The sequence below is a fragment of the Leptospira harrisiae genome (assembly GCF_002811945.1).
Lineage (GTDB): Bacteria > Spirochaetota > Leptospiria > Leptospirales > Leptospiraceae > Leptospira_A > Leptospira_A harrisiae.
In genome coordinates this window covers 173,014-230,566 of record NZ_NPDX01000004.1, presented here as the reverse complement: position 1 = coordinate 230,566, position 57,553 = coordinate 173,014, and the positions used below count along the sequence as shown (strand labels likewise).

At 37.5% G+C, this 57,553-nt stretch carries 61 protein-coding genes (2 of these 61 running past the window's edge); 31 read left to right on the top strand and 30 right to left on the bottom strand.

The genetic code is table 11. The features are described from left to right. Both CH364_RS14390 and CH364_RS14385 read left to right on the top strand, forming a co-directional pair. On the top strand, positions 1-506 hold the end of the coding sequence (locus CH364_RS14390; RefSeq protein ID WP_100744252.1) for a neutral/alkaline non-lysosomal ceramidase N-terminal domain-containing protein. It extends 1,507 nt beyond the left edge of the window; only the last 506 of its 2,013 coding nucleotides appear in the window; its start codon lies beyond the left edge, outside the window; the stop codon is at positions 504-506. 36 nt (positions 507-542) lie between these two features. Further along, positions 543-2,918 (top strand): hypothetical protein, encoded by a 2,376-nt coding sequence (locus CH364_RS14385; RefSeq protein WP_100744253.1) that lies wholly within the window; start codon positions 543-545, stop codon positions 2,916-2,918. Here CH364_RS14385 and CH364_RS14380 read toward each other — a convergent pair. Then, positions 2,822-4,264 (bottom strand): hypothetical protein, encoded by a 1,443-nt coding sequence (locus tag CH364_RS14380; protein WP_100787869.1) that lies wholly within the window; start codon positions 4,262-4,264, stop codon positions 2,822-2,824. The genes CH364_RS14385 and CH364_RS14380 overlap by 97 nt on opposite strands. 20 nt (positions 4,265-4,284) lie before the next feature. After that, positions 4,285-5,592, bottom strand: coding sequence for a lactonase family protein (locus CH364_RS14375; protein WP_100744255.1), 1,308 nt, complete (start codon positions 5,590-5,592; stop codon positions 4,285-4,287). Between the two features lie 268 nt (positions 5,593-5,860). On the opposite strand from CH364_RS14375, the gene CH364_RS14370 reads away from it, so the two are divergent. The 5 genes from CH364_RS14370 (at position 5,861) to CH364_RS14350 (ending at position 13,133) form a co-directional block, all read left to right on the top strand. After that, positions 5,861-6,664, top strand: coding sequence for an SDR family NAD(P)-dependent oxidoreductase (locus CH364_RS14370; protein ID WP_100744256.1), 804 nt, complete (start codon positions 5,861-5,863; stop codon positions 6,662-6,664). Between the two features lie 14 nt (positions 6,665-6,678). Continuing rightward, complete coding sequence (locus CH364_RS14365; protein ID WP_100744257.1) at positions 6,679-7,098, top strand: hypothetical protein; 420 nt, start codon at positions 6,679-6,681, stop codon at positions 7,096-7,098. A 67-nt stretch (positions 7,099-7,165) separates the two neighbouring features. Beyond that, entirely contained in the window at positions 7,166-10,285 is a 3,120-nt protein-coding gene (locus CH364_RS14360; RefSeq protein WP_100787868.1) for an HAD-IC family P-type ATPase, read from the top strand. 144 nt (positions 10,286-10,429) lie between these two features. Continuing rightward, positions 10,430-11,671, top strand: a complete 1,242-nt coding sequence (locus CH364_RS14355; protein ID WP_100744259.1) for a response regulator — start codon at positions 10,430-10,432, stop codon at positions 11,669-11,671. 4 nt (positions 11,672-11,675) lie between these two features. Further along, complete coding sequence (locus CH364_RS14350) at positions 11,676-13,133, top strand: PAS domain-containing sensor histidine kinase (RefSeq protein ID WP_100744260.1); 1,458 nt, start codon at positions 11,676-11,678, stop codon at positions 13,131-13,133. On the opposite strand, the gene CH364_RS14345 is transcribed toward CH364_RS14350, so the two are convergent. Both CH364_RS14345 and CH364_RS14340 read right to left on the bottom strand, forming a co-directional pair. Continuing rightward, a complete protein-coding gene (locus CH364_RS14345) occupies positions 13,130-14,239 on the bottom strand; it encodes a hypothetical protein (protein ID WP_100744261.1) in 1,110 nt (369 codons plus the stop codon). The two genes, CH364_RS14350 and CH364_RS14345, sit on opposite strands and share 4 nt — an antisense overlap. A gap of 74 nt (positions 14,240-14,313) precedes the next feature. After that, complete coding sequence (locus CH364_RS14340; RefSeq protein ID WP_243401387.1) at positions 14,314-14,526, bottom strand: STAS domain-containing protein; 213 nt, start codon at positions 14,524-14,526, stop codon at positions 14,314-14,316. A gap of 186 nt (positions 14,527-14,712) precedes the next feature. Between CH364_RS14340 and CH364_RS14335 the strand changes: the two genes are divergently transcribed. Next, positions 14,713-15,018 carry a hypothetical protein gene (locus CH364_RS14335; protein WP_100744263.1) on the top strand — a complete coding sequence of 102 codons (306 nt, stop codon included), beginning with the start codon at positions 14,713-14,715 and terminating at the stop codon, positions 15,016-15,018. Positions 15,019-15,032: 14 nt separating this feature from the next. On the opposite strand, the gene CH364_RS14330 is transcribed toward CH364_RS14335, so the two are convergent. Next, on the bottom strand, positions 15,033-15,947 hold the full coding sequence (locus tag CH364_RS14330) for an FxLYD domain-containing protein (protein ID WP_100744264.1): 915 nt from the start codon (positions 15,945-15,947) through the stop codon (positions 15,033-15,035). Between the two features lie 67 nt (positions 15,948-16,014). Beyond that, on the bottom strand, positions 16,015-17,454 hold the full coding sequence (locus tag CH364_RS14325) for an LA_3751/LA_3752 family putative glycosyltransferase (protein ID WP_100744776.1): 1,440 nt from the start codon (positions 17,452-17,454) through the stop codon (positions 16,015-16,017). Positions 17,455-17,501: 47 nt separating this feature from the next. Between CH364_RS14325 and CH364_RS14320 the strand changes: the two genes are divergently transcribed. Beyond that, entirely contained in the window at positions 17,502-18,608 is a 1,107-nt protein-coding gene (locus tag CH364_RS14320; protein WP_100744265.1) for an SGNH/GDSL hydrolase family protein, read from the top strand. 23 nt (positions 18,609-18,631) lie between these two features. Here CH364_RS14320 and cueR read toward each other — a convergent pair whose 3' ends face one another. Continuing rightward, a complete protein-coding gene (cueR, locus tag CH364_RS14315; protein ID WP_100744266.1) occupies positions 18,632-19,021 on the bottom strand; it encodes a Cu(I)-responsive transcriptional regulator in 390 nt (129 codons plus the stop codon). 109 nt (positions 19,022-19,130) lie between these two features. Here cueR and CH364_RS14310 point away from each other — a divergent pair, with 109 nt between their 5' ends. The 6 genes from CH364_RS14310 to purT all read left to right on the top strand — a co-directional run bounded on the left by CH364_RS14310 (position 19,131) and on the right by purT (position 24,521). Continuing rightward, entirely contained in the window at positions 19,131-19,565 is a 435-nt protein-coding gene (locus CH364_RS14310; protein ID WP_100744778.1) for a hypothetical protein, read from the top strand. Further along, entirely contained in the window at positions 19,558-19,761 is a 204-nt protein-coding gene (locus tag CH364_RS14305) for a heavy-metal-associated domain-containing protein (RefSeq protein ID WP_100744267.1), read from the top strand. Before CH364_RS14310 ends, CH364_RS14305 begins: the two co-directional genes overlap by 8 nt. Beyond that, positions 19,745-21,949, top strand: a complete 2,205-nt coding sequence (locus CH364_RS14300; protein ID WP_100744777.1) for a heavy metal translocating P-type ATPase — start codon at positions 19,745-19,747, stop codon at positions 21,947-21,949. Before CH364_RS14305 ends, CH364_RS14300 begins: the two co-directional genes overlap by 17 nt. Positions 21,950-21,975: 26 nt before the next feature. Further along, positions 21,976-22,803 carry an AraC family transcriptional regulator gene (locus tag CH364_RS14295; protein WP_100744268.1) on the top strand — a complete coding sequence of 276 codons (828 nt, stop codon included), beginning with the start codon at positions 21,976-21,978 and terminating at the stop codon, positions 22,801-22,803. Beyond that, entirely contained in the window at positions 22,800-23,270 is a 471-nt protein-coding gene (locus tag CH364_RS14290) for an ankyrin repeat domain-containing protein (RefSeq protein WP_100744269.1), read from the top strand. The genes CH364_RS14295 and CH364_RS14290 overlap by 4 nt, the downstream gene beginning before the upstream one ends. Before the next feature lie 78 nt (positions 23,271-23,348). Further along, positions 23,349-24,521 (top strand): formate-dependent phosphoribosylglycinamide formyltransferase, encoded by a 1,173-nt coding sequence (gene purT / locus CH364_RS14285; RefSeq protein ID WP_100744779.1) that lies wholly within the window; start codon positions 23,349-23,351, stop codon positions 24,519-24,521. 19 nt (positions 24,522-24,540) lie between these two features. Here purT and CH364_RS14280 read toward each other — a convergent pair whose 3' ends face one another. Next, a complete protein-coding gene (locus tag CH364_RS14280; protein WP_100744270.1) occupies positions 24,541-25,281 on the bottom strand; it encodes an adhesin OmpL37 family surface protein in 741 nt (246 codons plus the stop codon). 189 nt (positions 25,282-25,470) lie between these two features. On the opposite strand from CH364_RS14280, the gene CH364_RS14275 reads away from it, so the two are divergent. The 3 genes from CH364_RS14275 to CH364_RS14265 are packed head-to-tail and all read left to right on the top strand — an operon-like array spanning position 25,471 to position 28,648. Next, complete coding sequence (locus CH364_RS14275; RefSeq protein WP_100744271.1) at positions 25,471-26,967, top strand: ABC-F family ATP-binding cassette domain-containing protein; 1,497 nt, start codon at positions 25,471-25,473, stop codon at positions 26,965-26,967. After that, positions 26,964-27,890: an ABC transporter ATP-binding protein gene (locus CH364_RS14270; protein WP_100744272.1), complete on the top strand. Its 927-nt coding sequence runs from the start codon at positions 26,964-26,966 to the stop codon at positions 27,888-27,890. The genes CH364_RS14275 and CH364_RS14270 overlap by 4 nt, the downstream gene beginning before the upstream one ends. Next, positions 27,887-28,648 (top strand): ABC transporter permease, encoded by a 762-nt coding sequence (locus CH364_RS14265; protein ID WP_100744273.1) that lies wholly within the window; start codon positions 27,887-27,889, stop codon positions 28,646-28,648. The genes CH364_RS14270 and CH364_RS14265 overlap by 4 nt, the downstream gene beginning before the upstream one ends. A 73-nt stretch (positions 28,649-28,721) precedes the next feature. Here CH364_RS14265 and CH364_RS14260 read toward each other — a convergent pair whose 3' ends face one another. The 4 genes from CH364_RS14260 to CH364_RS14245 all read right to left on the bottom strand — a co-directional run bounded on the left by CH364_RS14260 (position 28,722) and on the right by CH364_RS14245 (position 31,432). After that, entirely contained in the window at positions 28,722-29,465 is a 744-nt protein-coding gene (locus CH364_RS14260; protein ID WP_100744274.1) for an SCO family protein, read from the bottom strand. Between the two features lie 8 nt (positions 29,466-29,473). After that, positions 29,474-30,076: a toxin-antitoxin system YwqK family antitoxin gene (locus CH364_RS14255; protein WP_243401388.1), complete on the bottom strand. Its 603-nt coding sequence runs from the start codon at positions 30,074-30,076 to the stop codon at positions 29,474-29,476. Continuing rightward, on the bottom strand, positions 30,033-30,947 hold the full coding sequence (locus CH364_RS14250; RefSeq protein ID WP_100744275.1) for a YHYH protein: 915 nt from the start codon (positions 30,945-30,947) through the stop codon (positions 30,033-30,035). The genes CH364_RS14255 and CH364_RS14250 overlap by 44 nt, the downstream gene beginning before the upstream one ends. 95 nt (positions 30,948-31,042) lie before the next feature. Continuing rightward, positions 31,043-31,432, bottom strand: a complete 390-nt coding sequence (locus CH364_RS14245) for an FKBP-type peptidyl-prolyl cis-trans isomerase (protein ID WP_100744276.1) — start codon at positions 31,430-31,432, stop codon at positions 31,043-31,045. Between the two features lie 83 nt (positions 31,433-31,515). On the opposite strand from CH364_RS14245, the gene CH364_RS14240 reads away from it, so the two are divergent. Next, a complete protein-coding gene (locus CH364_RS14240) occupies positions 31,516-31,830 on the top strand; it encodes a ribonuclease HepT family protein (protein WP_100744277.1) in 315 nt (104 codons plus the stop codon). A 2-nt stretch (positions 31,831-31,832) separates the two neighbouring features. Here the strand turns inward: CH364_RS14240 and CH364_RS14235 are convergent, their stop codons facing one another. Then, positions 31,833-32,966: a DUF1577 domain-containing protein gene (locus CH364_RS14235; protein ID WP_100744278.1), complete on the bottom strand. Its 1,134-nt coding sequence runs from the start codon at positions 32,964-32,966 to the stop codon at positions 31,833-31,835. Positions 32,967-33,066: 100 nt separating this feature from the next. Next, complete coding sequence (locus CH364_RS14230; protein WP_100744279.1) at positions 33,067-33,627, bottom strand: hypothetical protein; 561 nt, start codon at positions 33,625-33,627, stop codon at positions 33,067-33,069. 179 nt (positions 33,628-33,806) lie between these two features. Between CH364_RS14230 and CH364_RS14225 the strand changes: the two genes are divergently transcribed. Next, the gene (locus tag CH364_RS14225) at positions 33,807-34,751 is read left to right on the top strand and encodes a patatin-like phospholipase family protein (protein WP_100744280.1); all 945 of its coding nucleotides are present in this window, start codon (positions 33,807-33,809) and stop codon (positions 34,749-34,751) included. A 71-nt stretch (positions 34,752-34,822) separates the two neighbouring features. Here the strand turns inward: CH364_RS14225 and CH364_RS14220 are convergent, their stop codons facing one another. Further along, a complete protein-coding gene (locus CH364_RS14220; RefSeq protein WP_100744281.1) occupies positions 34,823-37,093 on the bottom strand; it encodes a hypothetical protein in 2,271 nt (756 codons plus the stop codon). 285 nt (positions 37,094-37,378) lie between these two features. On the opposite strand from CH364_RS14220, the gene CH364_RS18820 reads away from it, so the two are divergent. Both CH364_RS18820 and CH364_RS14210 read left to right on the top strand, forming a co-directional pair. Further along, positions 37,379-37,663: a hypothetical protein gene (locus CH364_RS18820; protein ID WP_244280416.1), complete on the top strand. Its 285-nt coding sequence runs from the start codon at positions 37,379-37,381 to the stop codon at positions 37,661-37,663. Between the two features lie 42 nt (positions 37,664-37,705). Further along, positions 37,706-38,101: an acyl-CoA thioesterase gene (locus CH364_RS14210; protein ID WP_100744282.1), complete on the top strand. Its 396-nt coding sequence runs from the start codon at positions 37,706-37,708 to the stop codon at positions 38,099-38,101. Position 38,102: 1 nt separating this feature from the next. Here CH364_RS14210 and CH364_RS14205 read toward each other — a convergent pair whose 3' ends face one another. Further along, on the bottom strand, positions 38,103-38,489 hold the full coding sequence (locus CH364_RS14205) for an LIC_11502 family protein (protein WP_100744283.1): 387 nt from the start codon (positions 38,487-38,489) through the stop codon (positions 38,103-38,105). Between CH364_RS14205 and queG the strand changes: the two genes are divergently transcribed. Next, entirely contained in the window at positions 38,488-39,465 is a 978-nt protein-coding gene (gene queG, locus CH364_RS14200) for a tRNA epoxyqueuosine(34) reductase QueG (RefSeq protein ID WP_100744284.1), read from the top strand. The genes CH364_RS14205 and queG overlap by 2 nt on opposite strands. A 77-nt stretch (positions 39,466-39,542) precedes the next feature. Here queG and thiE read toward each other — a convergent pair whose 3' ends face one another. The 10 genes from thiE to CH364_RS14150 all read right to left on the bottom strand — a co-directional run bounded on the left by thiE (position 39,543) and on the right by CH364_RS14150 (position 48,453). Then, positions 39,543-40,187 carry a thiamine phosphate synthase gene (thiE, locus tag CH364_RS14195; protein WP_100744285.1) on the bottom strand — a complete coding sequence of 215 codons (645 nt, stop codon included), beginning with the start codon at positions 40,185-40,187 and terminating at the stop codon, positions 39,543-39,545. After that, positions 40,177-40,980, bottom strand: coding sequence for a hydroxyethylthiazole kinase (thiM, locus tag CH364_RS14190; protein ID WP_100744286.1), 804 nt, complete (start codon positions 40,978-40,980; stop codon positions 40,177-40,179). Before thiM ends, thiE begins: the two co-directional genes overlap by 11 nt. 21 nt (positions 40,981-41,001) lie before the next feature. Continuing rightward, positions 41,002-41,397 carry a response regulator gene (locus tag CH364_RS14185; protein ID WP_100744287.1) on the bottom strand — a complete coding sequence of 132 codons (396 nt, stop codon included), beginning with the start codon at positions 41,395-41,397 and terminating at the stop codon, positions 41,002-41,004. A gap of 6 nt (positions 41,398-41,403) precedes the next feature. After that, entirely contained in the window at positions 41,404-41,535 is a 132-nt protein-coding gene (locus CH364_RS18890; protein ID WP_265352285.1) for a hypothetical protein, read from the bottom strand. Between the two features lie 59 nt (positions 41,536-41,594). Then, a complete protein-coding gene (map, locus tag CH364_RS14175; protein WP_100744289.1) occupies positions 41,595-42,350 on the bottom strand; it encodes a type I methionyl aminopeptidase in 756 nt (251 codons plus the stop codon). Positions 42,351-42,353: 3 nt separating this feature from the next. After that, positions 42,354-42,557, bottom strand: coding sequence for a hypothetical protein (locus CH364_RS14170; protein WP_100744290.1), 204 nt, complete (start codon positions 42,555-42,557; stop codon positions 42,354-42,356). Positions 42,558-42,568: 11 nt separating this feature from the next. Further along, the gene (locus CH364_RS14165) at positions 42,569-45,799 is read right to left on the bottom strand and encodes a SpiroCoCo family coiled-coil protein (protein ID WP_100744291.1); all 3,231 of its coding nucleotides are present in this window, start codon (positions 45,797-45,799) and stop codon (positions 42,569-42,571) included. An 83-nt stretch (positions 45,800-45,882) separates the two neighbouring features. Beyond that, on the bottom strand, positions 45,883-46,518 hold the full coding sequence (locus CH364_RS14160) for a rubrerythrin (RefSeq protein WP_100744292.1): 636 nt from the start codon (positions 46,516-46,518) through the stop codon (positions 45,883-45,885). 31 nt (positions 46,519-46,549) lie between these two features. Next, positions 46,550-47,197, bottom strand: a complete 648-nt coding sequence (locus CH364_RS14155; protein ID WP_100744293.1) for a hypothetical protein — start codon at positions 47,195-47,197, stop codon at positions 46,550-46,552. After that, positions 47,197-48,453 carry a 1-acyl-sn-glycerol-3-phosphate acyltransferase gene (locus tag CH364_RS14150; protein ID WP_100744294.1) on the bottom strand — a complete coding sequence of 419 codons (1,257 nt, stop codon included), beginning with the start codon at positions 48,451-48,453 and terminating at the stop codon, positions 47,197-47,199. The genes CH364_RS14155 and CH364_RS14150 overlap by 1 nt, the downstream gene beginning before the upstream one ends. Positions 48,454-48,500: 47 nt before the next feature. Here CH364_RS14150 and lmtA point away from each other — a divergent pair, with 47 nt between their 5' ends. Together lmtA and CH364_RS14140 are read left to right on the top strand one after the other, a co-directional pair. Then, positions 48,501-49,262, top strand: coding sequence for a lipid A Kdo2 1-phosphate O-methyltransferase (lmtA, locus tag CH364_RS14145; protein ID WP_100744295.1), 762 nt, complete (start codon positions 48,501-48,503; stop codon positions 49,260-49,262). 6 nt (positions 49,263-49,268) lie between these two features. Then, the gene (locus CH364_RS14140; protein WP_100744296.1) at positions 49,269-49,526 is read left to right on the top strand and encodes a hypothetical protein; all 258 of its coding nucleotides are present in this window, start codon (positions 49,269-49,271) and stop codon (positions 49,524-49,526) included. Between the two features lie 12 nt (positions 49,527-49,538). Here the strand turns inward: CH364_RS14140 and CH364_RS14135 are convergent, their stop codons facing one another. Then, on the bottom strand, positions 49,539-50,120 hold the full coding sequence (locus CH364_RS14135; RefSeq protein ID WP_100744782.1) for a hypothetical protein: 582 nt from the start codon (positions 50,118-50,120) through the stop codon (positions 49,539-49,541). Between the two features lie 74 nt (positions 50,121-50,194). Here CH364_RS14135 and CH364_RS14130 point away from each other — a divergent pair, with 74 nt between their 5' ends. From CH364_RS14130 to CH364_RS14105, 6 genes are all read left to right on the top strand, one after another. Next, entirely contained in the window at positions 50,195-51,109 is a 915-nt protein-coding gene (locus CH364_RS14130; protein ID WP_100744783.1) for a TIGR01777 family oxidoreductase, read from the top strand. 63 nt (positions 51,110-51,172) lie between these two features. Beyond that, positions 51,173-51,577: a c-type cytochrome gene (locus CH364_RS14125; protein WP_100744297.1), complete on the top strand. Its 405-nt coding sequence runs from the start codon at positions 51,173-51,175 to the stop codon at positions 51,575-51,577. 51 nt (positions 51,578-51,628) lie between these two features. Beyond that, on the top strand, positions 51,629-51,850 hold the full coding sequence (locus tag CH364_RS14120; protein ID WP_100744298.1) for a hypothetical protein: 222 nt from the start codon (positions 51,629-51,631) through the stop codon (positions 51,848-51,850). 42 nt (positions 51,851-51,892) lie between these two features. Continuing rightward, positions 51,893-52,243, top strand: a complete 351-nt coding sequence (locus CH364_RS14115; RefSeq protein ID WP_165779520.1) for an STAS domain-containing protein — start codon at positions 51,893-51,895, stop codon at positions 52,241-52,243. A 56-nt stretch (positions 52,244-52,299) separates the two neighbouring features. Continuing rightward, positions 52,300-53,580: a citrate/2-methylcitrate synthase gene (locus CH364_RS14110; RefSeq protein ID WP_100744300.1), complete on the top strand. Its 1,281-nt coding sequence runs from the start codon at positions 52,300-52,302 to the stop codon at positions 53,578-53,580. Between the two features lie 22 nt (positions 53,581-53,602). Then, positions 53,603-55,681, top strand: a complete 2,079-nt coding sequence (locus CH364_RS14105; protein ID WP_100744301.1) for a SpoIIE family protein phosphatase — start codon at positions 53,603-53,605, stop codon at positions 55,679-55,681. Positions 55,682-55,745: 64 nt separating this feature from the next. Here the strand turns inward: CH364_RS14105 and CH364_RS14100 are convergent, their stop codons facing one another. The 3 genes in view from CH364_RS14100 to CH364_RS14090 are tightly spaced (at most 9 nt apart) and all read right to left on the bottom strand, a layout consistent with a single transcriptional unit that may run on beyond the window. Next, positions 55,746-56,672: a TPM domain-containing protein gene (locus CH364_RS14100; protein WP_100744302.1), complete on the bottom strand. Its 927-nt coding sequence runs from the start codon at positions 56,670-56,672 to the stop codon at positions 55,746-55,748. Continuing rightward, on the bottom strand, positions 56,672-57,373 hold the full coding sequence (locus CH364_RS14095) for a TPM domain-containing protein (RefSeq protein WP_100744303.1): 702 nt from the start codon (positions 57,371-57,373) through the stop codon (positions 56,672-56,674). Before CH364_RS14095 ends, CH364_RS14100 begins: the two co-directional genes overlap by 1 nt. 9 nt (positions 57,374-57,382) lie before the next feature. Next, a protein-coding gene (locus CH364_RS14090) for a heme o synthase (RefSeq protein ID WP_100744304.1) crosses the window boundary here: on the bottom strand, positions 57,383-57,553 show its final stretch. The gene runs 684 nt beyond the window's last position; the window shows 171 of its 855 coding nt (coding positions 685-855); the start codon falls outside the window, past its right edge — the gene reads right to left on this strand; its stop codon occupies positions 57,383-57,385.

Genomic DNA, 57,553 nt, shown 5'->3' with positions numbered 1-57,553 from the left:
GGCAAGAGTTTCATAAAATGTCATTAGAGCTGAAGAATGGTACACCTGCGGCTCAAACAACCCTAATGCCTATGGATTTATCAGATCGTGTCCATCCTTTAAAAATACCTTCTGCCGATGTGGTTTCTAACAAACCTCAGAATATCATCCAACCGAGTGCAGAAATATATAAAAAAGGTGAAGTGGTTTCTTGTCGTGTGGCATCAGCAAATCCCAATGTTGGTTATCCAAAAGTTTCTTCCTACCTTTGGGTTGAGTCATTGGTTGAGTCCACTTGGAAACCAGTAAGGTCTGATGCTGATTTTGATACAAAATTTATTTACCAAAAACGTGGTTTATGGGGTAAAAACGAAGAAAGTTTGGATTTACTTTGGGAAACCAATTCTGAAACTAAACCAGGTGAATATCGTTTGGTTCACGAAGGAATATACCTTGGAGCTGATGGAAAAAAATCTGCTTACCGTATAGAGTGTCCTAGTTTTCGATTATTGGAAGGTGGAATATAAGATTGCCAAACTAATCAGATCCCTTACTTTTTTGTAATGGATTCACTTTCCTTTCGCCGAGTTGTATGGGCCAAGTATTTGGCTTATGGACTCGGCTTTCTTATATTACTTTCACTTCCCCTAAAATTTTGGTATTTATTTTCTGGCGAAACTTTGAGTGGTTGGGATACTCCTGGCCATATAGTTTTGGCAAAAGAATTTGTGAAACAAATACAATCAGGTACGGCAACTGGATGGTCGGATGTTTGGTTTGGCGGATTTCCAATTTTCTATTTTTATCCACCTTTCTATTATTTTTTAGTGTATCTCATTCATTCACTTTTTTCGATCAATATCGAATCTGCTTTTTCAATTTCGATTTTTCTTTCAATCTTAAGTTTATTTTATTCGATTTATTTGTTTGCAAAACAATTTCTATGGTCTCTTTACCCAAGATACTTTCAGATTCTATTTGGATTTTCTTCTGTTTTGTTTTACTTCAGTTATGCGGGAGAAGGACTACAAGGAACAAGTTTGGTGGGTATTGTTGAAGGAACGGTGATTTCTAGTTTTTCTCATTCATTGATTCTTTTTGCTTTAGTCTCATTAGATCGCTACAGGAAAAAATTAAAGTCTATTGATTTAATTCTATTTGTTGGATTCACGTCTCTTGTTTTTTATTCACATTTGCTTAGTTCAATTTTTTACTGTTTGATTTTGGTTTTATATTTTTTTGAGTATAGGGCATTTTTAATCCAGAATATTCAAAAGTTTAGTTTTGTTGGATTGTTTATATTTTTTTTGATCCTTCCTGTGGCTTATAATTATTTTCGATTTTCTGAATACACGAGTGGTGTTTTTTACGGATACGCATATCCTCCGCTACTATCTATTTTAGGTAAAGACGTTTATGATTCTGCTTTGTTAGCATCAGCAAATGGCGAAAATTTAACTTTGGCTTATCTTGTGGCCTTCATCAATTCTGGTAGATGGTTGTCTGTTGTTGCATTATTTCTTTTTCTTTTTAATTTTCGGAAGTTTCATAATTCTCCGAGAAGTAAACTGATTACGACAATTATTCTCGTATTCTTTTGGTTGTCCTTGGATTATTCGCTTGGATACATCCTTCCGAATTTTAAGATCCATAATTACCGCGCATTCGATTGTTTTTTTATAACTTTTTCAATCTTGTTTCCATTTGGAATTCATTTTATATCTGGGAAAAGATCAGGAAAACTCCCATTGTTTCCTTTAATCTATTTCGTTCTCATTGTGCAGTTTGTTTTATTTTTAAATTTTGATCTAACCAAATACCAAAAATACAGTTCCCCACTTTGGAGAGAGTCAAGAACTACCGAAGAACTAACGTTATATCAAAACCTTGCTGAAAAATTGAAATCCTTACCAAAAGGGGCATTGGTGCAGCCAGAGATTGTTAAATCGAAGTTAATGTTCGGGACTCCGCATTTTTGGTTACCACTTTTGTATAATGCAGGAGTTCGAAACAATCTCGGTTTGACAGTGGAGTCTTCGTATTATTCCACTCTTGTTTTTAATTGGCAAGAATTTGGTTTTGGACATACGTTTCGTTGGGGAACTGACGTGGATTGGAGAGATACTCTGACATCTCTTCAAATCGAAGGAAAAGACCCAGGGTATTATCTGGATTTTCTATTACGTTCTGGAGTGACTCATATGGTTGGCTTTACTCCAGAATATCATAATTATTTGAATCAATTTAAAGATCGTATACAAACAATTGCAGTGGAAACTCCCTTTACTATAGTCAAAATTTTACCAGAGATTGAACAAAAATCGATCCTACCAATTGGTCTCATTCACTCGAATCTTTTTAATTCAAATTCTGAATATGGGTATAAAGACTTTCTAAAAACCAGCAGTTTTTTACAAATGTATATAACCAATATTGGTTATAGAACAAAAATACTTAGGATTAATCGAAATCAACTTGAAAAAATGGAATCGCTTCTGCCTTATCTTTCTGCAGTGATCGTAATTAGTAAGGAAAAGGGATTTGGCGAAGTTTCTTTTATGGAAAGTATAAGGAACAAAAAAATCCCTTCGATTGTCATACAAGAATCTGAACTTATATCACCTAATTATGGTTATACTATGTTAACTCTGCCACTTTTTTTGAACCAAATTCCAAACAGTCCAGAAACCAATCAAATCCGATCAGAAACTCATTCTTTTTTTAAAGGACGAGCCGCACTTACAGGAGAACTTATGTTAGATGATACGGGAAGAGAGTTTTTATTGGCGAAAGACAATGAAAATGCGAAGGTCCCCGTATTGTCTTATGTGGACGGTTTTGTTTATCTGATTGGAATGTCGGTGTCTTTTTTATTGGTTATTGTTGGGGTGATCTTAACAAAGATATCGTATTTTTCATTTTCAAAAACCAAACGATAATCCGTAGATAATTTTTTGAATTCAGAACTAGCATGATTATAATAATGTTTGTTGATCACAACGGTATTATAGTTCATCACTTTAGGTATATGTTGAAAGCCTTGGACATTTCCTTCGAAAAAAGCTTTTTGAGTAAAGTATTGGTCTTGGTTGTATGACCATGCATACAACGGGTTGAGCCCAAATAGAAAACGATAATCTGGAATTCTGAAAGTAAAGTAAGGATAGTCCGCCCAAGAAAGGAAAATTTTTTCCCCTTTTGCGATATTGAACCGAATCCATTCGGTTACAATAAAACCATATTTGGTTTCGGAAGATCGGAATTGTTGTCCCATCTTCCCATAAGCGATTGGGAATTGGATTACAAAAAGCATAATCCCTATGAGAAGTTGAAATTTATGTGGAATTTTTATATTCAAAAAAATGAATATAAAGAACATAAGCCAACTCATTTCAAAGATTCGCATGGAGGCTCCAGCAAAAACCAAACAAAGGATTCCTAAAAATAAAAATACAAAACTCTGTGGATGGAAATTGTTATAAATTTTATCTCTAAAAACTAGTAACAATAACGGTAACATAGGTAAAAAACCTAAAATGAGAATGTCTCTTGTGGGAGGTAACCATTCTGCAATTGCTTCCACACCTGGTGGAGGAAAGGATTGGATCACAAGTTCAATGAAATATCCCTTGAATTGAAAAGGAAAAGAGGGATGGATGACTAAACCAAAAATTATTCCTATAACAGAAGTCAAAAATATTTTTCTTTGTTCTTTGTTGTTTTGTAAGATAAGTATAAACAGCCCAGTAAAAAATAAAAAAGGAAATCCGCTATAAGACCAAACGGATAAAAATGAGAGAAAAAAGATCCATTTGAGATGTTTTATATTCCAAATTCTTAATATTGCAAAATATAGAGTAAAAAATAATAAATTTCCTCTTCCAAATAACATCCTTCCCGTAAATAATACGGATCCTAAAATAAAAAAGATAACAATGAGGTACGGAGATACATTCGGAGATTCTGTATTTAGGTATTTTGTTACTTGGTATAATAAGTTTGTAATTGAAATTAAGATAAAAATTTTAATTGAGATTGTTTCTTCAATTGGCAAAAGAAGAAATGGGATTTGTATAAGATGAAATAAGAAATGATAATCTGTAAACTCTTGTGATTGGATTCCAATATCAGGCCAAGGAAGTCTGGAAACAAAACCTTCCTTTAAGTAGAGTTTTGCGACTGCAAAATGGTAAAATATATCTGCGTCAGGAACGCCTGCAAAAGCAAAGAGAAGGATTCCGTATAAAGTGAATCCTAAGAGGATTGCGTTGCGAAACGTTTGCACTATAGAAATAGACTTAATCGTCAGTGAAAGTATCTTTGGATAGGCTTTAGATCTTTTGGCGCATATTCACCTGTCATATTACTAAATGTCACAGGAGAATTAACTCCTCTAGTTAAGGATCCGTTTTGCGAAAATCTAAAATATTCCATTTGAAATTTATTGGTGGTTCCACCTGTATCGGAAACCAAATAAATAAATCTTCCACTTTTATCCCATTGTAAGTGTTTTGGTGCATTACCTACACTTAACTTTTGATCCGTTGGAACTAAATTTCCTGTTACATTATCTACTGATAGAATATGGATATAGAATGTAGCACCAGCTGCGTAAAGGAAAGCTAAATACTTCCCATTAGGATCAAGGGAAAGGTTTGTCGAAAAATTATCATTCGGAGCAGCTCCTGAGTAAGAAGGATCTGGTGAAAAAGGCGAGTTTGGTAACAATTGCATATTTCCACTGTCATCATATCTGAAACCATAAATCGGATAACTAGAGTTTGTTGAAGTCATATATAGTAATCTATCTGATTCAACCAAACAAAGGCTATTATTCTGCGATGGGTTATCTGGAGAAGTAAAAGGAGTCCCTCCAACATTTGACAATGAATCTAAACCAGTTTTTTTATGAACATAGATACCCATAGGAGTTCCAACAGTAGATGCAGTAAAGAATAATCCGTCTTTATCACTTGTCCGAATAGATACTGGAGAGCACCCAACCCCAAAAGGGTATTGTCCTTGATTGCTTAATGAAACCGCACCGGAAATTGGATCTCTATAAGAGCGATTAATGGTATTTGGATTCGTTGATGAATTAGAAGAATACAAAATAGTTCCATCAGAATTGAATGTACTGATTATCGGAATGCCAAATCCAACTTGGTCACTAACTAAAGAGAGAGACCTATCGAACCCATATTTATGAACAGTCACATGGTCACTGGCAGTTCCTGTAAAGGTAATGATATCTCTGGAGCTTGGAGGAATTGAAATACGTACAGGCTGACAACCCGGGAAGGAAGTTAATGAGGCAGCCCTAATATCGCTAACATAATCATTTGTAAGTCCATATTCAGGATCTACTTTATAAACTCGAAATCCTGCTTCGTACGAAGGAGTCCCTTTATACAGCAAAAGTACCAACCCATCGGGCAGTGCCTTTTCTTGGAGGAAATAGCGGACAAATTCTGAGAATATCGATTGTTTTGCAAACTCCTCGGAAAGGGGATCACCGGGGTTATTTAATGCAGGCATCTTACATTGGAAGGCAAATGCAAATAATATCGTTATGAAAAAGGCACGTGAAATGAACTGAGAACGAACTGTCATAAGATCCTTCTATCAGGGACAGGTTTTAGAAAATGGACACCTGGCTTGAATGCAATTTATTGACTGACTCTTTTACTGGTACATATCATTTTCCCCCTGTCAATTCAATTTGTAAGAGTCCGTTCTGGTTGTACGGACAAGAAAATAGACATATGTTTAGAAATATTTCTTCCGTTCGAAATCCCTAGGGCCTTGAAAAACAAGTTGTGGGAAATCCGTATCCGATGGAAATTTTAGGAAAAAAGAACAGGGATACAAGAGGAAGCTTATGAGTGAATTTTACCAAGATGAATGGGTTTGGATAACGGGAGCCTCCTCAGGAATTGGAAAAGAATTGGTTTCCCAAGCCTACCAACGGAAAGCAAAGGTTCTTCTTGCCTCTCGTAAAACTAAGGATTTAGAGGCAATCGCAAAAGAACTTCATCTTGAAAAGGGTCGTTATGCGGTTGAAAAACTAGATTTGGAAGATTATAAGTCAACCGCAGGTTTTGCAAAACGTTGTTTAAAGAAATACGGAATTCCAAAAGTAGTCATTCATAATGGTGGGATTAGCCAAAGATCTTTAACAAAAGAAACAAATTTAATTACTTTAGAAAAGATTATGAAAACCAATTTTTATGGTGCTGCGGAAATGACTCGTGCGATGATCCCGGAAATATTGGGTAAAAAAGAAGTGCATTTCGCTGTGATTTCCAGTGTTGCTGGAAAAATCGGTAGTCCACTTCGATCTGCTTATTCTGCCTCCAAGTTCGCATTAGTTGGTTTTTTTCATTCGTTAAGATCAGAAGAAGAAAAAGCCGGAATTTTTGTGACGATGGTATATCCAGGATTTATCCAAACCAATATTTCAAAAAATGCGTTAAAAGGAGACGGCACTTCCACTGGCACCATGGACTCCGTGATCGCAGCAGGGTTACCTGTCCAACTTTGCGCCCACAGAATTTTGCACGCTGTTGCTAACAAACAACGTGAAGTTGTCATTGCAGGCATTAAGGAAAAATTTGGCTTATTTCTGCAGGCGATGTATCCATCATTATTTTTTAAAATGATTCAAAACGCAAAAGTAAGATAGGGGAGAGAATTCATTTGAAACGATTTTTTTACTTAATAGGAATGATTCTATTTCTAACATTGGGAGTTTTTGCAGAGACCCCTATCCTCGATTATAAAACTAAAACAAATTCCAACGAAAAAGAAAGAACCTATTTATTGGATTTATTACGAGCGAATCTTTCCAGCGAGTTCAAACAGGAATTTGTTTTTGTCGTAGAACATTTTAAAATATCTGGGGATTACGCCTGGTTCCGTGGAACAGCCAAAAGAAAAGACGGAAAAGAAATTATTTTACCGGAAGAGATTCCTTATGATTGTTGCCATGTGGAAGCTCTATTTAAAAAAGTAAATGGGAAGTGGCAAATTTCAGAATCAGCTGCATTTAGTACGGATGTTTGGTGGGATGGAATCCAGTCTCGTTATCCAAAAGCAACGAAAGAAATTTTTCAATAAAATCATTATTTATTGAGGGTTTCGATATTGTGATAGAATCCTCATTTAGGGTTTGTTTGATTGGAGTATGCTACTCGAATATCTAAATGTAAATTCGATTCATATCCTTCCCAAGGCAAAAAATTGGGAGGATATAAGCCAAGAGTTATTAAAGAAAGTCGAAAACGATCCAATTAAACAAGATTTGCAAAATAGGTTGGATACATTCCCGAACAGTCTGTTCGGAAGCCTCGGGCCTCATATCTTAATTCCACATTTTCGTTCCATACATATTAAATCCCCGGAAGTTTTTTTGTTTTTAATCCCGCAGGGGATTCGTTTGGAAGATAGGGTGATTCATTTGATTTTATTTCAGATGATTCCGGAAACACAACCATCACTTCATTTGCGCTTGTTACATGGTCTTTCTTCCCTTTTGCCTCAGATTTTTGAAGAATTGCTTAGTTGCGATACGGAGTCAAAAGTTTTGTCGGTAGTTCAACGAGGCGAATCTGATATGAAGCCAAGTTATAAAAATTTAAACCAGTCGCAGATTGAGTTTGAACTACAGACAAACCTACAAAAAGGACTCAGTGAATCAGAAGCAAAAATTCGTTTAAATACATTTGGTAAAAACGCCATTGAAAACGAAAAGTCGACTCCAATCATTTGGAAATTCTTTAAAAGTTTTTTTAGTTTGTTTGCGGTCCTACTTTGGGTTGCAACTGCTCTTTGTTTTGTACCTGGTGTCGATATGCCTGAGCTTGGTATTGCAATTTTTATAGTTGTAGTTATCAATGGGATTTTTTCGTTTTTTCAAGAATCTAAATCCGACCATGCTGTCGAAGCTTTACGTAAGTTATTGGCTCAGGAATGTCCTGTGATTCGTAATGGCGAAACTACAACTGTACCTGCTGACGAAATTGTACCTGGTGATTTGATTGTTCTCTCGGAAGGGGACATTGTTCCTGCTGATTGTCGTATCATCGAATCGGAAGACGTAGAAGTTGATAATTCATCCTTAACTGGAGAGTCCACTTCTGCAAGACGTTATAAATCAGATAGTGAAATTGTTTTGGAAGGAAAGTTTCTTTGGTTAGAAATGCCAAATATTCTTTTTGCAGGTAGTTCTTTAATTAAAGGGAAATCAAAGGCAATAGTTTTTGGAACTGGGCAATCGACTGAGATCGGACAAATTGCACGTATGACTTCAAAAATTAAAAGAGAAGAGAGTCCGTTACAAAAACAACTCAAACAAACAGTAATCTCCATCTCACTCTTTGCATTTGTAATCGGTATCGTCTTTTTATTTTTAGGGTATATGGTTGCCGGGCTAAGCTTTGTTCAGGCATTTATTTTTTTCATTGGTATATTTGTTGCTAACGTTCCCGAAGGTTTATTGCCAACCGTAACACTTTCTCTTGCCTTGGGTGTTTCAAGGATGGCAAAAAAAAATGCAATCTTAAAGGATCTCTCCAGTGTTGAAACTTTGGGTTGTACAACGGTAATTTGTTCCGATAAAACTGGTACATTAACACAAAACCAAATGCGAGTGATTGAGGTATATTTTGATTCGAAATTATATCTTCCTCAAGAAATAGAATTTAAGGAAGGGAATCAAATATTTCTAAGTTGTGGTTATTATTGTAATAATGCCATTTTAGATCCTAAACCATTGGGTGATCCAACCGAACTTGCTTTATTGTATCTGTCTCAAGGTCGACTACCGGATGCTAGTGGAAAAAGAATTCATACCAATGCTTTTGAGTCAGTAAGAAAAAGAATGAGTGTTGTGATTCAGGGAGATCAATTTACGACAGCTTATGCGAAAGGTGGTCCTGTCGAAATACTTTCTGTTTGTTCGCATGTATACGAAAATGGATCTGTGGTTCCTTTGGATGAGGAAAAAAGATTAAAATTAAAAAATGCATCGGACTTTTCTGCAGGGCAGGGTTATCGAGTTCTTTCTTTCGCCTATAGATTGTTAAAAGATGACTTTTCTCCCTCTGCTTTTCCTTCAGTTGAATCTTCGATGGTGTATTTAGGTCACTGTTGTCTTGCGGATCCGATTCGTCCAAAAGTACCAGATGCCATCTCGAAATGCCATACTGCAGGAATTCGAATTCTAATGATTACAGGTGATCATCCTTTAACAGCCGAGTCAGTCGGAAAATCTATTGGGATTGGAGGGGAAACTCCAGTTGTAATCACCGGGGCACAACTTGACAAAATGAATGATGTATCCTTAAAAGAATGGATCCGAAGGGGTGAACCTATTTTTGCCCGTGTTTCCCCTTCTCAGAAGTTAAGAATTGTATCCATGTTGCAAGAGTTAGGTGAAATTGTTGCAGTGACTGGAGATGGTGTGAATGATGGTCCTGCTCTTAAAAAAGCTGACATCGGGATTGCAATGGGGAAAAGAGGAACTGAAGTTGCCAAAGAAGCAGCAAGAATGATCATTGTGGATGATGATTTTGCAACAATTGCCGATGCCATCGAAGAGGGGAGAGGTGTGTTTGATAACATTCGTAAATTTTCCGCGTACGTTTTGAACTCAAATCCACAAGAATTAATTCCTTTTTTACTTTGGGCATTGTTTCCAGGATTTCCCTTAATTATGACTGTTATGGGCGTGCTTGCTGTTGATGTTGGAACTGATTTGATTCCGGCCATGGGCCTTGGTGCGGAACCTCCAGAAAAAGGAATTATGAAACGGCCACCGAGAAATCGAAATGAAAAGTTAATTTCAATACGATTTATTCTTAGATCGTACCTCGTTGAGGGCATGATCTTATTTTTATCTTGTTTATCGACTTATCTTTATTTTGTTTATACTGAGTGTGATGGAGTATTACCGCATTCTCCAGAAGGTTTGAATATGGCAAATGCAAGTCCATTATACCTGCAGTCTCTTACCGCATTCTTTTTCCCGACCATCACGGTGCAAATCGCAAACGTTCTTTGTAAAAGGTCAAAAACTGAATCTATTTTTCAAATGGATCTTTTTTCTAACAGAATCATTTGGATTGGAATCGTATTTTCCTTCTTTCTCTGCGGAATCTTCTTTTACACTGATCTAAGCTCCGTATATTATTTTGCACCAATTCCTATTCATGTATATATTTTCGCATTTCATGGAACAGTTGTTATGGTAGTTTACAATGAAATCTTAAAATATTTCCGCAGAAAGAAATTTCACATGAATTAGAATCGTTCCAGAACAGTGTTTAAGGAAATTTATTGAATTTTTATTTATCCTAAGTATACCATTCGATTCGTATCAGTTGACCATGGAATCACTATAATAAACATGATTTGTAAGATGGTTACTACAAAAGTTTGGGATAATTAGGTGCACGAAAAAAGAATTCTGTTGGCAGAAGATGAATTGGTTTCGGCAACTTACTTAAAGGATAGTTTGTCTGAATTGGGTTATAAAGTAACCCTTGCAACTGACGGTCAACAAGCATTAGCTTTCTATTTAGAAAACCCTTTTCCTGTGGTCATTACTGATTATGAAATGCCTGGTTTAAATGGTGCGGAACTGATTCAAGAATTGAAATCAGAAGAGATAGAACCAGTTATCTTTATGTTCACTTCTCATAGTAATCCTAAGTTAATTGTAGAAGTAATGAAATTGGGAATTTACGATTATCTTGTGAAACCGGTAGAAGAACATGAACTTTCTATTAAATTAAAACGGGCCTTCGAATTTTATGAAATGAAACGTACAGAAACTATTTCCAAAAGAGAGCGCCAACTTCGATTAGAAGGTCATTTGGAGTGGATCCAATGGAAAGAAAAAATGGCCGGAGGTGAATTCAATCGACTGAATCAAAATTTATTTGAAAGCTTAAAAAATAGTTTTTGTCAAGGTGCCGGATTTGGTGCTCTAGTGACACTATTGAAATTGGTGTCCGATACAACGGTTAAGGAAGGAGACCATTATAAAATCGAATCTGATGTAATGGAATTAATTCAAATTAACACAGGGATGGCAGAAAAAGCATTAAAGATGTTTTCAGATATTGATTTAATGGTTTCAAGCCCAATGCAGTTTGAAGAAATCACTTGTGCTGAATTCTATGACCAATTGCTTTTATGGATCAATGAATTAAAACCAATTTTGGCTTTAAAAAACCAACAAGTTTTAGTGAGTGATTTAAAACCGAACCTTACAAAATACACAGTTTCTTATAATCAATTTTCTCTACAAAATTCCTTTAAAGAAATCATAACGAATGCATGTAAGTTCTCACGAGAAAATTCAAACATTACAATTGTTACTAACGTTGAATATAATTGGTTTAAATGTGTAATTTATAATCAACCTACTCCAAATGCTGATGGAACGTATGGAGTTCCGCTACAATTTGAAAATTTAATTTTTGAACCATTCTATCGTTTGTCGAAAAATGTTTTTGATGTCTATGGTACTTTGGATTTTGGTTTGGGGCTTAGTTATGTAGATTCTTGTTTTAAAAAACATGAAGGAAAATTGTCTGTTCATAATATCATAGACCATTCCGAATGGAGTGATAACCCTATTACTAAAGTAGCATTTCAATTTTCATTACCAGTATTAAAAAACTAAGATTATGTTTTCAACAAATTACGATGAATTACTTTCGAACATACCTGATTTAATTTGCGAATTAGATTCATCCGAAAAAATTTGTTACGCAAATTCCTATCACAAACATAGATTAGGTTATGAGGCACATGAGATTTTAGGTCGATCTGTAGACGAATTTTTTCATCCAGAAGATAGAGGCGAACTTCTCACGAAGATGTCTTTTTTGCAAACACCTGGGTCTGAGACTAAGGGAATTTGGCGAATTGCCCATAAAAATGGGCATTTTTTAACTTTCGAATGTAGAGGAAAGTTCCAACAAGATGTTAATGGAAACAAACGAATCTTAGTTGTTGCGAGAGATATTACGGAAGAGATTGGAATCGAGTTCAAATTACATACGAAATCTTTAGGCAAAACACAAACCACTGCTGATTTACTTGCAAAGCCGATTGAATTACATTACCAAAGTTTTTTTGAATTAAAAATGTCTCAATTTGAATTTTCACAATTAAAATTCGCTTTTGATGAACACGCTGTAATCACTATTACTGATAGAAATGGGAATATATCTTATGCCAATGATCGATTTTGCGAAATTTCGTTGTATTCAAGAGATGAGTTAATAGGAAATAACCACCGTTTATTGAATTCCGGATTTCATTCGTCAGAATTTTTTGAACGAATGTATCATATGATTCAAAATGGATATGTTTGGAAGGGAGAAATTAGAAACCGAACGAAAACTGGTTCAATTTATTGGGTTAGTGTAACCATAGTTCCTTTGCGATCTATCGATGGAAATATTAATAGGTTTGTTGCTTTACATACATTAATTACAAGAACCATTGAATCAGAAGAAAGGGTGACTCAGTTGTTGCAAGAGAAAGAATTACTTTTGCAAGAGGTGCACCACAGAATCAAAAATAATCTGTTTTCTGTATTTAGTTTATTAAAGATGCAGTCAAATTTTTCGCCGGATCCACTTTTAAAAGAGCAGTTTGATGAAGCGGCAGGTCGTTTGCGAAGTATGATGGCCTTGTATGATAGGTTGTATCGATCCCAAAATCCTAATGAAATAGATCTAAAAGAATATATTCCCAATTTAGTATCCCAAATTTTATCAACTTATCCGAAGTTAATACGATTTGAATTTATTTCAAATGAACCCATTATCATTAAACCAGACATTGCAAATAATTTAGGAATCATCTTAAATGAATTGATCTGTAACTCAGTGAAACATTCCTTTCAAATGGAAGGAGTTGGAAAAATTACCGTTACTATAAAGAAAATTGATCTACAAATCCATTTTATTTATAGTGATGATGGAGAACCTCTTCCAAAAAATTATTCGTTAGAAAATTCTGAATCGGGATTTGGAATTAAACTTATGAATTTACTGGTCCAACAATTGAAAGGAAAAGCTAACGTTAAACCTGGACAAAGTGTTCAATTCGATCTATTGTTCCCAATTCATTAACTTTTTTTCTTCCACCAATGTTTCCATTTTTTATGATAAAAGTAAAAAATCATCACGAATGAAGGGACGATAAACCAAAGAAGGAATACGCTGCTCGCAGGTAAAATCGATACTTCTTCAAAATGAACTATATGTTGAAAGTTTTCTATTGTCCAGCGAGTGGTATGTTTGAACGGTCCTTGACCTTTGATTACTGATAATGAGATTTCATTTTTTACAGTGAATGTTTCACCAACAGGAATAACAAATCGATTCACCTCTACGGAAGGAGCGACGAGTCCTGTAATGAGATCTACCGAATTACAATAATTCGATTCACACTGAGCGCAATATCCTGATTTTCCTTTTGATTCTGGATCCCCAGCTATATATGCGTTAGCTGTAAATCCTTTTAACCTCGTATGTTCATTCCCAATGTAGATACAGGTAGTATAAAGATTATCATCCGTTACAAATTTAAGTTCTAAAGTGTGCGATCCTGCATGGCCATTTCCATCGGAAACATCAACGGGAAATTCTTTCGGAATTGTAAATCTCGCATGTCCGAGAAGTGGGAATGTGTCAACGCAGCGAGTTCCAATTAAACTATGGTAACAATTATTTGCAGATAAATCATTTGATTGGTTTTGGAAACTATACATTTCCATTTGGCTCATATCTGTAGGGATGGGCATCAAAAAACAAAACAGACTGGATTTTTTATTTTTTGGCAATAAATTGTTTCTAATTTCCACTGTTGTTGGGAAATCAATTCCGATATAAGTCCTTGGATCTATGAGAATTAGGGATCCGTTTTCATTGATTTTAACATTGATACAACTTGGATCTAAATCCGACGCTGAACAAGTTTTTTCATCGCCTTCGATATATTGGATAAAGAGACCTCCATAAAGTGGACAAAGTAGTTTTGTTGATGCCGCTGTTAAGATTGTCATTTGGATGGAAGTGGGAACAGTAACTTCAACTGGGTTTGTTGGTGTGTCGGGAAGGTTCTCAGTAGAGTTGGTATTTCCAAACAAAGGAAGCAGCCAGAGTAGAGTATCAGCTTTTCTATGAGAACAAGTTGTTAAAAAGAAAAGAATGAAGAAGAGCCAAAATGATTTCACCTAGAATAGGACGAAATGGAAAGAGTAGACCTACAAAATATCTTTGCGGATAAGTTCGTACTCTTACGTAGATTTCAATCAATTAGATGTAAGATTGTGTCGAGTTTGTTCAAACGAAAGACGGTACGAATGAGTTTGTTCACTCCTCGTATTTGTAATTGTAACTGTTGGGATTCAAGTGCAGAGTGAAACTTCATTAGTTCCCCAATGGTGGCACTGTCCAGAGACATGGAGATTTCGGTAAAGTCTAAGACCACATCTTCCTTCGTATTGTGAATGGTAGACATAATTCTCTCCCGGAATCCGCTGAGTCCATCAAAAGAAAGATCGTTGTTCTTGATTTCGATTACAATTGCCAAGGTTTAAAACTATTTTTATAAGTTGGTAAATTTTGAAAGGATTTTTCGACTTTGATTTTTTGTTTCTGAATTGTTTTTCAATTCTTTTTATGATTTGATTGTATTCGGTTTTGTATGTCAGTGAGTCAAAGGCAATTAAAATTGATCAAAGAAGCTGCCGAGTTACTTGTTATGGAACACCGCCTAACTTCTGAAGAAGCAGTTTTGGTCATTTCAGCAGCTATAAAAAAAGAACTATCCATTCGGAATACTAATTTTGAGAAATTGGAAACAGGTTCAAAAATTGACCGCACTAATTTTACAAGAAATGTAGTAAAATCTGTCCAGGATGCGTTAGAAGCAAATCCCTATTGGAGGTCTCATAATTTAGATCGGTCAATCGACAATTTTTATAGAGTGCTTCATAAACATTGGGATTAATAATCATAACAAAACTAATTGGAAGTTTCTTTTAAAATGGAATCAGTTTCGCAATAATAGGAATCAGGAATTTGTTTTGTTCTCGAAAAATTGATTTCAAAGTTTAAGGATTCTTTTGGTAAAAAGTCTTCTTTTTCTATACTGACGGTTTCGTAATCTACCGCTTTTTCTTGTTTGTTGATGAGTAAACATGTAATTCGTACAAAGTTAGCAGTTGTATTTCCTTTGTTTTTAATTTTACCCAAAAGTTTTATTTCTTTGTATTGGTTCCTTTGGATTTCGATTTGTTTTAATAATAGTTCTGGTTGATTGTCATCTGTCGGAATGGTAGTTGCTGATACATTGATTTCAAATTTAGCAAAGTTCGGTGTTTTTTCTGTTAATACAATAAATATGACTGATTCTCCATCGTTCACTGTATTTTTTTCTGCATAACCAAAGTACGTGCCAACGTTTGTTCCTTCGTCGTTTAATAAATCAACAGTAAACTTTGGCATCATTAGTTGATGTCCACTTTTGTTTGTAAATTTTCCAACGATATAAGTATTTCCAATTCCATCTGGAATGGCAGTGGTAAATTGAAATTCACCTTCAGGAATCATTTCTATTGATTCCAAGTTTGGATCCATTTTGATGGTAGTAGTTTCCTCTTCTTCGGAGAGAACTTGTCCTTGTGAAAGTTTTTGGTAATATGTAAAAAAGGAAGACCCTAAAACAATCCAAACAACAACAATTCCAGTGATTAGGTTCTTCCAATTTCCAAGTGTGTTTGGTAATGATTTTTGTTGTGTTCCATACACTTTCGGTGGTGGAAATTCAGCCATGCTGCCAGTGGGAAGACGATCAAAACAATCTCCACACCTGTATACAGTCGCAGACTCTTGGTAAATATTGTGACTACCGCAGCTTGGGCATTGTTTTGAGTTCATATGACGAATTCAAACAAAAGCCTATGAAATTCCAAGGAGAAAACAAATTTGGAAATATCTTTCTTGGTTAAGGGTGAAAAAAAATGTCCACATAACAATCTGTTGCTTGGATCGGAAGTAATGCATTTGGCAATTGATAACGATTACCTAAACGATATTTGATCTGGTATTGTGAAAGTAATTCTATTTCATTCGGACGAAGTGGAGTCGGAGAAGGAGGAAGTTCTAAAAATGTAAAAGAGCGATTCTGGTGTGTAGTTAGAATTTGAATGAATTTTTTATTATCATAATTAGGTCTTAGTAAAAGAAGTTCCTTTTCTGCCGGAGTGAAAGGTAAAGCAGCAAACTTTTGTAATATGACAAAAGAAAAATCAGAATTGTTAAAAACCAAAAACTTATCCTTTATCTTGGTAATTTCTTGGATTGTGTTCGTTTGGTATTGGGAAATTTTTTTTAGTTCTTTTGTTTTTTGGAAAAGTAAATTCGATTGATAAATTGATAAAATTAACAATAGAATACCCCAATTTATTGAAATTTTGGACTCTACTGTTTCGTTATTTTTGAGCAAAACTATATAAAGAGGAATGAGTCCAAATAAATAACGTGGAGTGTTATGCCCGCCAGTGTTTGGGGAGATGAGAATCATTACAATTGTGACTAGGATTAATAAAAGATTTTGGTAGATAACTTTTTTTTGAAAAATTGATTTTATAAAATAAAAAACAAAGAAAACAAAAATAGGTGCTTGCTCTATCCATAGTTTAAACAAATACAAACTTGTATCTAAACGGAATTGGAATTCGGAGTTTTTTACAAGACGGAGAGGGACATATGTTCCCAAGGTCATAAAGTTTAGGACCGAAAAAATAAATCCTGTAACAAACAAAGTCAGAAGGTATAGTTTCCAGTTTTTCTCTTTTGGAAAACAAAATGGAATTAAAAATATAGAAAAAACCATTTCCGGTCGCATCCAGATTAAACACATTGATAGGAAGCCAGATAAAATCGACCATTTGCGATTGTAAAAATATAATATTACCACTTCTAAAAAGAAAAATAAAATGGTTTCATGGATTAGAAATATATAGAGAGAAAGTATTGAGCCAAATAACAAAAGTATTGTGGCAATTTTATCTTTTTTAATTTGGTAAAATATAAAAATAGTGTAGAAAAAGAGAACAAATTGTCCGAGTTTAATTCCTGCGGCTCCAAAACCTAAATATAGTGGAGAAACGAAAATGGGGTAAAAGTTTGGAAAAGTGGAATAGGGAAGGCCATTATGTACATGGAAAAAAAGATCTGGTAGTGGAAAAAACTGAAAGTTAGGATCTTCTAAAAGAAAACTATATTGGAGGTGAAATGTGCCTTGCAGGGCTAACTTGATTTGCCATTCTAATAGAGCAAAATCGGAAAAAGGTTCGATCTGTTTTGTTGTAATTAACAAAAATCCCAAAACCAAAAATGCCAAACTAACAAAGAAACCTATTGCTTTTTTTGATTGATCCATGTGAAATCGGAAACAGGTATACTCTTCTCTAAATCCAAAGATCTGCAATGAAAAAAGATATTCATAAGTCCACTTTTCTTTCTAAACCCATAAAATTGATTCTTTATACCTTATTGTTTTTTTGCGGATTGGTTTTTGCTGCCAGATTCATTGATTCCTTTGACTTTTTAAGATTTTCTTATGGCCATTATCATTTCCCAGCTGGAAAAAAAATTCCTTATTTCCGAGGAGGGGAAAGAGAATTTGGGGAGATCAATGAATATGGAGTTCGGATTGGAAATCTAAAAAAAAATCCAGATTGTAGGTATTTGCTGTTAGGTGATTCTCAGACTTTTGGATCGGGATTGTTTTGGAAGGATACATTCGCGGAAATTTTAAATCGAGAGACAAAATGCCAGTGGACCAATGTGGGTATTCCTGGCTTTACCTTAGAAAACGAATTTTCTATGTATTTAAAACTGAGTCCTGTTTTAAAAGTGACAACTGTATATTTGTTTGTTTATGGGAATGACATATATGAAACTGGTGATACTCCAGACTATGTTCATTTTGTGAATCATCAAAAAAAATACATTCACCTGTTTTCGTTTTTCTTTCCAAACTCAGCACGATTGTTTTTGAAAAAATCTTATTTTGATTCCATTCAAGTGAGAATGGAAGAGGAGTTGGAAAGAGTATCTAAACTTCCATATGTTCCTTCAGTTTTAAAAACCAAAAAAAATGAAATGGTTGATTTCCTCCCACTCAAAACATTATTCCAAATCAGTCCCAATTATCTTTCGAGTTCCCTTGATACTAAAACTTTTGCAAAATTAAATTTTGATCGATGGAGGAAAATATTTTTACAATTAAAAGATAAAATAAATAAAGATGGGAAAGATCTTAAGGTAGTTTATATTCCTTTGGAAGTGGAATATGACAAAACTCGTTATGAAATATATAAAGACATAGGATTTCAAATGAATCCTAGTTGGTTGGAATCTGATTCCGAGTTGGTTTTGGATTTGATTCAGTTAACAAAGGAAAATCACATTCCATTCATCGATTTAAGGCATTTAATGCGATACAGAACAGATTTATTACAAAGTGGAGATATCCATATCAATGAGGTGGCCACTCGATTGATTGCTGATATTCTTAAAAAAGATTTATAAATTAAAATTATTTTTTCTTTTGATTAGGTTTGTTCCAAGTTTTTTAGAATGGGACAGTCTGGCCTATGGTCGCCATGGCAATGTTTGACGAGGGTTTTTAATGTATCCGACATATCCTTTAGTTGTTTAAGTTTCAAATCCAATTCGTTTAAATGTTTTTCAGCGAGTGATTTTACTTGTTTGCTACTTCGGGATTTATTTTTCCAAAGTCCAAGTAAACTTTTAATATCTTCGAGTGGAAATCCAAGTTCTCGCGATCTTTTGATAAAACGTAAGTAGTGGATGTCTTCTGGTGTATAAAACCTATACCCATTTTCAGTTCTACCTGCTTCTGGAATGAGTCCAATTCCTTCGTAGTGACGAATGAGTTTTGTGCTGACTCCCGATTCTTTGGAAAGTTCTCCAATATTCATATCTATCTCCAAAAAAAATTATAAAAATAATAAAAAAAAGTGAAATCGGCTATTGACCTTCCAACGGTTGGAAGGTTTAGACTGGATCTATGTTGACAAAGGAGTTATCATGAAGCCAATCAAAAATTTTATCAAACTAGCTGTTTTGGTTCTTTTCATTAGTTTAAACCAGATGGCGGCACATGGGGAACACAAACCAGGTCCTCATGGTGGAGTGATTCGGATGCCGGGAGCTTTCCATACTGAGGTTCTTCCATACCAAAATTTGGGTTTTAAAGTGTATCTATTGGATATAAATTTTGAAAATCCTACTTCCAAAAATTCGAAGTTAAGAGCTAAAGTAATATCAAATGGTATGGAAATCCCTTTGAAGTGTTCGGACCATCCTGATCATTTTTATTGTGAGATCCCGAATGGAAAGTCGGTGTTGGAAGGAGAGTTAATTCTTTCGCCTGAATGGAATATGCAAAAAGGTGCGGATGTAAAATACAAACTTCCGTTATCTGAGAAAAAAGTAGAAATTAAGGAGCATCATCATGGTTAATTATGAAATTGAAGGAATGACTTGTGGACATTGCAAAAAAACTGTAGAGAAAGTGTTTGCAGAAAATGGAAAAGAAGCAACTGCAAATTTAGATTTAAAAACTGTCTCAGTAAAAGAATCTTTAACGGATGCGGAGTTAAATTTACTACGTGAACGTTTAGGAGAGGATGGATATTCACTTGGAAACGTTAAGTAATACCACCGAACGAACATTAGATCTTTTTGGTATGACATGTGCGAATTGTGCCCTTCGAATTGAGAAGGGCCTTTCGAAAATGGATGGAGTCTATGAAGTTCGTGTTAACTTTGCCCGTGAGTCTGTTTTTTTGCGAACCTCAGATTCCGTCAGTATCGGTTCTCTTTTAGAAAAAGTTGAGTCACTTGGATATTCCGCACTGGTTCATGATGCAAATAAACAATCTGAAACTGAAAAAAAACAAAAAGAACAAATTCGAAATTTAAAAGTTCGGTTTCTTTTATCAGTTTTCTTCTCCTTACCATTGTTTTATGGAATGGTAACCCATTTTCAGTTTTTAAGTTTTATACCGATGCCGCATTTTTTAATGGATAGGTTTGTTCAGATGGCCATTGCATTCCCAGTTCAATTCCTAATTGGATTTCCGTTTTATAAGTCTGCTTACCGAGCTTTACGGAATGGGTCAGCAAATATGGATGTCCTCGTTGTCATTGGTACAAGTGCTGCTTATGGTTATAGTATATTTGGCAAAGACTTATACTTTGAAACTTCAGCAGTCCTAATTACTTTTATTTTAGGGGGTAAATGGATTGAACATTTTGCCAAAGGGAAAAGCAGTGATGGAATCAATGCTCTACTTAAACTTCGACCAGAGACAGCCACTGTAAAATCCAATGGTGAATGGACTGAAGTTCCCAACGAATATTTAAAACAAGGTGACATGGTTTTGGTAAAGGCAGGGGAAAGGTTTCCAATGGATGGTATTGTTTCCGAGGGAGCGAGTTTCGCCGATGAATCAATGTTAACTGGCGAAAGTATGCCGGTAGAAAAAAAAATCGGTGATTCAATTTTGAGTGGCACAGTCAACGGGAATGGTTCGCTTGTCGTGAAAGCAACGAAAGTTGGGAATGACACAACACTTTCGCATATCATTCGTTCAGTGGAAGAGTCTCTCGGTACCAAAGCACCCATTCAGAGGATTGCCGATCAAATTTCAGCCTATTTTGTTCCAATTGTCATTTCGATTAGTCTCATAGATTTTTTTGTTTGGTACTTTGCGTTTACACCTGGTGATATTACATCAGCCATAGAAACAAGCATTGCAATTCTTGTGATTGCTTGTCCCTGTGCATTGGGTCTTGCTACGCCAATTTCATTACTTGTTGGTACAGGACGAGCTGCCAAACATGGTGTGTTGTTTAGAAGTGCAGAGGCTTTAGAATCGGTTTCTAAAATCAATTGGATTGCGTTTGATAAAACGGGAACATTGACGGAAGGAAAACCAAAAGTTACTGAAATGATCCATTTTGGCTTAGAACAAGCCAGCCAAGACCAAATTTTAAAAAACGTTGTTAGGATGGAACAAACTTCTGATCACCCGCTTGCCAAAGCCATTGTGGGTTATGGAAAGGAAAAAAATCTTTTACCAAATTCTGATTTGCTTGTTTCTACTAAAACTTTTCCTGGTGGTGGAATTCAATCAGAACAAGAAGGAAATTATTATGTTGCCGGCAAACGAACGTTTGTTGAAGAAAGTGGTTTTATCATTTCTAAATCCATCCAAGAATCCATTACAACTTGGTCAGAAGATGGATCGAGTTTGGTATTTGTTGGGATTCGTGGAAACATAGAAGGGATGATTGTTTTTCGAGTTGAGGACAGTTTGCGTAATGATGCAAAAGAAGCGATTTCCTCACTAAAGTCAATGGGTGTAGAACCTGTCCTTCTGACAGGAGACCATCCAAATTCTGCAAACAAAGTAGCCGAGTTAGTAGGAATCTCAGCAGTTTATGCAGGTCTTCTTCCTGAAGAAAAAGCAAAGATCATCGTCACTTTCAAAACAGAAAAAATCCATTCAGCAATGGTGGGAGATGGAATCAATGATGCGCCTGCGCTAGCATCAGCAGATGTTGGAATTGCTATGGGAACTGGGTCTGATGTTGCGATCCAAACTGCCGATGTAGTCCTTGTGAATGGAGACATCCAAAGAATTGTGGATCTAATTAGTATCGGTAAGGACACAGTCACTAACATTCGACAAAATTTTGTTTGGGCACTTGGTTACAATTTATTAGGAATTCCAATCGCTGCATCTGGACTTCTTCTTCCTTGGGTGAGTGGTGCGGCTATGGCATTCAGTTCTATTTCAGTGGTTTTGAATGCACTTCGAATGAGTCGTTGGAAATAAAAGTATAAATACAAGTGGTGTAACTTTTGGACATTCGATTTATCAATCCTCCTTCAAATTTAAAATCTTCTGTTAAGGAGTTTTGGATTTGGCAAGAAGTGAAAACTCGAGAACTTCCTTGGATTCTTCCATCTTACGAGTGTGAGATGGTTTTTCATTTGACGGAACCTCCACTTGTAGAAACTGAAAATCGACAACTAATTCGGTTGCCAAAATTACATATGGTTGGACCACAAACAAGGAGATGGAGGATTCTTTCTGAATCTGATTTATCTCTGATTGCAATTCGGTTTTTTGTGGGAGGATTGTTTACTCTTTTTTCTAAACGGGCTGATGAGTTACAAAACCAATTTATTGAAATTGGTAATGAATCAATGTTAGGTGAGTTTTTGGATTATGAATTCCCTTCGGAAAATCGAATTTTTGAATTTCTTTCTAAGTTTTTGAATGAATTTTCGGGACAACCTTCGGAAATTCCCACTTATGTTCGATTTGCCCTTTTAGAACTCACACGACCCAACACTCCAATTGAAATACTTTGTAAAAAATTGGGAATTTCCAGAAAACAATTGGATCGTAAATTCAAAGAAATTGTGGGGATGAATCCATCTGAATACAGAACAGTGCACAGGTTACTTGAGATGGTGCGAAATCCGGACCACTACAGAAAAAACAATCCAGACATACGTTTTACTGACTTGGCTCATGAATTCGAATATTCTGACCAGTCTCATTTCAATCATGATTTTAAACGCATTTCTGGAAGTATTCCTAACGAATGGTTCGCAGAATACGAAAAAATGTCCCATTTTTACAATGGAGATTCGTCTCATACTGATAGGATAGAAACATGATACAAAACATTATCGATTTCGTTGGTAAAACAAAATTTAATCTCAGATTACGCACATTGTGTTCCGCCATTACTAGAGAAGATAAAGAATCGTTTGATTTGTTATTATCTGATCCAGAATTAAAAGAAGTTTTAGTATCTGAATCTGCCTTGTTACTTGGAATCGTTGTTACAGAAGTTTCCGATATCTATTATTTGAAAAAATTGTTATCCTTAGGTTTAGATCCGAATAGACCAGATAACATGGGTTTGTATCCAATTCACAAAGCAACCGAAACAGGGAACATTGAAGCAGTGGAAGTATTGTTAAATTCGGCAGCTGATCCCAATTCCGCTGATCCAAGTGGAGTGACTGCGCTCCATATCGCCAATAGCTTTGACGGTCTTGGTGAAATATCAGATTTACTCATTCGTATGGGTGCCAATATTTACCAAAGAGACAAACTTGGTAAACGTTACTTAATGTAACTTAAAAATTAAATTCCAAACTTTTTAGTGCCCATAAACTTTCTTGTCTGAATGGGCCGCTTCCTGATCTTTGTGAATATGATCGGAACACCATTTACACCCAAAGCTACAAAACTTTTACTCCTTGGATCGGGAGAACTTGGCAAAGAAGTTGCGATTGAAGCCAATCGCCTAGGTGTTCATGTCATTGCAGTGGATCGTTATCCAAATGCACCGGCTATGCTTGTTGCACAGGAATCTCGTGTCATCAATATGTTAGATCCAATCGAATTGGAAGCCACCATACGAGAGTTAAAACCTGATTTTGTTGTTCCAGAAATTGAAGCCATTCATACAGAAACATTGGTTCAATTGGAAGCCGAAGGTTTTTGTATCATCCCAAGTGCCAAAGCAGTGAACCTTACGATGAACCGGGAGGGGATTCGTAATTTTGTTTCTAGAGAACTGGGAATCAAAACTTCCCAATTTCTTTTTGCTGATACCGAAGCAGATTTTACCCAAGCGGTAAAACAGATTGGATTTCCTTGTGTGGTCAAACCCATTATGAGTTCCTCCGGAAAAGGACAAAGTTTGGTACGAAACGAATCCGAGATCCTAAAGGCTTGGGAATATGGACAAACGGGAGGGAGAACTGGAAAAGGTAAAATGATCATTGAAGAATTTATACCTTTTGATTTTGAAATCACACTTCTCACCATACGTCATATAGGTGGAACTCAGTTTCTACCACCGATTGGACATAGACAGGTGAACGGAGATTATGTGGAATCGTGGATGCCACAACCCATGACAGAACTTGCTTTACGTGCAGCAGAAAAAATTGCAGAAACCGTCACCACTGGACTTGGAGGACTGGGAATTTTTGGAGTCGAACTATTCGTGAAAGGGGACGAAGTGTACTTTAGCGAAGTATCTCCAAGACCGCATGATACAGGACTTGTCACTCTCATTTCTCAAAATTATTCTGAATTTTCTCTCCATGCGAGAGCTTTACTTGGCCTTCCTATACCTGAACTTATTTTCCAAACACCTGCAGCCAGTTCCGCCATTCTTTTGGAAGGAAAAACAACTTCTCCGGTTTATATTGGTTTAGAGGATGCTTTGAAACAAAAGGGAGTGGACATTCGGATTTTTGGGAAACCGGAAATAGATGGAAAACGACGAATGGGTGTTAGTTTAGCGCTCGGAGCCACGATCGAAGAAGCCAAAGAAAAAGCAAACCGCGCTAGGGATTTGATCCACCTGCAATAACGAGTTACCAATGAATGAACTAATCTTTTTTAATTTCTGGAGCTTTGTAGTTTGTCATCATACTTTCGTAGATACTTTCTTCCCCAAAAGGTAAAAAGGAATTATCATAATGAAGTGCGAGTAGTGGGTTCGTCCCTTTTCCAAATCCTCTAATGAGTTCCGATTCGATAGAATCAAAATCAGAATTCTCAATGGAATCCATATACTTACCGTCGTGTAAAAGATTGAGAAATACGACGAACTTTCCCGCATGTTTTAAAATCTTAAGGGAAAACAACATTTCTCGAAGTTTTAATAGATACAGTAGGGGACGTGTGTTCCTTGCCATCACTAACTTCTGTTCGGCTTCGCTTACGTCCCTTAGGGCAAGTCGTAAAAAAGCACGGGTTTGTGTTTTTTCTTTGTCACGTGATTTTCTACCAAGAGATTCCAATTCAGAACGAACCAGTGTTATATTTTTGGTGAGAATTTTATCATACAGTTTGATGAGTTTGGATTGTGTAGAACGAACAGCTAAATAGGCATCTCCATACCGACCTTGGATGTGGAGGCTTTTGAATCGTAAATACTCATCGATGATTTCTCTGTATTCTTGTTTTTCTTCCGGACTTCCTAAGTGGATGATACTGGAATCAAGGGAACGAACCAAAAGATAATTTTCTTCTGCACCAAAGGCCACTTGTAAGTTGCCGTTGGCATAGTTTCCCCCAGCTGTGCAGAGACAGAGGCAAGTAAGGAAACAAAAAAGAAAAGTTCGCACAGTACAGTTTCGGAATTCCAAGGCTCCAAAAAAAGTCCATAATTTGAGAGGTGGTTTTTCTAGTGATTATGTCATTGAAATCACCATTTCTGTAGGAGATCCTCCGCAATTTCTTTTCGATTCTACTCGTCGTTTCCGGTTCTTTTTCGATCCTGGTTCTAACTAGAAGGAAATGCCTTCGAAAATGATATGATTAAAATCTCTGGTTTAAACAAACAATTTAATGGCAATGTCTTATTTGATGACTTACAATTTGGCGTCAATCGTGGCGAACGAGTGGGTCTTGTGGGCCGCAATGGACATGGTAAATCCACCCTTGTCCAAATCATTTTAGGAAAAACTGAGCCGGACTCAGGCAACATCACGATCCCCAAAGGATACCGCATTGGACATTTGGAACAACACTTAGTATTCACAAAACCAACTGTATTGGAAGAATGTGCTCTTGGCCTTCCTGAAGGGGATGAATACGAAACTTGGAAAGTAGAACGAATTCTTTTTGGTCTTGGATTTTCAGAAAAAGATATGGAAAGAAGCCCAGATGAATTTTCAGGTGGATACCAAATTCGGATGAACTTGGCCAAACTTCTTGTTTCGGCTCCGGATATGTTGATTCTTGATGAACCAAACAACTATTTGGATATCGTCACCATACGTTGGTTAGAGGAATTTCTTCGGGAATGGGAAGGAGAAATTATCCTCATCACTCACGATAGAAGTTTTATGGATAGTGTTGTAACACATACCGTAGCCATTCATAGAACCAAAGCCATCAAAGTACAAGGTGATACTGAAAAGTTATACACGCAGATCAACCAAGCAGAAGAGATTTACGAAAAAACAAGACAGAACGAAGCGAAAAAACGCAAACAAGAAGAGATCTTTATTGCCAAGTTCAAAGCAAAAGCAAGTTTTGCAAGTCGCGCGCAATCCCGTGTTAAGAAGTTAGAAAAACAAGGGGAAATGAAAGCACTCGACACCATTGAAGATATGGAACTTTATTTTAACAGCGCTCCATTCTCCGCAAGTCAGATGTTAAGTGTTGAAGAGGTTTCTTTTTCTTATGACAAAAAAACTCCCAACTTATTTGAAAACTTTTCCATCAGTGTAGGTCCAGAAGATCGCATTTGTATCATAGGGAAAAACGGAAAAGGAAAGTCTACTTTACTTAAGTTAATTGCAGGTGAGTTAAACCCAGTTTCCGGTGCCGTCAAAAAACATCCTATTTTGAAAGAAGGATACTTCGGCCAAACCAACAAACTGAACATGAACGAAAGTAACACAGTTGTCCAAGAGATCATGAGTGCGGATTCCAATTGTTCGGAAGGAAAAGCAAGGAACATTGCTGGTGGACTTATGTTTTCCGAAGACCTGGCCTTAAAAAAGATTAAGGTTCTCTCCGGAGGAGAAAAGAGCCGGGTTCTACTTGGGAAAATTTTGGTCACACCTTGCCATTTATTGTATTTGGATGAACCGACAAACCACTTGGACATGCAGTCTTGTGACTCACTCATTGAAGCCATAGATAACTTTGATGGTTCCGTAATCATGGTCACACACAACGAAATGCACTTGCGTGCTGTGGCCACAAAACTAATTGTATTCGATGACAACCGAGTTTTTGTTTATGACGGGGGTTATGACGACTTCCTGAAAGACATTGGCTGGAAGGATGAAACCGTTTGAAATCGATCCTCACTCTAAAACAAGTTTCCAAGTCTTATGACAATGGATTCCAAGCATTAAAGGATGTAAATTGGGAAGTAAAGGAAGGCGAAATCCATGCTCTCCTTGGACCCAATGGAGCCGGAAAAACCACACTGATCAATTTGGTCTGTGGAATCGTATCACCAAGCGCTGGTGAGGTGTCTGTTGGTGGATTTGATATCATCAGAGATTTTAAAAAGACAAGATCTCTGATTGGACTTGTTCCCCAAGAGCTCAGTGTCCATGCTTTTGAAACGGTCTGGGCTAGTGTATCATTTACACGGGGACTCTATGGAAAACCAGCAAACCCAAAATACATTGAAGAAGTTTTAAAATCACTTTCCCTTTGGGACAAAAAGGACCAAAGGATTATGACTTTGTCTGGAGGGATGAAACGAAGAGTTTTAATCGCCAAAGCATTGTCACACGAGCCGAAAATTCTTTTTTTAGATGAACCAAGTGCCGGTGTAGACGTGGAACTACGAAAGGATATGTGGAAGATTGTAGAATCTCTTCGAAAAAATGGGGTTACCATCATCCTTACGACCCACTACATCGAAGAAGCAGAATCCATTGCCGATAGAATTTCAGTGATTAGAAAAGGTGAGATTTTTCTTACCGAAGACAAAGATCGCCTTATGAAACAACTCGGTAAAAAACAACTTAGGATTGAACTGAAAAAAAGTCTAAAACTCATTCCTAAGTCACTTGCGAAATATACCTTGGAACTTGTGGATCAAAATTCCGCTCTCGTGTTTACGTATGACCGCTCTGATGATAGTAGCCTCATTACCAAACTTCTGGATGATTTGAAAAAATTAAAAATCCAATTTAGTGATTTGAGTACAAAACAAAGTTCATTAGAAGAAATCTTTGTTCAGTTATTACAGGAGGCTGTATGAATTTTTACGCAATCAAGTCAATTTACAGATTTGAAATGGCAAGAACCTTTCGAACACTTTTACAAAGTATTGCCTCGCCTGTACTTTCTACTTCTTTATACTTTATTGTATTCGGGTCGGCCATTGGATCACGTATCCAAGAAATTGATGGAATCCATTATGGAAGTTTCATTGTTCCGGGGCTTGTGATGTTGTCACTTCTTACAGAAAGTATATCCAATGCTTCTTTTGGAATTTATTTTCCTAAGTTCAATGGAACCATTTATGAAATCCTTTCGGCACCGGTTACCATGTGGGAAGTTGTGATTGGGTATGTGGGTGCTGCGGCCACAAAATCACTGATGCTTGGTGTATTAATGCTGATTACTGCATCTTTTTTTGTACCCATTCGCATCGATCATCCCATTCTAATGGTATTTTTTCTAGTGCTAACTTGTATTAGTTTTAGTTTGTTTGGATTTGTGATAGGAATTTGGGCGGATAGTTTTGAAAAACTCCAAATGATTCCTATGCTCGTCATCACTCCCCTTGTATTTCTTGGTGGAAGTTTTTATTCCATCCAGATGTTGCCACCATTCTGGCAAAAACTCAGTATGTTCAATCCAGTTTTGTATTTAGTGAGTGGGTTCCGGTATAGTTTTTTTGAAAGGGCTGATGTGGCACTTTCTGTGAGTATTTCTATGATCCTTGTATTTTTGACAGTATGTTTGACCGTGACTTGGATTATCTTCAGAACGGGATATAAAATTAAAAACTAAGTTTTAAAGAATTAGTGAAACAAAGTTCCTCTATTCACATAAACCATCTAAGGATTCTAAAAAAATCCTTAGATTAATTGATTTTTTGTCTTAGTTTTTTTAAATCTTCCACTAACCTTTGTACATCGCCCGTACCTTTGGCGCGGTAGATCCCACGTAAATACTTATCTTTATCAAATAAAAAAATATTTTCCGTATGAACAAACTCATACTTCCCACGTTCTACAGAAAATCCTTCCATCTCCGCACCACAAGTTTCTTTGGCAAAATTTTCAATTTCCTTTTCTTTCCCCGTAAAAAAACTCCAATTCGGATTTTTGATCTGAAAGGTTTTACGATAATTCTGTAAAACGGGAACTGTATCTTCCTTAGGATTGATGGAGATCGAAAAAATTTTGAGATTTGGAAATTCTGAAAGGTTCGGTTCTACTTGGATTAAGTTTCTCGTGATTAAGGGACAAATCCCGTGACAGGTAGCATAAAAAAAAACCACCAAATGTTCGCTTGGTGCCCAGTCTTTCGAAAGAATTTGGTTTCCCGTATGTTCCGTTAAGGCAAAAGATTTCGGAATTTTTTTTAAGGATAAATCCTTTTCTGGATTTTCTACCCAAACTGGATCAAAATCTTTCCCTGAAAAATAAGGCAGGACACTGGCACTAGGAGTTTGTTCTGATTTTTTGCAGTTTGTATGGAACAAACAAAGTGTAATTAAAAATAAAATTAAGGGCGAAGGAGAAAATCTATTTCGGAGATTTTGATTGGTATTTTTTTCTTTGAAGTTAGCGAGACTGTTTGGAATAGAAATTATTGGTATCATGGAAGTTTTTATTTTACCTCAGGAATTGGTTCACAGAGTTTACTCCCTGGCTTTCCAAAACTTTCGCCAGTTTCCGTAAAAACATGGTTTAGGTATATTTGTCCTCGTCGGTTCCATTTTTTTGAAACTTTGGGTCGACCTGAATCATTAAACGTTTGATAGGTGGCCATTTTACCATTGTCAAAATAATCTATAGATTCACCTATGGGTTTGCCGTTTTCAAATTCCGATTTTTGTCTTAGGTTCCCATTTTCAAAATAACTAAATTGTTTTCCATGTTTTTGTCCATACCGAATGTTTCTATCTTCGATTAATGTTCCGTTTTCTTTTTTTGCCGTATAATGACCGTGAGGAACTCCTTTGTAATATTCGGTTTCATAAATTTCTAAAAGGATAGGATTTTTTTGAATCAAAATGCCTGTCAGTGGTTTCCCTTGGTAAAGAAGGAAGTGATTAGAATCTTCAGATAATCCTTTGTCCTCTGCATCAATACGAAGCGGAGAACAAAAAACTAGGTTGCAATAAAAAAGTAGGAAGAGGAGAATCCAACTCCCTACATAGCGAGTGTTAATTGGAAACTGTTCCAGGGGTTCCGTAAAAATTTGAACCAATTAAAGTATTAATTCCTGCTGTGGCATCACTTGCAAAATGGTAGTGGTAGATTCCGCCAGGGAATAACAATGTTGGCGCAGTGTGGCCATGATTTGCATCTAATGCAGGACCAACTGTTCCAGGGACATTGTCATCTGCAGTAGACGAAGTGTTATTATCACAATGTAAACCATAAACAGGGAACCCATCAATTAAGACTCCTACCAAGTTTGCATTATTATTGGTTACATTGAGTGGTTGGGAGTGGTGGTGGTAAACTCCAGAGCTTTGTGGATGGCCATTGAATGTATCAAAAGTTTGTGCTTCCGTTGCCAATGTATCACCGGGAGCTGCAGCATTGTTGAAAATAGCAAGTCCATTCACCGTAATGCCTACAGAAGCATAACCACTTTGTGTTCCCACTAATGAGCCAGACTTGGCAGCCGGAGAACTCGGGATGGTGTATACCAAACACTGGGAAGCAATTTGATTGTTTCCTGCAGATTTTTGTCCACCTGCAAGTGCTACATACATGGGAGAAGAGGTTCCAAAATAAAAACTTTTGTTATTCGGAATGTTTTGCGAGCGGAAAACGTAATTGGATCCGGAGACAGATCCGACGGAACATTTAAAATAGTTACGTATCCAAGCTGGAAGATCTGCGGACATTGATGAGGTCATTCCAGTGATACAATCTGTGTTTGTATTTAATGTTGCAGTCGAATTGACAACTGTTGTTCCTGTATATGCTGCATTGGCACAAATTTTTGTTGCAGCAGCAGCTAGCAGTAGTAAGGCTTCTTCATCGGAATCAGATTTAGGTTTGCATTGGTACAAAAATAATCCAATTAGAATTAGTAGAGAAAATAATCGGAAGTTCGACATTGGCATAGTCAAAACAAATTAGAATGATTCTTAACTTTGTCAAGAAATTCGTGACTGGGGAGTTCCCTTTCTCCCTTAAGTACATCTCCGATAAAAAATGATTAGTAGATTTTCAAAAGCTCAACTTCGAAAATCAAAGTAGAATCCGGCGGAATGTTCCCAACTTTTTTACTTCCGTAACCAAGTTCCGGTGGGATGATGAGTTTGCGTTTGCCACCCACTCGCATACCTTTGATTCCTTTGTCCCAACCTTTTACCACTTCTCCTGCACCTAAATTGAATTCGAAAGGTCGATTTCGATCACGAGAACTATCAAATTTGGTTCCGTTTGTGAGTTTGCCCACATAATGCACAGTGACATAGGATCCGGAAAATGCTTCTTCCCCTTTCCCTACAACTAGATCAATGATTTGGAAGTCCTTTTCTGCAGATTGGATGGGAAGTACCAAAACAAAAAGGAAAAATAAGACAGTTCGGATGCAGATCTTCATACGTAGTGAAAGGATTCAAGATTTGGATTTCTTTGCCAATGAAAAAAACTGTTCTTAACAGATTCCAATTTTAGAATAACCAAATGTTTCACGAATTTATTTTCTATTGTCGGGAACTGGAGTCCTTTCTTTTCCGAAACCAAATCCAAGAATTCAAAGAAGGGGATCATGATAGTTTTTTTGCAGAAGAAATGCTTCGTTATATTCAAACAGAATCTTTAAAGATTCCTCAGTCCGAAAAAGACAAATACCAAGAAATACCATGGGAAAAAATCGATACACTTTGGCAGAAGGACTTAGCCCGTGCCTACGATTATATTGATTTAAAAATGTTATATTATATTTGTGCTTATGAAATTCCGAAAATCACAAAAACAATTAAATTGGAAATACGTTAGACTTACGCTGCGGATTTTCCGTTATTTTTGATAATTTCTATATTTTCTTCAAATCTAACTTTTTCTGCATAAGTGCGTTTCCCAGAAAACTCTACACCAACAAGTAAGTCACCTGAGTCTTCTTTTTTTGCCCAAGCAATTTTACCAAAAAAACGAAATGGTGTTTGCAGTTTAAAAACTAATTCTAACAAAATTCCTTTTTGTTTTGGGAGAGTTTCCACCAAGCTACTGTTAGCAATTCTTAGTTTTAATCCAGTTGCTGACAAATCTAACACAGGGAACTTTTCTACAGTGGTCATCAAATTTGCATCTTTGATCCTTTCGATCATCTCAGCGATTTGTGTTTGATAAAAACTTAAATCATCATCGGTAATGAATTTGTCTTTTGTTTGTAACCAGTAGTAGCCAATGGGAATAATTTCTTCTAATTCATTTTTATAAAGAATGGGTACAATGAGTTCCGATTTTATTTTTTTATCTCTTGCGGCCATTGCCAGTTTATCAACTTGTTCATCAATTTCATCTTCATAATTGACAAAACCTTCCGCATCGGATCGGTAACTTTCTGAATTTGTAGCGTCTTTGATAAACAAAATCTTTTGGCTTGATTTAACTACATCAAACTTTCTTTCCAACCCTGATTTAAAAATATCCATAGTCCCTGGTTCCCCAGATCTTGCCATCATCCGTTTGCGATAATCTTCAAAGTTGACTCGCACCAGTGTTGGAATATTAAACATATTGGCTTCAATGATTGTTTTGGAACTGACAATGTTCGTAACGTTGACAAGTCCATCCTCGGTAATTGTAAAACGTGGGCTTAGTCTTTCTTTTTTTGCGATCAGCACTTTATCAACATGGATTTGGATTTTGTGTGGTGAAATTTGTTTTACAAAAGTGCAATGAAGTTCTAGATACCTTGCTAATAATTTTGAAAGGATAAAGGTAGAACCCTGTGTCAATGGCCATACTTCGGACCAATCAACTACAATCTCTTCGCCACCAGGTAACTCCTGTGTGACGGTCATGGATTGGGTTTGTCCATTCCAATTCGAATTCATTTCCTGATTCATGAGATAGTGTAAGATCACATGGTGTTTTTGTTCTTTCCCTGTGATTTGATCCATTGGTCGCATAAGTAAATTCCGAGTTCTTTATTGGGGATTTCGGAAATAAATTTCCGCCCTTATGGAAAGTAAAGAACAGACTCATATCTTTGGCAAGAAAAAGGAAAATTTAAAGTAAAAGCAGATGTTTTTTTTCTGTTAATTCATAACAGAAGCGAATCCATGAAAAATGATTTTGTAGGTGTGAATACTCGGGAAGGTACTGATGTAAAAATGCTTCACAACGTTTCTCTCGTTCAAAATATTTTTTTTCCATCATGATCGTAAGATCATTTAATGTTTTTTCGTATATGTCTGCATCCATATAACCGTCTTGTAAGGCCTTTTTTAGAAACGTACATTTTTCATTCCATTCGAATGGGGAAAGTACTGAAATCGTTTCTATCTCCAACCAAAACTCTTTGAGTTCACGTTCAAACTTTGGAACTTCCTTTTTGATATTTTCACATTTGTAAAAGAGAGTTCGAAGATGGCTGATTGCATATCCGTCGATTTCTGAAGTATGACCATCCCAAAGTGCATGGTAAACCTTAGGAAACGAAAATGTAAACATTGGTCCTGCATACGGACAAATTAGATCCAATTGGTAAGCCCCTCTGGCATTCAACTGCAAGGATCCTTTGACAAGGGTTCCATTTACATTTGTTTCCAAAGTTTTAATGCCGAGCATACTATTATTCAATTGCGTACGTAGTGAAATTTATTGTATCGCGTGGAAATTTTTTATCAAATTTGTAATGCGAGTTCTTTCAGATGTCTATGTTTGTCGATTCCCCTAAGGACAGAATTCGCTATCTTTTTTAGAATAAGTTTTTTGCAACCGAAACTGGGTTGGCGGACTCTGACATTATGGTGTCGAAAGAATTTTCTAGTGAATCTCCTAACAAACCTAAACTTCCCAAAGCGAAAGGGACAAAACGTGCCTTACTTGTGGAAGGAGGCGGGATGAAAGGTGCATTTTCTGGAGGAGTTTTGTATGCTTGGAATAGGTTCTTGCGACCGAATTACTTTGATTTGGTGGTGGGTGTTTCCTCCGGTGCTTGTGCGGCGGCATATTACGTATCAATGCCCAAAAAAGAACCTGTCAAAAGTGAGAAGGCACTGGCTGTTTGGTATAAGGATTTGTCGGGAAGTAAACTGATCTCTTTTTTACATCCGTTTCAGGGCAAAACTCTCCTCAACCAAGAGTATCTCATTGATTTTATCTTTCGTAAAAAAGTTCGCCTGGAATCGGAAACTTTGGATCGAAAGAATGTCCCACATTTTGTAGTTGCGGTGAGTAATTTACATACACATTCTATTGAGTACATCAAAGCAACTTCTTCCAATGTTTTTGATTTATTGAAGGCGGCTACATCATTACCGATCGCCACTCGCGGTAAACATTGGTTAAACGGAACATTATATTCTGATGCTGCCATTTTAAATCCACTTCCGATTCAAGATATCATCGAAGCCGGGTATAAAGAAATTGTGGTGATTATGAATTCGCCCATTCGGCATATATCCGGTCCGCTTACTAGATTTACCAGTTTACTAGCTTTTCCAACTAGACGAACCATCCGTAGGCTGATGCGTAAACTCCACCACTTTCATTTTAATGCAGCAAGAGAACTCGCCGTCAAACCTCCCAAAGGTGTGAAGATCATCACGGTTGCTCCCGATAAACCGCTACCAGTAAAACTTACGACAACGATTCGCACAAAACTTTATAAAACAGTTTTACTTGGTGCCAAGAAGGGCGAAGAAGCCTTACAAAAGATTTTAAAAAGAAAACGGAATCAACATAAATAAGACCTAATTTAGTTAATTAGGAATCGATAGCGTTTTTTAAATTTTTCCTATAACTTTTATTTCTTTTGATTTCACTCATTGAGGTTTGATCGAACGAGCCCACCATTACTTTTTTTGTGTGCTATCGTAAATGCACCACCGAGATAGTATTTTCCATTTTTATACATGGATGTACGAACCACATCGTTGATAGATGACTTCCAAGGAGAGAGTGTATTGGTGTTACTATTAAAGACTCCCAGAGAATAATGATCTGGGATACCGTTTAAAGCAGTAAAGGATCCGCCAATGAGAACATTCCCATCTGGGTAGGCTGCAATATGATTTACAATATTATCACTATATACTGGGTTAGGTTGTTCGTAAGATTGACTGGCGAGATTATAAACCGCAATCGAATTAAAGGTTCCTATACTACCAATTGTTGTGAATTGCCCGCCGAGAAAAATTTTCGATCCTGCTATGCTTTGCGCATAAACTCCGCTACTCGGAAAATTGGTAGTTGAAGGAATGCCACGTTTGACTCCAGAAACTTTATCCACTGCTTGGTAATTTGTGGTAACACCATCTCCGTTAATGCCTGAATACAATCCACCTATAAAAACAAGATCATTTACGAGTAAAATACTCTCGCCACTACTTCCAACTCCAAGATTAGGGTTCCATCCACTAACGGAAAAGTCACCTAAGTTCAGAGCAAAAACTCCGTTTCTGGTTTGACCGTTCACATTTGCCAAACTGTTTCCTCCAACATATACTTGTGATTCATCGCTTGTGATCACGCGGATATCGGGGGTTCCAGAGAGAACAGTATTAATTGGGCTTAGTTGGTAATGAGGAAAATCCAAAATTGCAAAGGCGTTTCTTGATTGCCCAGCGACACTGGTAAAAGATCCGCCGGCAAACAGTCTGTTTCCAATTCTATGTAATGCTTTAATCGGAAAATCAAAAGAAGGTGTTCCTTCGATTGGGGCCCCTGTCACTTCATCCAAAACGGCAAAATGATTTCGGGCGATTACATTTACTGTGGAACGATTGGAAGTGAAAATTACGACCCCGTTTCCGGCCGATACAATCCCCGAACCAGGATTAGCAAGACTACCATCATACACCGGATTAAAGGCAGTGACCGATTCATCAGGCAAAGAAAGTGCAGCAACATAGTTTCTCGGAACAGATTTCACAGAGGTAAAACTTCCGGTTAAGTATAGTGTATTTTCAATAATTTGCAGGGTCGTGACAGGTTGACTGATACCGTAATTTGTACTGATGGCAGTACCTGTACTATTATTGACAGAAACTAAATTGGGAGAAGAAGTTCCACCATTGATGGTGGTAAATTCGCCACCTAAATAAATTGTATTGTAATACTGTTGGATTGAATTGACCTTAGCATTTGGGTTTGGATTCCACGTGGTTAAAGTGCCATCCGGAAAAAAAGATATGGCTCTACTAAGGGTAGGGGTTGTCAAATCACCCACGGCAAAGATATTGGGACTCCCATTGGCACTGGTTCCGTAGTATAAATCTAAGCAACTACCTCCGTTTATGGTTGTAGTGAAAGAAGGTATGACGAGACCAGTGGAGAGAGAAAACTTTACTAAGCCAGTCTTCGCATAACCAGCAATATTCGTAAAATCTCCACAAACATAAAGAGAGTCTCCATCGGTTTCTAAATCGGACACTAAGGTATTCGGATTTGGAGCGAACGAAGTGTCCAAAGTCCCAGTATATCGATTCACACGAACAAGATATCCACTATTATCATCAGTATAATATCCACCTGCATAAAGGAAATCTCCTGCGAGTAACAAGGTATAAACATTTTTATTATTATTATTGAGAACATTAAAGTTAAGATCCAACTGGCAACCAGGAAGGATATGGGCTATACTAAACTTTTCAACGCCTTGGACCGCAAAGAATTCACCGCCAATATAAAATCCACCATTCCCATCTGAGATGGCGATACCAGTATTCCCTACAACTTTCAAATATGGGCAAGAACGATTGGGTAAAACCTTTCCATTGGCTGTTTCTAAATAAACAACATTGCCAGTAGACGGTCCTACAAGTTGGAAATCTCCACCGATGATGATTTGATCGTTAAAACTTGTGATGGCATTGACACCGGTATTGACTGAACCCAAATAAACACCCCATAAGTCTTGAAAATCAAATGAAGGAAGGCAAGAAGGTGATCTGTCACCCGTGACAAACCGTATGATCGTTGCTTGGAAGAATTCTTTTGTTTTCACATCACAGGTGTTCGAAAGTTTAGCAGGTTGACAGCCAAAGGCCAAACCCATTGCCAATGAAAAAAATGTTATCTGTTTTCGCATGCCCATCATAACTCGTTATTCTACTAAAGTGATTTCATTTGTCTACTCGTTTGAAATAAATTTCTGCCAAACTGAGATGAGTCTAAGGTGTTGATGGTTGGGGTTTTTCTAGTGTTAGTCGGAACGGGGTTGATACTGGTTTGGTTTTGGAAAAATAGTCCAAAAACTTACAGCTCAGTATTCCCCGAAAACAAGACAAGAACTCTCACTACTGAAAAAAATACAAATGTTATAGAATACCAGTGGAGAGAATTTTCCGTTCTGTTTGGGGCGGGACTTTCTCAATTGGAAAAACAATCCTCAGATTGGTTATGGGATCATTTTAACCCTTCCGTCTTATCCAAAATAGGATATATTACTTTAATTGGTTCTGCAGATGCATCGGGGCATTTGGTTACCAATCGACGTTTGGTCAAAGAAAGAATTAGAGTTGTCGAAAAGTATTTGTTATCTCTTGGCATTTCTAAAGATAAAATAGAGAAAACATATTTGGATCCTTGTTTTGGCAGTAACCCTGAACTACGTCGGTATTTACGTTCGGTCAAGATCCAATACAAAATAAAAACATAGAGGTGACATATAAATTCAAATTGGTTCCTTTGAATAAAGACAATGATTCAAACTGATATCCAAATTCGATTTAATGACATGGACCCCATGAAACGAGTCAATAACTCAAGTTATTCGACGTATTTAGAGTTAGCAAGGTTAGATTTTTGTAACCGTTATCTTTCGGTTTCAGAATTGGAAGACATTCCTTTTGTTCTTGCCCGTGTAGAAATGGATTTAAAGGCTTCGGTTTTACCAGGAGCTTCTATTTTTGTCGAAACTTGGGTATCTTCCATCGGTACAAGCTCATGGGAATTTTCATATTCCATACGAGATAAAAAAAACAATGAACTTTATGTTTCTGCAAAAACTGTTCAGGTTTATTTTGATTATAGAGCCAAAACCAAAAAACCGATTCCTCCTGATTTTTTAAAATCATTAGAAAAGGAACGTTCGTAATTTAGAACAACTCATGTGAATCAAAATGTTTCCATTCCCAATGATAGGCGGATTTGTCTCCGTATTGGATACATTCATCTAACCAATTGGATTCAACTTCTGGGCGGAGGACCGAATATGTTTCAGAAACGGAACGTATGAGTTCGCGGTATTCGGGAAGGATTTCTGGTAAAAGAGGATCTGTGTTTCGTTCAAGAAGCCTTACCACAGATTGGAGTAGGGCAAAATAAATTCCTTTTCGTAAAAGTTCGGGAAGGCCTTTAGGAACTGTCACGAGTGCTTCGATTTGTGGAAATAAGGAAATTAGTTTTGGGACATGGGCAAACAAATGGCTTGGCAACTGGCCTTGTATTTCAGTAAGATAAACTTCATTCTCTGTATCAGCCATGACAAATCCACTTTACCAGATTCGTTCTCAAATTAAAACCATTTGTGAAAAAGAAGGATTTTCTTTAGTGGGATTTGTTGATGCAAAGATTCCCGAATCTGACTTGGCAAATTTGGAGGAATGGGTTCAAAAAAAACGATATGGAAATATGGATTGGTTTGCCAAAGACCATGCTTTAGGAATTCGGAATCGTTTTCAAAATTTGGGCCTTACACCTCATTCCGCGATTTGCCTTGGATTTGTATACCGTTCAAATGCTGGTGAAGAATTAGTTTCCGAAATGAAATCCAAAGTTTCCCGTTATGCGTTAGGTTCTGATTATCATATTATTTTAAAGAAAAAAGGCAATCAGATTTTAAAAATACTAAAAGAGATGTTTCCAAATCACAAGTTTCGTCAGTCTGTGGACAGTTTACCTGTGGCTGAAAAAATTCTTTCTAGAGAATCGGGAATTGCCTGGCAGGGAAAAAATACAAACCTAATCCATCCCAAACTGGGATCTTACTTTTTTCTTTCGACCATTCTCACTGATTTAGAGTTAGGTGGCCCAGATCCAGAAGAAATCATCACTGACCATTGTGGGAATTGTCGTAAATGTTTGGATGTTTGTCCCACTGGTGCGCTCGAAGCTTACCAAATTGATGCTAGAAAATGTATTTCCTATTTGACCATTGAAGATCGAAATGAGGCCAAAGCTACAGAGTCTTTTTTAGATTGGAATAGGAAAGGTTGGGTGTATGGATGTGATCTTTGCCAAGAAGTTTGTCCTTGGAATTCCAATGTTGCCAAAAGAAATGAAGTAGAAACTACTGAACCAGATTTTTTACCGAGAAAATTCTGGACGAATCCTGATTTTATTAATAAAAAAGGTATCAACAAACGAGAGTTTGATGTTTATTTTGAAGATTCACCGATTGAAAGAATCGGTTTTGAAATTTGGAACCGGAATTTACAACAAAGAGATTGGAAAGAATAAAATTTCAAAATAATTTTGGTTTATATTAAGAAAAGAAATGAGTATAGTGAAACACAATGGGAAATTATACTCTTATTTTAGATAGGAAATTTTTTTGATAATGTCTCTGCTGCGAGTTTTGGATTTTCTGCCGAACATATTGCACTGACGACTGCTATAGAATCTGCTCCCGCTTGAATTACTGCTTTTGCATTGGAATCTTTGATCCCTCCAATGGCAACAACGGGAAGGTCTGTTTTGTCTTTTAACCAGGTAACGCCTGTAAGTCCCCATGCCGGTTTGGTATTGGTTTTTGTATTGGTATCAAAGACGGGGGAAACAGCCAAATAATCCAAATCTGGATTTGGATGCGTTTGCATAAGAGACAAATAGTCTTCTTTTGTTTCTAAGGAAAGACCAATGATGGCATCATCACCCAGAAGTATACGAGCCTCCCACCAAGGTAAATCGGATTGGCCCAGATGCACTCCGTCAGCTCCTGCCGCTAAACAGACGTCCAAACGATCGTTGATGAGAAGAGGAACAGAAAAAGGTGTTAGGATTTCTTTTAAATGTTTAGCGAGTTCTAAAAATGTACGGCTATCGGATTCTTTTTCTCTGAGTTGGACAAGAGAAACTCCACCAAGGGCAGCAAGTCTCACGACTTCCGATAAGGTATGGTGGAAACATAAGGGTCTATCTGTGACCAGATAAACCCCACGGATTTGTTGTTTATTCACCATTTAACTTTTGTTTAATGGTATCGGCTCCGATTTCAAATAGGGCATCTAAAAATGCAACTTGGAAACTCCCAGGAGAGGAGGTTTTGGATTTTGCCATTTCTCCGGCAATTCCCATCACTGCCATCGCAGAAGTGGCAGCACGAAATTGATTGGATTGGATGGCTGCAAAGGCTCCACAAATGGCTGAGGCCGTACATCCAAGCCCAGTGACCTTGGTCATCAAAACATCTCCATTTCGAACTTGGGCTTTTTCTGTCCCACTTAAGATGTAATCGGTGGCACCAGAGATAACGACAACTCCGCCAGTGACTTTGGAAAGTGACTTCCCTGAATCCACTGCTGATTCGGAAGAGTCGGTGGAATCTACACCTTTTGTTTTTCCCGAGGAATTGAGAGTTGATAAAATTTCAGAAGCATTCCCACGAACAATACTTGGACTACCTGCTCCAAGAATTCGACGAATTGCCATATTACGCAAGTTACTCGCACCTGCACCTACAGGATCTAAGATTAACGGTTTACCAAGAGACACCGCTTTGGCAGCAGCTTTTTCCATACTTTGGATCCACGGTTCAGATAAAGTTCCAATGTTAATGACAGTTGCCGAACAGATTGTAACCATCTCTTCCACTTCTTCAATGGCATGAGCCATAATGGGGGATGCACCAATGGCAAGAAGTGCATTGGCAGTGTTATTCATGACTACGTAATTTGTGATATTATGAACAAGAGGGGACTTAGAACGCAAACTTTCTAAGTCTTCGATAGTGTTTTGAATGATTGATTGAGACATGCGGAGGTTTCCTAGGAAAACCTAGGCAATCTTCGCAATGGCGTCTTCTACTTTTTTGATTAAATCCGATTCAGACCAAGGTTTGTTTAAAAAACTATGTAGGTCAACTTCCGCTCGTAATTTATTGAGTGAAAGTTCATCAATATGACCTGAAATAATTATTTTCTTTATCCCTGGATAAGTTTTGTGGACATCCCTAAGAAATTCATCACCCCTTTGGTTGGGCATAAGCCAATCAGAGATGATGATGAGGATGTCGATACCTTCTTCTGCCAACTCTTCAATGATAGACCAAGCCTCTTCTGTATTTTGGGCAGTTTCATAACGATACTCGTTCCCAAAATGTTTTTTCAGCTGAGACTTCAGACTCATCAGAATGATTTGTTCGTCATCAACGAAGAGGATGGCTTTGTTCATTGGGAATTATTTTCCGTCGTGCGGGCACTCGATGAGTTTGTCGTGGCCTGGGCAGGAACGTTTTTCTTTACCTGGGCAGATGGCAAACGATGCAGAAGTGATGACGAATAAACTAAATAGAGTGATGGTTAGTTTCATAAAAAATTCCTCTTTTGAAATTAGACGACAAGTTGGATGTGAAAGCAAGAACGATTTCTTCAAACTTTTGTTAGAATTTCGTACCCTTTGTCTGTGACTAGTACGGTATGCTCAAATTGGGCCGAGAGTTTTCCGTCTTTAGTACGGACAGTCCACTTATCAGATTTATCAAAATTCACTTCCCAAGTTCCTAAATTGACCATCGGTTCGACCGTGAAGATCATTCCTGCTTCAATTTTTGCGAGTTTTCGAGGTGAACGGAAATGTGGGACTTGTGGCTCTTCGTGGAAATTACGTCCGACACCATGACCCATCAAATCCCGAACAATCCCATACCCGAGTGGGGTAAGAAAGTCGTCGATGGCATTGCCTATATCATCGATTCGGTTTCCCGGTTTGACTTGTTCGATTCCGATCCACATAGCTTTTTCCGTATCAGCCACGAGTTTTTCGGCTTCGGGAGTGGATTTTCCACCTACGATAAAGGTTTTGGATGTGTCTCCAATGTATCCGTCCACAATGGGGGATACATCAAGGTTGACGATGTCTCCATTGGAAAGGACGTCTTCTTTTTTAGGAATTCCATGGCAAACGACATGGTTAATCGAAGAGCAGATGGACTTAGGAAACCCTTTGTATCCAAGAGGAGCCGATCTATGGCCGTTTTTTTTGGTATAGGCTTCGGCTAGATCGTTGAGTTCGAGGGTAGTGACTCCTGCTTTGACAAAGGGTTCTAAATAGACGAGGAGTTCGGCGGCAAATTTTCCCGCCTTCCTCATCGTTTCAATTTCAGATTTGTTTTTAATGTAAATCACGGATTAAAAATCTGTGGACCGAACCGTTGTTCTTTTGTTGGCAGAGGTTCTTTCCAGTGCTTTGTCGATGAGACGGTAGATTTCTTCGTTGATTCCTTCGATTGCGTCTCCAGAAGTCATAAATCCCTTACTTTTGATGTAAGCTTTCACTTTAGAAGTGACAATTAGGGATTCTTTCGATGTTGATTCTGTTTGTTCTTCGGACATGGATACCTCGGTTATTTCTTTCTAACTCCGAGGATGCTATCTACGAGGGATTTTTCAATATTTAATTTTTCACTAATTGCCTCAGAAGACCACTGGTAGTTGTCGTGGAGGCTCTGGATGGTGGCTCTTTTTCTCTCGACAAGGGGATTTCCCGAAACTTTTCGGTCTGATTTCCCTGCCGGGACTGGGCTTTGCATGGCACCTTGGACAATGTCCAGGAATTCGGAGAGTTTTTCGAAGGTTTCGTCGGCTTCTCCCAATAGGGATTCCAAATCCTCTTTCGTTTCGCGAGAAGATTCTTTTAGGTCTTCCAATCGTTTTTGGAGGGTGAGGATTTGGCGGTGGCGGTCGGATAGATCACCTAGCAACTCTTCAATTTTGTCAAATTTACGTTCTACCGAATCAATTTGTGCTTCTCTTTCTACAAGGAAAGAAGTTCGGTTTTCGGCCAAACGAATGGTTTCAGTGAGTTCCTTCTCACGAGCTTCCACCACTTCGATTTCGCGGTCGAGGATATCGAGGCGGGCTTGGAGTTCCCGTGCATTGTATTTTTGGCCTTCTAAGTTTTCTACCAAATGGAAAACGGAGTCTTGAGATTCTTGTAAGGAAGATAAGAAGGATTCAATTTTAGATTGTTCTGCCGTGAGTTTAGCCACCCGGGTTTCAATGGAACTTATTTCACTCAAACTTTGTTCAAAACCTTCCATGGTTTCCGAAACATGAACAAGGTTTGATGCGAGGATCTGCACTTGTTTGTCGATGTCTTCTGTTTGGAACTGAGCTTCTTTTAGGGTTTCTAATTCGTTTGCGATTTCTTTTCGAAGTTCCGTAAACTCAGAAATGGCCGATTGGTAAAGATCAATGTCTGGACGATTTTTTTCAAGGGCTCGAAGTGCTTCGGAAATTTCTTCTACGGCACGATTGGATTCATCGGCGATCTGTTTGGCGGAAGCAAATAAATCAGAATGTTCTTTAACTGTTTCAAGTTCACTAGAAAGAGTTAAGATGTCTTCTTTTAAAGTTTCCATTTCAGATTGGAAACTAGAGAGAGTTTCTTCTTTGGTATCGTTTAGATCATCCAATCCATTTCTGATTTCATGTTTTAAATCTTGGAAACGATCCAAACTTTCTTTTAGGAAGTCTTGGCTTTCTTTTGCAATTTCTTTGAAAGATTTTTCGTAATCTCTTTGGTATGTTTCAATTTGTTTTTTTGATTCGTCTTTGGAACGTTTGATACTTTCGTCTAGGTTGCGTTTGACTGTGTTTAGGTGGTTCGAAATTTTATCTTCTAGTTGGCCTAGTTGAACATTCCCTTTATCCAAAAGTTTTGTCAATTGGTGAGAGATTTTAGAATCAATGGTTTCATTGAGTCTATCCATTTTCTCTTCTTGTAAATTGAAAAAAGATTCTCCTGATTCTTCCAAATGTTTGAGGATTCGTTCCACTTCGCTACGAGCAAGTTTTGTTTCATCTTCTAAACGAGAGATACTTTCTTTGGTTTTGGACTCAGCTGCCAAATCCAAATTGGATTTTGCTTTTTGGAATTGGTTTTGGAATTCTCCAAGAAGGTCAGCACCTTCAATATGAATTTCTTTTAATCGGTCTTGGAGTTTTTCAATGCTGTAGTTTTGGTCTTCCCGAATTTTACCAAGTTCATCTTCCCATTTGCTGACAAATTGTTCCAAGTTCGCATTGGCGATTCGGATTTTCTCTGTGACAATTTCTTCGGATTCTTTGGCTTTTTCTTCAGCAGTTTCTAAAATTTCATGTGCAGATTCTCGGAGAGCCGATTTTAACTCTTCTACATATTCATCTACATCTTTGGTTTGCGCAGAGATGGATTCACTTAAGTCTTTGACTTGAGAATGAACTGTTTCTAAATCCGATTCCATTTCGCTCTTTTGGAGTTTGAAATCAGAATTCATTCTATCTTCCAGTTCTTTCCTTAATTCAAAAAGAGATGTTTTGATAACTATTTCTTGGTTAGTACGCACTGCATCTAACTCACGATCAAAATCTTTGAGTTCTTGGAGGGCACTTTTTTTCAATGAACTTGCTTCTTCTTTTAAATCTTCTGAGATACGGTGGAATTCTTCCGAGAAGGCTTCGATTTCGCGAATGAGTTCTTGTTTGCGAATGTCTGCTTGGCGAAGGAGTTTGTTTTCTGCTTCCAAATATTTTTCTTGGAACTGGATGATGGTTTGGTTGATTCCGTCAGCTTGTCTTCTTGTTTCGTTGATGATGTCATCACGTTTCGAAAGTGTTTCCAGAGAGAGGTCTTCAATTTCTCGTTTGATGGCATCTGTCTCTTGAGAGAGACCTTTCATAAAAGAATCTTTTGTATGAGTGACTTGGTCAAAAATAGAATCAAAACGTTCTTGGATTTTTTTCTCGAGTAAGTTTACTTTTTCATCCAACTTACCGGAAGCACGTTGGTATTTTTCTTCTAACCTTTCATCAAACTTATCAACTTTGTCAGAGAGTAGGGAAGAGGTATCTTCAAATTTTGTGAGGCGAACATCCAAATCCCCTTGGGCGTATTTCATGGACTCGAGTAGTAAATCCATTTCTTTACGAGCATGGTCAAGGCGTCCGGCAGTTTCTCCAACCATCACATCGGCATGAGATAAAAGTTTTTCACGTGCTGTTTCTGCAATTTTGGAAAGAGAGTTGTCTAAAAAATCAGATTTGGTTTCGAGTAGGCTTTCTAACTCCACCATCTTTTGTGCAACAGATTGTAAAATTTCATCACTACGGAAATTCAATTTGTTTTGGAAGGTATCCAACATAGAGATGGATTCATTATGAAGGGCTTCCATATCTTCGGAAACTTCGCGTAACTCTCGTTTGTGGGTGTTGATCTGAGAGAGACCTTCTTCCATGTATTGTTTTTCACGACGAACTTGGGTACTCAAATCTTGGATTTGTTCCATCTCGCCTGACAAGGAAGAGAGGTAATCTTTGCTTGCACGGATTTTTTCGAATAGGTCACGAGACTCGGAACTTAAATGTTGGATGTCTTCTGCCACTTTGCGGGACTGTTTGACAAGGATGTCTAGGTCAATGCCGGCATCTTTCACCAATTGGATTTTTTGAAGGGCGACACCATCAATTTCATCGGTCAATTTGGACGCATATCGTTTGAGTTGGGAGAGTTTGGTGTTGGATTTATCCAAACGACGGAGCCCAATGGTCACCGCAACACTGGCCAAAAAAGGCAATAAAAAGACTTCTAATCCCATTTTCTCAAAGATCCAATAATAGTATTATGTCGCATGAAGATGGTTGAAGAAAACCAGGCGGAGATTTTTTCCGCAAGCCTTTTTTAATTCAGTGAGAATTCACGGATTTGGAGCCAAAATCGGGCAAAAATTTTCGATTCTTCTGCCTCTAAATTCGCCAATCTTTCCACGGCTCCCGGATCAAGACGGAACATTTCGGAACTCATTTCGGAAAGGTGGCCTTCCTCTTCCAAAATCAGGTTGGTTAGGCGGATGGGAGAACCAGTTTTGTCCAAAATCTCGTCGTACGCTGCATAGACGACCATGGCCCGTTTTTCAATGACCGTGGTGGTGTACAAATAAGCAAGGTAGGTAAATTGTTTTTCATCCGTAAACACTTTGCGTAAACTTCGGCGTACCAGTGTGTCTAATTTTGCGAAATAAATTCTTGCCGCAGCTCCCCGAACGAGTGCGGAATTTTGGTATCCTAACTGGAAACTGGGCCTGATGGTGCGGGCCGCTTTTTTAAAAAATAGGGCATGCCTTGCTTCTTCGGTGGCATGTTTCAAAATCATCTCTGAGGTCTCTTCACTAGATTGGGTGAGTAGGATTTTTCTTGAACCAAGATGTTCTAACAATGACAACGTGTTCAGCCAAAGTGCATGGTTGGTTTTATTGGCAACGATATCGGAAAGGACTTTAGGAATTGAATCATTCGAGAGGACAGTAACAGAACCCATAAATCCAAACTGTGAGATGTGATTCTTTGGGCTAGCCTTTCTTTAGGGGGATGTTTAGTTGAGCGATGGTTTCTCCATCCTCATGGTAGATTCGAAATTGGTCAGTGGGAAGTCCTTCCCCTTTGAGAAGGATGACACAAAGGGCAATCCCAATCCCTTCGCCTTCTGAGTTATCTCCCCTCTCAATATAATATTCCATAATATCGTTATAGTTTTGTGCATGTAAAAGGGAATTTCGAATTTTTTGCATCTCACCGCGCACAAGAGTGGTATTGTTTCTCACATCAAATTTAATCTGAGAGTCATTGTGTTCTATTTTAAGATGAACATATAAGTTTTTTTCCCGTGCGAGTGGTTCGAAAGTATTCCCTCTTCCAGAAAGGATAAGGCTCTTATACATTCTAACACCTAACTCATAGTCGGTGGGTGAATGGATGTCTAATTGGTTTTCTTGGAAAAAAAGTCTTTTAAAGTTGGCTTTGAAGCCATTTAGAATTAAGTCTTTTACGATGGTAAATAAGATGGCGGATAAGTCAGAAATTCCATATTTTTCAGTGAGGGCATCCAAAACTTTTACTAAGTTTTCATCTAATATCTTGGAGGCACCATAGGCATTTAGCTCAATGGGTTCCCCGCTTGCGATAAAGTGGTTTACTTGTTCTGGACTAAAAGCTTCCATCAAAAAATATATTGGCTTGGAAAGAGTGGGTTGGATTTGGATTTTTCTTCCACAAGCATAGTCTGTAACTCTTTTTTTAGACGATCTGTAATGGAATCTAGCGTTTTCTTTTTGTCTTCCTTATAAGAATTTAAATACTCATTGATCGTGAATGGCGTTCCAAACCTAACGACTGCTTTGTGTGGGCGAGGTTTAAATTCTCCGAAAAGTTCGTTCTCGTAACGGTATAAAAATTCATAAAGGCGTTCTGCACTTGGTAATTCTTTGATATAAGCAGTTTGGATGGTGATAAAGTCGTAAGCTTTGGTGGCAGCTTTTCTTGCCCAAGTTGCCATTTCTAAACTCGGTAGATCCCCGTTTGGATCGGGCATTCCGACAGAAACCATTTCTAAAACACTCAAGATCCTTCTTAGTTTTTCGATGGCATTGGCATCAGCATCCCATTTCGGAATATTAGCCTTTCTTGCAATATTGTCGAGCATGGCATGGCGCATCCTTCCTAATCTGTAGTCAAAGTCATCGGCTCTATTTTCCTCTACAGGGACTCCGTATTCTTTTTCCTCTCTTTCAATCATTCGTTTTCCCACAGACAAAAATCTATGTAGGATGTCTTTTCCTGTTTTGGAAATTCCTAACTTCTCTTCCATTTTGGTAATCGTTTGATCGATGTCTTTTTGCATGGAGTGAATGGAACCGGTCATTCTGTACTTAACAAAGGTAGGTAAAATCCAAATTTTTGCATTTGGATCTTTTTTGAGTGCATCTTCTAGTCCCCAAAAACCAAGTTGTGCCACACCAGGTTGGAAGGGAAGTAGGGTATCGTTCATACCACTTGTGGGTTCACCTTCAGGAAATAGGGCAAGTTTTCCGCCGGGGGATGCGAGAATTTCTCTGGAAGCTTTGAGTGATTCTCTGTCTGGCATGCCAGCTAACACAGAGTAGGCTCCAAGCGATTGAATGAAGTCACCAACAAACCCAAACCCCCATTCGAATACCTCTCGTGCGGCCATATAATGAAACCTTGAACCCATGAGGTTTGCCGAATTGTAGGCGATTCCAGGTTCTTTAGCTGTGGGATGATTGGAAATATATAGGAGCCGTTCTTTTTGAAAGGATTTTAATGTCTTTTGGTCGGTTTCTGAAATCTCGATGGATTCAAGATTATGGAGCATTTTGTTGAGAACAGGAAGAGTCAGATCCGTAAACCATAGAGCAGGAAGATTGAACTTTGCAGGGATAAAGGATTTGATTGACATAGGACGAATGCTGACAGCTTAATCAAAGGAAGCAAGTACGAATTCACATGGCACTTATAGAAGAACTCAACCAACAAGGCAACTTTCTCTTCCGATGGCGCTCCTACATCCCAGGAGTCATTCTATTTCTTTCCTTACTGTATCTACCGTATGTCCCTTATTTTCAGGGGAACTACGATTCCAATTTGTATTGGTTATCGGGTGCATTTTTAGTCAGTTTTGCGGGACTTTTTGTTAGATGTTTTACGATTGGATACACTCCCAAAAATACTTCCGGTAGGAATACCAAACAACAAGTGGCAGATGTCGTAAACCAATCAGGGATTTATTCCTTAGTTAGACATCCGTTATATGTAGGGAATTTTCTGATGTATCTTGGCCCGGTTTTTATCCTGAGGGATTTTGCTTTTGCACTGGTATACATTATGTTTTTTTATTTGTATTACGAAAGAATCATCTTCGCAGAAGAATATTTCCTTCGTGGTAAATTTGCAAAAGGATATTTGGAATGGGCGGACAAAACACCTGCCTTCATCCCTCGTTTGTCTGGTTATAAAAAACCAAATTTAGATTTTTCTTTCCGCAATATTTGGAAACGAGAATATCCAAGTTTGTTTGGAATCATTGTTGTATTTACAGTTTTTGATTTGATCCAAGTTTATTTCCAAGAGCCTACACTTCGTGCGGTAGACATCACTGGAATTTGGAAACCATTCCATACATGGTTTTTTGGATTTGGACTTATTTTTTATGTTGTCACACGTCTTATCGTAAAGACCACCAAACTTCTCGAAGTCGAAGGTAGATAGTTTTTTATGAGTCGGTTGTCCAATGGTTGGAAGATACCTGAGTCTCTAGATGATAAAAGGGAACTTATGGAATCTTACCAAAAAACCGTGGAAGGTATGGAGGCGGAAAATCCGCTGACAATCTTTCGAGAACATATGGACAACGGACTTTTATTTAAAGCAGGTTTGCAAGACGCAATGAACCAACTCACAACATTTGCAAACCTTTATATGAGTATCATCGAACTAAAAGCAGAAATAGAAAAACAAACAAATATCTCTTAATCGAAAAACAAATTACTGTTTTTCTTCTAGTTCAACTTCCGCAATACATCCTTCCTTAGATAAAAGTTTGAATTCTGGCGTTAAGATATAAATATTTTTTGGGTAATTTTTTTCATTTTGAAACTGGGGAAGTTTTGAAAGTGGAATCGAAATTTTTGATTTGTTTTTTTCTTCAAACCGATAAACAAACGTAAGTTGGTCTTTCGGCATTCTAAGTTCTTTATCCACATTAATACTTTCTCGTAATAAAAAACGTATTTGAAATGTAGGTAATGTTTCACCAGGGCAAGCAAAGACATTTAAATTTTCAAATTTTCTAGGTGAAAACTCTACTCCATCCCAAAAATGTGATAATTTCATTTCTAAGAAAAAATCAAATTCTTCCTTTCCATTTTGTTTCTTTCTCCAAACTGTATTTTTGTCTTTGTCTAAGAGAAAATGAATGCCTCCTGATCCAGTTGTGTCTTCGATGCGGAATGGTGGGTTTTCATTATATTGGCGTATGTTTTTTTTGGTTCCAGAAAATAGATAGTAGTTCCCAAAGAGAACAAGAGAAATGGCGAAGAAAACGGGAAGAACAATGACAGGTCTCATATGAAAGAAAAACTTCTCCAACCTGAGAAAATGGGCTACTTCTTTTTTTATCATCTCAATCCATGGGAGAACCTATGAAAATCGGAATTTTAGGTGGTACTGGCCTCATTGGTACATCATTTATTGAAACGGCGGTTGGTTTGGGACACAGGTTTCGTGTGTTTTCGAGAAAACCATCTTTACCACCAGAACTTTCTTCGTATAAAGAATTGGAATTTGTTTCTTGTATCCTTCCCCAAACAGCAGACTTAGAAGGATTGGATGCCATTGTCAATTTAGTGGGTGAGCCTATAGCGGGAGTTAGATGGACAGAGGAGCGCAAACGACTCATTCAAACTTCCCGAATTGATTTTACAAGGGGACTTGTCGCTCGTGTTTTGGATTTAAAATCTCCTCCTAAAGTTTTTGTGAACTCCAGTGCCATAGGTTATTATGGAATGTCAGAAGACCTTCATCCTCCTTTTACTGAGAAAGCCACTCCCGGTGAAGATTTTTTAGCAAAACTTTGTGTGGAATGGGAAAACCAAATTTTACCTTTGCAAACAAGGGGAATTCGTTCCCTGGTTTTGCGAACTGGAATCGTTCTATCTCCGAAAGGAGGTGCCTTGGAAAAAATGATTCCTCCGTTTCTGTTAGGAGTCGGTGGTTCCATTGCTTCAGGAAAACAAGGAATGAGTTGGATTCACATTTTGGATTTTATTTCAGCTATGTTGCATTTAATCCAATTGGATTCGGCGTCAGGTGCATATAATTTAGTTTCTCCCAACCCAGTAAGTAATGATGAATTTTCCCGATCACTGGCAAAAACTTTACACCGTCCCAATTTTTTCAAAGTTCCTTCTTTCGCCATACAAGCGCTTTATGGAGAAGGTTCGGTTGTTGTCACCAAGGGGCAGTATGTGTTTCCCGAACGTTTGCTTACGGCCGGTTATGAGTTTCAGTTTCAAAATTTAGAAAAGGCACTCTCAAATCTTTTAGAAAAACAGTGATTTCTTCTTTTCAAAAGACAAGAAGGGTGAGAGACTGGAGCCAACCTTATCTTGGAGTAAGAAATGAACTCAAAAAAAGTCTTAGTCTCTCTCTTCGCACTCTCCCTCGCATTTGTGATGGTAGCTTGTGGCGATTCCAAACCAAAAGAAGAAGCACCTGCTGCTGTTGAATCTAGCGCAAGTGCAGATCCTGATCTTGCAAAAGGAGAAGAACTTTACCTTCAAAACTGCTCTTCTTGCCACGGTGAGAAAGGTGCTGGTGACGGAGCTGCAGCGGCTGCCCTCAATCCAAAACCAAGAAACTACAAAGCTCCTGCTTCTGAGTGGAAAAATGGAAACACAGCTGCTGGTGTGACTAAAACTTTGAAAGAAGGAATCAAAGGATCTCCAATGGTTGCTTACGGACATTTGGGTGATGATAACATCCGCATCCTTGCAAAATACGTAGAACACCTTTCTAAAAATTAATCATTGTCTTTTTCGGTTCCGCCTACGGGTCGGAGCCGAACACTTGTCTTTATGAACCAAATCATTAAAAAAGCCGATCGACCCACTTGTGATTGTGGGACCACTCGTGACGATGAAAACGCACGCAAGGTTGTGAAGTATTCAACATGGGGAATGATCGCCATGGGACTTGTCGGGATATCAGCTACACCGACAGATATATACTTTGTATGTCGAAAATGCAAACAACCGTTTGGCCGGTTGTCCAAAGAAGAAAGAAAATCGAAATCCTAATTATTGTTGACCCTCGTTCTTGGTGAATTTCCCTGGAAGCTAATGATGGAAGAGTTTAAGATTCGATTGGGATTTGAAAACGGGGGAAATTTACCTGTAATTCATATATCTGGCGAAATCACATCCGAAGCGGAAGAAGAGATTGTTGAATCTTATGAATCCATTCCAGGGGACAAACGCAGTCGTGTCATTTTGAACTTCTCGGAAACATCTTATATCAATTCCGCAGGAATTGCGACTCTCATTAGCCTCATTACTAAATCTTCTGAGAACCAAGGCAAAATTGAGTTCGCGGGCCTCAATACCCACTTCCGCAAAGTCATGGACATTGTGGGTCTCACTGATTTTGTCCTCATTCACGATTCTCTTAATTCTGCACTCACCCAAGTCTAAATTATTCTAGATTCCTAACTTCCCTTCCATAAGATAGGAGGGAGAGAGGTCTTTTCATGAGTGAAGTGGAATTCCACATCAAGGGCAAAACATATAAACTACCGGTCATTGTTGGTACCGATGGAAAAGAAGGAATCGACTTAACCGATTTTTATAGAAAAACCGGCCTCGTCACCGTGGATCCAGGTTTATTCAATACGGCACTTGGTTTATCAAAAGTGTCCAGACGTGATCCTGAAAAAGGGGAACTCACCTATCGTGGTTATGACCTGAAAGAACTGGCTTATCAATCCACATTTGTGGAAACTTCGTTTTTATTAATTTATGGAAATCTTCCCACAAAACAAGAGCTAAACGACTTCTCTGGTCGACTTTCAAAACACTCGATGATCCATGAAGACATGTTAAATCTTTTTGATGGTTTTCCGGGTGTTGCCAATCCATTGGCAGTTTTATCTGTAATGGTTACTTCACTTTCTAGTTATTATTTAGAAGAATATGAAGAAAAGTTAGATATGGGAGTGGATTTAATCGCCAGGTTACTTGCAAAAATTCGCACCATTGCTGCTTTCACATATAAACATGCAGTGGGTCATCCTTTTGTGTATCCATTGGATAAAAATCCATACTGCACAAACTTTCTTTATATGATGCATAAAATGCCTGCAGACAATTATACAGTTCCAGAAGAGTTTGATCGCATTTTAAATCAAATGTGGATTTTACATGCGGACCACGAACAAAATGTATCCAACACCGCAGTCCAAGTAGTTGGTTCTACTCAAGCCAATCTATTTGCCTCTATCTCTGCAGGGATTATGGCCCAGTGGGGAGCACGAGAAGGGGGACGACCAACCGCAGCCATTGGCCTAATCGAAGACATTGTAAAAACAAAAACTCCTGTAAAAGATTATTTCGAAAGATTCAAACGCGGTGGTTTAAACATCCAAACCAACGGATTTGGGCAAAAGGCTTATGATGTGGTTAGCCCACGTGCAATGGTAGCCCGGGAAATCATTCGTGAATTTTATAAAGGTAGAAAGTTGTCTGCTGTGGAAGACATTGCTCTCCAAATAGACGAAGTGGTTTGGAACGATTCCTATTTTATGGAAAATCTTCTGTATCCTAATTTAGAATACTATTCAGGACTAGTATTTCACACATTGGGAATCCCTAAAAATATGTTTTCTGTCATGCAGGTAATTGGAAGACTTCCGGGTTGGCTTGCACATTGGAGAGAACAAAGAATGAAGGGAGACTTCTCAAAAGTTCGTCCAAAACAAATATATGTGGGCGAAAACCAAAGAAAATACATCCCAGTTCAGAACCGCCTATAGGTCTGATTCGCATCATTTGTTCATGAGTTTCCGATGGTTCGGAATCATTTGGTGTTTGGTGTTTTGTTCGTGTCTTACGAACGAGGCACCTCCCACAGCCGATAGAGGGATTCTGTCGGCAGAGTCATATCTAAGTGTGCAGACAAAAACCTTAGAACTAAAAGGTGAATGGGAATATTATCCGGGTCTACTCATTTCGCCCTCTGAATTCGAAACTTTAAATACAACTAGAGAACCACATTTTTTTCAAATCCCTGGGATTTGGTCTGATTCATTTTTAAACCGAGGATTTTTAGCTGGAGATGGGTATGCCACCTTTAGCCTCAAGGTTAAACATGGTCTTCAAGGAGTCCCACTTTCGTTAAAAGTCCCTGAGATGGAGACCGCCTATAATCTGTTCATCGATGGTGTAAAGATTTCATCCAATGGGGTTGTTTCCAATTCTTACCAAACAGGGAAACCAGAATACCGCCCACGTATCGTTGATTTTTTCCCAAAAGAAAACCAAACTTCCATCGTTTTACAAATTTCTAATTATCATCATAGAAAAGGTGGTCCTGCCCAAGCTATTATATTGGGGAGGACATCTGATATTCATAACAAATATGAATTTGAGATTCTACGCGATATGCTTCTGGTTGGAAGTATTTTGTTTATGGGAATTTATCATTTGTTTTTGTATTGGAACAGGAAAAAAGATCCATTTACTTATTGGTTTGCCCTTACTTGTATTTTAGTCGCCTTACGAGTATTTATTACAGGTAATAAATACATCATTCAGTTGTATCCAAACTTATCTTGGGAAATTCATTTAAAGTTAAGTTATTTGAGTTTCTTTTTGATCACACCAATTTTTTCTCGATATGTTTATTTACTCTTCAAATCCTATTTTTCAAGAAGAGTATATGAATTTCTTAAGTATTTAGGTTTTGCATTTTGTTTTATCGTTTTAGTAACGAGATCATCTTTTTACACCTATTTGATGGTTCCATTCCAAGTTTTTACTCTGTTAGGTGCCGCTTATACTTTTTTTGTCATATCTCGAGCCATTCGTGATTCTTTGCCAGGCTCTAAGATCTTTTTTCTGAGTTTTGCAATCTTTATTGCGAGTTTCGTTAATGATATTTTGGTAAATAATCTGATCATATATGGACCACTCACAATTCATTTTGGAATTTTTACTATGTTCTTTGTGCAGTCAGTCTATATTGCTAGAAATTTTTCCAAAGGATTTGTTGAAGCAGAGAATTTAGCAGTTGAGCTTTCGGAAAAAAACCAAACCTTACAACGTGTTCAAAATCAACTCACAGAATTAAATGAAAGATTGGAAACTCGTGTTAAAGATAAAACCGAAGAACTTCAAGGGAAGTTGGACCAAATTGGAAAAGACATGAGACTTGCTAAGTCCATCATTCAAAGTGTCACCAAACTTCCCGATGTGGCTCCTTATCTGAAGGTTGATATTTTATACAAACCAATTGCTGAGGTTGGTGGTGATATCTTCTTTGTAAAAAGGATTCAAGATTTTTATTACAGATTCTTTTTAGGTGATGCAACAGGACATGGATTACAAGCGGCACTTTATTCAATGATGATCCAATCAGAATTTGAAAGAGTATCTGCTGTGGCTATGCGACCCAATGATTTGTTGTTCTATATGAACCAACATTTTTACGATAAAAACGCAGACTTACAAATTTATTTTCCCGCTTTATCTATGGATTTTGATTTTCACCAAGGGATCCTTCGTTATGCGGGAGGTGGGGTACAAAATCAATTCCATCTGAAAAAAAATGGTTCTCTGGCGATCCTGGAAAATACGGGACCGATCATCGGAATTTTGGAACACTACAGGTATGGAATTTTTGAATCCAAAGTAGAATCGGGGGATAGAATCTTTTTATTTACTGACGGATTGTTCGAAGAGTTAAATGAATCGGATGGCGCACAAGCCTTAGAAGATTTATTGGAAGTCATTCAAAACACTAACACCCTGCCCTTTTCCGAAGTGGTTCCTACCATTCAGAATTTGTTATTCCAAAAAATGAACAAATCTCAATGGAAGGATGACGCAACTCTGATTTTGATCGAGATCACCTAACGAAAACCTCTGTTGGTGACCTTTTTATAATTCGGTATCAATTCTGTTTTTTAAACCAGATTGATTACCAGTCTCCGGATGCTCCACCCCCAGCAGAGTCCCCACCACCACCTGACCAACTGTCAGACCCACCAGAGGACCAGGAATCACCTCCGCTCGACCAACCTCCGCCGCTAAAAAAACCGCCACTTGATCCACCACCACCTTTTCCAAGTCCAAGAACCGATTTTAAAATCATCACGACGATAAAAAGAAAAATCGCAACGAATAAGGCAAAGGTTCCGCCAAAAATAAAAACTAACAGGGGATAGAGGACAAGTATTCCAACAATGGTAAATACCAAACCGCCAAAAGCGGGAATAAACATTGAAATAAATGTAAAAATGCCACCTACAAATCCAGAAGATGCCACATCAGAAAATTCATTAGAACCAGTTGTATTGACGTCACTTTCTGAAGGTGCATATTCACCGCGGATCGAAGCCATAATTGCATTTACTCCGGCTGTAACACCACCATCCATATCCTTCGATTGGAAACGAGGTTTTAGTTCGTTACGAATGATTTTTTTTGCTTGTATGTCAGTTAAGGCACCTTCGAGCCCACGACCTACTTCAATCCTCATTTTTCTTTCGTTAGGTGCTATGAGTAATAAAATTCCGTTGTTTTTGGATTTTTGTCCTAAATCCCATTCATCAAAAATTTGAATGGCAACTTCTTCAATTGGTTCATCTTGTAAGCTTGGAGTTGTATAGACTGCTATTTGATTGGAAGTTTCTGCTTCAAATTGTTTAAGATCGGCTTCAATTTTGGTGATTGTAGCTTCTGATAAAATTCCAGCGTGGTCCATTACCCTTCTTTCTAGTTTAGGAACTGGGTAGGAATGGACTTCCGTAAAGATCGAAGATAAAAGAAAAACAAATAGTGATAATTTTCCTAAATCAAAAATTGAATTTAGTTTTAAATGATTTGGTTTTTTACTGAGATCCATCACATCAATTTCCCACCATCTCGAATTTCATTTGAGATTTCATTTTTATCATCCTTTTCCCTTTGGATGTTATACTTTTTGAGTAACTCTCCACAAAAAAGAATACTAGAAACTATTCCTTCTTTTTTCTGATTTGATTTCATACCTTCAACAATGAGTCTTACGGCTTCGTTCCATTCTGATTTAGGAACAACTCTTGCGATCTCTTTATCTGGTAATACTCGGACAAAGTGTTCATACAATGAAATATAAATTAAAATTCCAGTTCTGTCTTTAGTTCTAAAAACCTCTTCATCTAAAAAAGCTTCTTTGGCTCTCAGATCGACAAAGTATTGTTTTGCGCTCGTTGAAACTAAATTGATTCTTAATTTTGGGAAAATCGCAGTAATGGATAAACCAAATATGGCTCCGATCCAAACGGAAAGAACTGCAAAAAGAGATTCTCCGTCCCAAACTAGTCCATACAGATTTTGAATCGTATAAAAACTAACCCCAGTGACTCCTCCCATAAGGAAGGCACCTAGCCATGCCCATTCTTTGTAGTGGTGAGATGATTCAGCAAAAAAAGGAACAATTTCTGCTGAGGTTTTGGATTCAGCTTCGCCGACGGCTCTTTTGATTTCTTCCAAATCGGATTGATTGAAATAACGTGTAAGGATACCCATGGGCAGAAGAAAAACAGGAATTCCTGCCCAAATCAATCAAAAAACCTAGATTTTAGAATCGATAACGACTGCCAAACTTACCAAAAATAAATGAAAGATACTAAAAAAGAAAAATCGTTTTGCGAGAATTTTATCTTTCGAAAGTTTTAAACGATATGCAAAGACTAAAATCAAAATTGTTAGGAAGATTGCTGCACTTAAAAATAAAAAGCCCAT

What these genes read in the sequence shown, in the direction of transcription:
- CH364_RS14110 (WP_100744300.1), top strand. Translation starts at nt 52,300, where the DNA reads ATGAGTGAAGTGGAATTCCACATCAAGGGCAAAACATATAAACTACCG.
- CH364_RS14165 (WP_100744291.1), bottom strand. Translation starts at nt 45,799, where the DNA reads ATGGGATTAGAAGTCTTTTTATTGCCTTTTTTGGCCAGTGTTGCGGTG.
- CH364_RS14225 (WP_100744280.1), top strand. Translation starts at nt 33,807, where the DNA reads ATGGTGTCGAAAGAATTTTCTAGTGAATCTCCTAACAAACCTAAACTT.
- CH364_RS14210 (WP_100744282.1), top strand. Translation starts at nt 37,706, where the DNA reads ATGATTCAAACTGATATCCAAATTCGATTTAATGACATGGACCCCATG.
- CH364_RS14265 (WP_100744273.1), top strand. Translation starts at nt 27,887, where the DNA reads ATGAATTTTTACGCAATCAAGTCAATTTACAGATTTGAAATGGCAAGA.
- CH364_RS14160 (WP_100744292.1), bottom strand. Translation starts at nt 46,518, where the DNA reads ATGGGTTCTGTTACTGTCCTCTCGAATGATTCAATTCCTAAAGTCCTT.
- CH364_RS14115 (WP_165779520.1), top strand. Translation starts at nt 51,893, where the DNA reads ATGATGGAAGAGTTTAAGATTCGATTGGGATTTGAAAACGGGGGAAAT.
- thiM (WP_100744286.1), bottom strand. Translation starts at nt 40,980, where the DNA reads ATGTCTCAATCAATCATTCAAAACACTATCGAAGACTTAGAAAGTTTG.
- CH364_RS14105 (WP_100744301.1), top strand. Translation starts at nt 53,603, where the DNA reads ATGAGTTTCCGATGGTTCGGAATCATTTGGTGTTTGGTGTTTTGTTCG.
- CH364_RS14360 (WP_100787868.1), top strand. Translation starts at nt 7,166, where the DNA reads ATGCTACTCGAATATCTAAATGTAAATTCGATTCATATCCTTCCCAAG.
- CH364_RS14125 (WP_100744297.1), top strand. Translation starts at nt 51,173, where the DNA reads ATGAACTCAAAAAAAGTCTTAGTCTCTCTCTTCGCACTCTCCCTCGCA.
- CH364_RS14350 (WP_100744260.1), top strand. Translation starts at nt 11,676, where the DNA reads ATGTTTTCAACAAATTACGATGAATTACTTTCGAACATACCTGATTTA.
- CH364_RS14130 (WP_100744783.1), top strand. Translation starts at nt 50,195, where the DNA reads ATGAAAATCGGAATTTTAGGTGGTACTGGCCTCATTGGTACATCATTT.
- CH364_RS14245 (WP_100744276.1), bottom strand. Translation starts at nt 31,432, where the DNA reads ATGAAGATCTGCATCCGAACTGTCTTATTTTTCCTTTTTGTTTTGGTA.
- CH364_RS18890 (WP_265352285.1), bottom strand. Translation starts at nt 41,535, where the DNA reads ATGAAACTAACCATCACTCTATTTAGTTTATTCGTCATCACTTCTGCA.
- CH364_RS14100 (WP_100744302.1), bottom strand. Translation starts at nt 56,672, where the DNA reads ATGGATCTCAGTAAAAAACCAAATCATTTAAAACTAAATTCAATTTTT.
- CH364_RS14230 (WP_100744279.1), bottom strand. Translation starts at nt 33,627, where the DNA reads ATGCTCGGCATTAAAACTTTGGAAACAAATGTAAATGGAACCCTTGTC.
- CH364_RS14375 (WP_100744255.1), bottom strand. Translation starts at nt 5,592, where the DNA reads ATGACAGTTCGTTCTCAGTTCATTTCACGTGCCTTTTTCATAACGATA.
- CH364_RS14330 (WP_100744264.1), bottom strand. Translation starts at nt 15,947, where the DNA reads ATGAACTCAAAACAATGCCCAAGCTGCGGTAGTCACAATATTTACCAA.
- CH364_RS14185 (WP_100744287.1), bottom strand. Translation starts at nt 41,397, where the DNA reads ATGAACAAAGCCATCCTCTTCGTTGATGACGAACAAATCATTCTGATG.
- lmtA (WP_100744295.1), top strand. Translation starts at nt 48,501, where the DNA reads ATGGCACTTATAGAAGAACTCAACCAACAAGGCAACTTTCTCTTCCGA.
- CH364_RS14370 (WP_100744256.1), top strand. Translation starts at nt 5,861, where the DNA reads ATGAGTGAATTTTACCAAGATGAATGGGTTTGGATAACGGGAGCCTCC.
- CH364_RS14135 (WP_100744782.1), bottom strand. Translation starts at nt 50,120, where the DNA reads ATGAGACCTGTCATTGTTCTTCCCGTTTTCTTCGCCATTTCTCTTGTT.
- CH364_RS14170 (WP_100744290.1), bottom strand. Translation starts at nt 42,557, where the DNA reads ATGTCCGAAGAACAAACAGAATCAACATCGAAAGAATCCCTAATTGTC.
- CH364_RS14140 (WP_100744296.1), top strand. Translation starts at nt 49,269, where the DNA reads ATGAGTCGGTTGTCCAATGGTTGGAAGATACCTGAGTCTCTAGATGAT.
- CH364_RS14260 (WP_100744274.1), bottom strand. Translation starts at nt 29,465, where the DNA reads ATGATACCAATAATTTCTATTCCAAACAGTCTCGCTAACTTCAAAGAA.
- CH364_RS14290 (WP_100744269.1), top strand. Translation starts at nt 22,800, where the DNA reads ATGATACAAAACATTATCGATTTCGTTGGTAAAACAAAATTTAATCTC.
- purT (WP_100744779.1), top strand. Translation starts at nt 23,349, where the DNA reads ATGATCGGAACACCATTTACACCCAAAGCTACAAAACTTTTACTCCTT.
- CH364_RS14305 (WP_100744267.1), top strand. Translation starts at nt 19,558, where the DNA reads ATGGTTAATTATGAAATTGAAGGAATGACTTGTGGACATTGCAAAAAA.
- thiE (WP_100744285.1), bottom strand. Translation starts at nt 40,187, where the DNA reads ATGGTGAATAAACAACAAATCCGTGGGGTTTATCTGGTCACAGATAGA.
- CH364_RS14150 (WP_100744294.1), bottom strand. Translation starts at nt 48,453, where the DNA reads ATGTCAATCAAATCCTTTATCCCTGCAAAGTTCAATCTTCCTGCTCTA.
- CH364_RS14205 (WP_100744283.1), bottom strand. Translation starts at nt 38,489, where the DNA reads ATGGCTGATACAGAGAATGAAGTTTATCTTACTGAAATACAAGGCCAG.
- CH364_RS14240 (WP_100744277.1), top strand. Translation starts at nt 31,516, where the DNA reads ATGTTTCACGAATTTATTTTCTATTGTCGGGAACTGGAGTCCTTTCTT.
- CH364_RS14250 (WP_100744275.1), bottom strand. Translation starts at nt 30,947, where the DNA reads ATGCCAATGTCGAACTTCCGATTATTTTCTCTACTAATTCTAATTGGA.
- CH364_RS14385 (WP_100744253.1), top strand. Translation starts at nt 543, where the DNA reads ATGGATTCACTTTCCTTTCGCCGAGTTGTATGGGCCAAGTATTTGGCT.
- CH364_RS14320 (WP_100744265.1), top strand. Translation starts at nt 17,502, where the DNA reads ATGAAAAAAGATATTCATAAGTCCACTTTTCTTTCTAAACCCATAAAA.
- CH364_RS14275 (WP_100744271.1), top strand. Translation starts at nt 25,471, where the DNA reads ATGATTAAAATCTCTGGTTTAAACAAACAATTTAATGGCAATGTCTTA.
- CH364_RS14325 (WP_100744776.1), bottom strand. Translation starts at nt 17,454, where the DNA reads ATGGATCAATCAAAAAAAGCAATAGGTTTCTTTGTTAGTTTGGCATTT.
- queG (WP_100744284.1), top strand. Translation starts at nt 38,488, where the DNA reads ATGACAAATCCACTTTACCAGATTCGTTCTCAAATTAAAACCATTTGT.
- CH364_RS14220 (WP_100744281.1), bottom strand. Translation starts at nt 37,093, where the DNA reads ATGCGAAAACAGATAACATTTTTTTCATTGGCAATGGGTTTGGCCTTT.
- CH364_RS14120 (WP_100744298.1), top strand. Translation starts at nt 51,629, where the DNA reads ATGAACCAAATCATTAAAAAAGCCGATCGACCCACTTGTGATTGTGGG.
- CH364_RS14235 (WP_100744278.1), bottom strand. Translation starts at nt 32,966, where the DNA reads ATGCGACCAATGGATCAAATCACAGGGAAAGAACAAAAACACCATGTG.
- cueR (WP_100744266.1), bottom strand. Translation starts at nt 19,021, where the DNA reads ATGAATATTGGAGAACTTTCCAAAGAATCGGGAGTCAGCACAAAACTC.
- CH364_RS14340 (WP_243401387.1), bottom strand. Translation starts at nt 14,526, where the DNA reads ATGTCTACCATTCACAATACGAAGGAAGATGTGGTCTTAGACTTTACC.
- CH364_RS14155 (WP_100744293.1), bottom strand. Translation starts at nt 47,197, where the DNA reads ATGGAAGCTTTTAGTCCAGAACAAGTAAACCACTTTATCGCAAGCGGG.
- CH364_RS14335 (WP_100744263.1), top strand. Translation starts at nt 14,713, where the DNA reads ATGTCAGTGAGTCAAAGGCAATTAAAATTGATCAAAGAAGCTGCCGAG.
- CH364_RS14310 (WP_100744778.1), top strand. Translation starts at nt 19,131, where the DNA reads ATGAAGCCAATCAAAAATTTTATCAAACTAGCTGTTTTGGTTCTTTTC.